Origin of the sequence: Actimicrobium sp. GrIS 1.19, from assembly GCF_035984655.1 — a bacterium.
In the GTDB taxonomy this organism is placed as follows: domain Bacteria; phylum Pseudomonadota; class Gammaproteobacteria; order Burkholderiales; family Burkholderiaceae_D; genus Actimicrobium.
Genome location: NZ_JAXCHT010000022.1, coordinates 1 through 56577, shown reverse-complemented (window position 1 = coordinate 56577; position 56577 = coordinate 1). Strand labels below are relative to the sequence as shown.

Genomic DNA, 56577 nt, shown 5'->3' with positions numbered 1-56577 from the left:
ACTGCAAACGGACAACGCGTATTGAAGGCGCATCCCGGTGGCGGTGCCAGCGGTGACGGCAACTCGCCAGGCAACATGATTTTTTCCTGGCGTTGGGACGGATCGATGCGCGGTGTGCTTGCCAGCAAAGCTTTGGTGTACGGGTGCAGCGGCCGGGAAAACAGTTCCGCCTTGCCACCGTGCTCGACTGCCTTGCCCAGATACATCACCATCACCTCATCGGCGATGTGCTCCACCACCGCCAGATTGTGCGAAATAAACAGGTAGGCCACGCCGCTGGCTTGCTGGATATCCATCAACAAATTGAGCACCTGTGCCTGGATCGACACATCCAGTGCCGACACCGGTTCGTCGGCCACGATCACGGTCGGGTCCAGCATGAGCGCGCGCGCGATGGCAATGCGCTGACGCTGTCCGCCCGAAAACATGTGCGGATAGCGGCCGTAATGCTCCGGCCGCAAGCCAACCTGCTGCATCATCGCCAGCGCCTTGTCGCGCCGTTCGGCCTTGCTCAGATCGCGGTTGATTTCGAGCGGCTCTTCCAGCATCGCACCAATCTTCTTGCGCGGATTCAGGCTCGCATACGGATTCTGGAACACCATCTGCACCAGCGGACGCACCCGTTTCAATGTGGCGCGGTCAGCCTCGGCGATATTGACGCCACCCATCCACAAGGCGCCTCCGGTAGGCGGTTCGATCATGGTGATCTGCCGCGCCAGCGTTGACTTGCCGCAACCGGATTCGCCCACCACGGCCAGCGTTTTGCCGGCGGTGAGGATGAACGAGACGCCATCGAGCGCGCGCGCCGAGGCCTTCGGTTTCAGAAAGCCCTGCGAGACGGCGTAATGTTTGGAGAGATTTTTCGCTTCGAGCAGAACCGTCGGAGTCGTCATCAGGCAGCCTTTTGCCAATTGTTGGTCGGGACACCGGCTGTGTCGAGCGGGAAATGGCAACGCACCTGCACCGCGCCGGGACCGCTGAGCGCAGGACGTTCACGGTGGCACCGTTCCGTCGCATACATGCAGCGCGGGCTGAGCAGACAGCCGGTCGGACGATCGTACTGGCCCGGCACCACCCCCGGGATGGTTTGCAAACGCGCCTTGCCGATATTGTGTTCAGGCAGCGCGGCCAGCAGGGCCTGCGTGTAGGGATGCTGCGGCGCATTGAAAATATCCGGTACGCGGCCGGTCTCGACCACCTGTCCGGCATACATCACCACCACGCGTTGCGCGGTTTGCGCGATCACCGACAGGTCATGCGTGATCAGCATCAGCGCCATGCCGCGCTCGCGCTGCAATTGCAGCAGCAACTCCAGCATCTGCGCCTGCACGGTCACGTCCAGTGCCGTGGTCGGCTCATCGGCGATCAGCAAACGCGGATTGCAGGCAATCGCCATCGCCACCATCACGCGCTGGCTCATGCCGCCGGACAGTTGATGCGGATACGCATCCAGGCGGCGCTCCGGGTCGGGAATATCGACCTGCTTCAACAGCGTCAGTGCGCGTGCGCGCAATTCGGCCTTGCTGCCGCCCTGGTGCACGTTGAGCGTTTCCATCAATTGGTAGGCCACCGTGAAACACGGGTTCAGGCTGGCCATCGGATCCTGGAAGATCATCGCGATGTCCTTGCCGAGCAGATTGCGACGCTCGCGCTCAGGCATGGTCAGCAGGTCGCGGCCGTCGAAAGCCATGCGCTCGGCCTTGACCCGGCCCGGATAATCGATCAGTCCCATCAGCGCCAGCGAGGTCACGCTCTTGCCTGAACCGGATTCGCCGACGATGCCAACCACCTCGCCCTGTTCGATGCACAGGTCGAGGCCGTCAACGGCGGTGAACGGGGATTTCTCGGAGCCGAATTCGACCCGCAGATTCTTGATATCAAGCAGCGCCATGACGGTTACCGTTTCAGTTTCGGATCGAGCGCATCACGCAAACCATCGCCCATCAAATTAAATGCCAGCACCGATACCAGAATCGCCAGGCCCGGAAAGGTCACCACCCACCAGGCGCTCTGGATGAATTCCAGCGCACTGGCCAGCATCGAGCCCCACTCCGGTGTCGGCGGTTGCGCGCCGAGGCCCAGAAAGCCCAGCGCAGCGGCGTCCAGAATTGCGCTGGAAAAGCCCAGCGTGGCCTGCACGATCAGCGGTGCGGCGCAATTGGGCAGGATGCAGTTGAACATCAGCCGCACGGTACCGGCGCCGGCAATGCGCGACGCATTCACATAATCCTTCGACATCTCGCCGATCACCGCCGCGCGCGTCTGGCGCGCGTAATGCGGCAGCATCACGATGGCAATCGCATACATTGCATTCATCAGGCCAGGGCCGAGAATGGCGACCACGGCCACCGCCAGCAGCAGGCTCGGCAGCGCCAGCATGATGTCCATCAGGCGCATCAGCGCGACTTCGACCACGCCGCGGAAATAACCGGCGATCAGGCCCAGCACCACGCCGATGGTCAGCGACAGGCTGACCGACACCAGTCCGATCACGAGCGACAGCCGGGTGCCATGAATCAGGCGCGACAGCATGTCGCGTCCGACCGGATCGGTGCCGAGAATGAATTTGCTGCTGCCGCCGGCCTGCCACATTGGCGGCACCAGCGTCGCATCGCGGTACTGCTCGATCGGTGAATACGGCGCGATGAAATCGGCCGACAACGCCAGCACGACCAGCACGATCACGATCACCAGGCCGATGACTGCGCCACGATTCTGGCTGAAGTAGTTCCACAGTTCGCGGGCAGGATGGGGCGGCGTCTGCGCCGTCGACGGGGTCAGGATTGCGCTCATGAGCTATGCCGGATACGTGGATTGATGACGCCGTACAGGACGTCGACGATCAGATTGACCATGATGATGATCGTGGCGGACAGCAGGATGCCGCCCTGCACCACCGGATAATCGCGCCGCCGGATCGCTTCGACCAGCCACTTGCCGATGCCGGGCCAGGAGAAAATGGTCTCGGTCAGAATCGCGCCCGCCAGCAGCGTGCCGACTTGCAACCCGATCACGGTGATCACCGGAATGAGCGCATTGCGCAACGCATGCACGCCGACCACGCGCCAGCGCGACAACCCTTTCGCGCGCGCGGTGCGGACATAGTCCTCGCGCAGCACTTCAAGCATGGCCGAGCGCGTCATGCGCGCCACCACGGCCAGTGGAATCGTGCCCAGCGCAATCGCCGGCAGAACCAGATGCGAGACCGCCGACTTGAACGCGCCCGGCTCGCCCGACAGCAGGCTGTCGATCAGCATGAAGCCGGTCACCGGCGGCAGATCAAACAGGATATCGATGCGACCCGACACCGGGGTCCAGCCCAGCGTCACCGAAAACAGCATGATCAGCAGCAGCGCCCACCAGAACACCGGCATTGAATAGCCGGTCAGCGAGACACCCATCACCGAGTAATCCAGCACGGTGTTGCGCTTCAATGAGGCCAGCATGCCGGCCGGCAGTCCAACCACCAGGGCCACCATCATGGCGCACAACGACAGCTCGATCGTGGCCGGAAACAAGGTCAGAAATTCGCGCAGAACGGGTTCCTGCGTCGTCAGCGAGCGCCCCAGATCACCTTGCAGGACGTGCCACAGATAGTCAAAATACTGCACATACAACGGCCGGTCGAGACCGAACTGGTGCAGCAGACGCGCGTAGCGCGCCGCGTCCATGCCGCGCTCGCCCGACATCGCTTCGACGGCATCGCCCGGAATCAGATGGATCAGCGAAAACACCAGGAGCGTAATGCCGAGAAAGGTCGGAATGACCAGCCCTGCGCGGCGCAGGAGGAATCCAAACATGGGGTACCCGTTCGATCAAAAAGTGAGAAGCAGCCGATCTTGTGAATCAGCGCCATCCGGCAAAGCGCGCAATGATAGCCGAAACTGACGCTGACAACGCCAATCGGAGTGCGCCACCCCGATTGGCCCGCCGCTTACTTGGCCAGATCGACCTTGTTGAAGTAATGATGCGCGGTCGCATCCATCTGGAAGCCGATGACTTCCTTGCGCACCGGCGTGAAACGCACCGAGTGGGCAATTTCGATCAGCGGTGCTTCTTCGTGGGCGATTTCCTGGGCCCGCTCGTAGAACTTGGCGCGCTCGGCCTGCACCGGCGTGCCCTTGGCTTTCTGGAGTTGTGCTTCGAAATCCTTGTTGCACCAGCGCGCGACATTGCCGCCCCCGGCCACTGCGTCGCAACCGAGCAATGGGCCGAAGAAGTTATCCGGGTCGCCATTGTCGCCGGACCAGCCAAACATCATCGCGTGCTGCTCGCCGGTTTTGCTGCGCTTGCGGTATTCGCCCCATTCGAACGTGACCAGCTTGGCCTTGACGCCGATCTTGGCCCAATCAGCCTGGATCAGCTCGGCCATGCGTTTGCCGTCCGGGTTGTACGGGCGGCTCACCGGCAGGTACCACAGGTCGACCTCGGCGCCGTTCGGATAGCCGGCCTTGGTCAGCAGGGCCTTGGCCTTGACCGGGTCATATTCATAGTCCTTGATCTTGTCGTTGTACGACCAGAGCATCGGCGGAATCGGATTCTTGGCAGCCTGACCGGCGCCCTGGAACACGGTTTTCAGGATCGTCTGCTTGTCGACTGCCATTGTCAGCGCCTGCCGCACCAGCTTGTTGTCGAACGGCTTCTTCTCGACGTTGAAGGCGATATAGCCGATGTTCAAGCCTTCCTTGGTCAGCAAGGTCAGCGCCGGATCGGCCTTCATCAACGCGATGTCAGCCGGCTTCGGGAACGCCATCACCTGGCACTCGCCAGCCTTCAGCTTGGCGTAGCGCACCGAGGCGTCCGGCGTAATTGCGTAAATCAGGTTGTCCAGTTTGGGACGACCACCCCAATGCTGGTCGAAGGCCTTGTAGCGGATCACCGCATCTTTCTGGTACGAGACGAACTGGAACGGACCGGTGCCGACTGGCTCGCGGTCGATTACCTCCGGCGTGCCGGCGGCTTTCATCTTGTCGGCGTATTCAGCCGACTGCACGGAATTGAAATCCATCGCCATATTGGCGAGGAACGGCGCTTCCGGATGCTTCAGCTTGAAGCGCACTGTCATCGCATCGACCTTTTCGAGACGGTCAACGATCTTGTTCATGCCCATGTCTTCGAAATAGGCGTACGTGGTGCCAGGCGTGTTCTTGTGGAACGGATGCTGCGGATCGGCCATGCGGTTGTAGGTGAACAGGATGTCGTCGGCGTTCATATCCCGCGTCGGCTTGAACTTGGCGGTGGTATGGAACTTGACGCCCTTGCGCAGCTTGAAGGTGTAGCTCAGGCCATCCGGCGCAACTTCCCAGGATTCGGCCAGGCCAGGAACGACGTTGGTGGTACCTGTTTCAAATTCAACCAGCCGGTTGAACATCGGCACCGAGGTTGCGTCCATCGTGGTGCCGGTGGTAAAGAATTGCGGATTGAAGCCTTCCGGGCTGCCTTCCGAACAAAACACCAATGTCTTGGCGGCGCTGGCAAACCCCGCCGTCGCGCACAGGACCGCGATCAGGCTGGCCTTGATAATCCATTTGCTGTTCTTCTTCATGCGGTGATCTCTCCGGTTCAACATGTTCATTGGCGCGCGACACCGCAGTGAATTCAGTGGCGTGGCGACTCGGGATTTTACAAAGGCCCTATTCTGAACCAAAAAATGGCAAATCGGTACTGCAAATGGATGACCTCTTCATGACCATCTCCAGCTATGGTAAATTTCTCATCCTGCCTTGCCGATCGCAGGCCGGAAAAACCAAAAAGGACAAGTCGATGAATCGTAATTGGGTGAATGCGCTCTATCTGAGCATGGCCGCCGGCGTCGCCGTTGCGGCCGATGTACCGTCGAGCGGGAAGCCAGCACAACTGGCAACCGGCGTCGACCTGCAATATATGGACAAGGGCGTACGCGCCCAGGACGATTTCTTCAATTACGTCAGCGGCAAATGGCTGGCCACCACAGAGATCCCGGCCGACAAGGCAAGCTGGGGCTCGTTTGCCAAGCTGCGCGACGACACCCTGCCGCAGTTGCGGGCGATCATCGAGAACGCCGCCAAGGATGCGAATGCGCCAGCCAATTCCGAAAGCCGCAAGATCGGTGACCTGTACGCCAGCTTCATGGATGAAAAAAAGCTCGATGAACTGGGCCTGAAACCACTCGAGGCAGAACTGGCGAAAATCGCGGCGCTGAAAGACAAGAAGGAAATCCCGGCGCTGATTGCACATCTGAACCAGATTGGCGTCAATACGCCGTACGCGCCGAATGTGCATCAGGATGCCAAGGATTCGACCAAGTACGTAGTCGACCTGAGCCAGTCCGGACTCGGCCTGCCGGATCGCGATTACTACCTCAAGCCAAAGGACGCAAAGCTGTCGGCAGCGCGCGCCAAGTACCAGGAATTTGTCGCAACAGTGCTGGCCATGGCCGGCGACAAGGCCGCCAATGCCGGCGCCCGGGAAGTCCTCGCGCTCGAAACCGATCTGGCCAAGGTGCAGTGGACCAATGTCGAGAACCGCGATCCGGTCAAGACCTACAACAAGCTCGACTTCGCCAAGCTCGACGCGCTGACGCCGAAATATGACTGGACCAGCTGGCGCACCCAGGCCGGGATTGACGGCAAGGTGAACTACGTCATCGTCAGCCAGCCGAGCTATCTGAAGGGCTTCAACGCGATTTACCAGAAGGCGCCGCTGGCGGTCTGGAAAAAATACTTCGAAGTGCAGCTCATCAGCAGCTACGCACGACTGCTGTCGAAGCCGTACGTCGACGCCAATTTCGCCTACAAGAGCACCGCCCTGCGCGGCGTTCCGGAAGACGAGCCACGCTGGAAGCGCAGCGTGCATCTGGTTGAATCGGCGCTCGGCGAAGCACTCGGCAAAGTCTATGTGAGCGAGCATTTCCCGCCGGAGCGCAAGGCCCACATGGAAGCGCTGGTGAAGAATTTGCTGGAGGCCTATCGCCAGAGCATCGACACGATTGACTGGATGAGCCCGGAGACCAAGAAGGAAGCGCAAATCAAGCTGGCCAAGTTCACGCCGAAGATCGGCTATCCGAACAAGTGGAAGGATTATTCCAGCGTCGTGATTGCCAAGGATGACCTGGTTGGCAATGTCATGCGCGCATCCACCTTTGCGTATCAATTCGAGATCAACAAGCTCGGCAAGCCGATCGATCGCGATGAGTGGGGCATGACACCGCAAACCGTGAATGCTTACTACAATCCGGAGCTCAACGAAATCGTGTTTCCGGCAGCGATCCTGCAGCCGCCGTTCTTCGATGCGAATGCCGACGACGCCGTCAACTACGGTGGCATCGGTGGTGTGATTGGCCATGAAATCAGTTACGGCTTTGACGATCAGGGCGCGCAATACGATGGCGACGGCAATCTGCGCGACTGGTGGACCAAGGAAGACCACGTCAAGTTTGCCGCCAAGACCAAGATGCTGGTCGACCAGTACAACGCCTACTCGCCGCTGCCCGGCTACAACATCAACGGCGCGCTGACGCTCGGCGAGAACATCGCCGACAACTCGGGACTGGCCATTGCGTACAAGGCCTATCATCTGTCGCTGGCCGGCAAGACACCGCCGGTGCTCGATGGCCTGACCGGCGACCAACGCCTCTATCTGGGTTGGGCGCAGGTCTGGCGCGCCAAGGCACGCGATTCGCAAACCATCGTGCAGATTAAGACCGATCCGCATTCGCCGGCCAAATACCGGGCCAATGGCGCCGTGTCGAATCAACCCGGCTTCTACAGCGCGTTTGATGTGAAGGAAGGCGACAAGATGTATCTGCCGCCAGCGCAGCGGGTGATCATCTGGTGATGCGTAGCCGCTGACCCGCTTCGCATGCCCCCGAAAGGCTCCTGAAGACAGGGGCCTTTTTTTCGTCCGCCCGCTGCTACGAAAAATGCAGCCGATGCCGCCGCGCCATCGGTGGCGGCAGGAAATAGGTGCGCCGCCATTCCGCGACTTTCTCGGTGAAATACACCAGCGTCGCTGCGAGCAATTCTGGCGTGGTCTGATCCAATGGCAACTTCAGCATGTACAGCACGTTGCCGGTCGACGGCGAGACGCAAAAGCCGGGGCCCTCGCCGAGGTAACCGATGTGATTTTCATTGAGCAACATCTGGAAGATCGCGGTCTCGTCCTTGAGCGGCGCGGGGCCGAAAACAACCCGCAAATGCATCGCGTCGGGGGCAAACTCGTCGTCATACAGGAATGAAAATTCCACCCCCTCCAGTTCGACCGGTTCGCCATCGATCAAAATGTCCGGCCAGGCAAATTGCTCGGCTTCGCAAAAGGCGCGCACCAGCGCTTCGAACTGTTGTTTCATGCAACCCCTCCGTGACTATGCTTGACGATGTGTTGCCGCCCGCGCCTTGCAGTTCCGCAACGGCCATGCAAAACATCGGCAGCGATAACGGAACCGGCATCGGCCGCCAGTTACCTATTGCGAGTGAAGGCAAACGGAGAGCTGAGCGGTATGGGCCATGTTGACTTTAGACAGCTGATCGAAGCGCTGTGTGCGCTGACCGGATTTGCCTCGGCGCAGCATATTCTGCGCGGCGATGGCATCGAGTTCGAGGGGGTGACGTTCGCGCTCACTCAGCAGCCCAAGGCAGGACCGGATGCGCTCTTCATTTACGCCGATTTCGGCCCTCTCGGACTGGAGCAGCAAGCCCGCCTGTATCCGCTGATGCTGAAGGAAAATTTCCTGATGATGCGCTCGCGCCAGAGCACATTCAGTGTGTCGGCCGCCACGGACAGTGTGGTCCTGATCGAAAAAATGGCGCTGCCCGGCCTGACTGCAGAAAAGCTGCTGGCGCAACTGCGGCTGATTGCGCACCGGGTCAATTACTTCAACCGGCACCACCGCGATGTCGGTGGCCATCTCAATCGTCCCGCGCTGCGCAATCATGCCTCGGTGCGGCGCACGCTGAATCTGCAGGATCACGCGCCATGCTGACCATCTCGATCAATCAACGCCCTGCCGGAGCCTGCACGCCAGCGCGACCGGCGGCACCATCAGACTGTCTTCGCGCGAGCACCGTGACCTCGCCCGCGCCTCGACCTGGCGGCGCAAAGCCACGTATCGCGCTGCCACGGACCCGCATCAAGGCGGGCCCGCTTGCACTTGCTGTTGTTGAGCGCGACGCGCCAAGGCAACCGTCACGACCTCAGGTTTCTCTGCTCTCGGCCGACACATTCACGCTCGCCGGATCCAACGTCAAGCCGACAAGCCCAACACTCAATGCACCGGCAGCGCCGACCGCGCCAGTAAGAACTCCACCACGTTAGCAGTGAAACTCTGTGCCACTTCCCAGTTGGTCAGATGGGCAGCGTTCAGTTCAAGGTAGCGCGCGCCGTTGATGTGTTCGGCCAGGCGGCGCGTCTGCGCCGGCGCAGTGCTCTTGTCATGGCGTCCGCCAATCACCAGCGTCGGCGCGTTGATGTTGACCAGGCTGTCGCGCAGGTCCATGTCACGCACCGCATGGCAACCGGCAATGTAGCCGGCCACGGGTGTGTGCAGCAACATGTCGTGCACGATGTGGACCTGATGCACAGCGTGCTGCTGGAAATCGCGCGTGAACCAGCGGTCCATCATCGTCTCGGCGATGGCGCGCATGCCGTGCTGGCGCACCTGTTCGATACGCTCATCCCAGATCGATTGCGGCCCGAGCAAGGGCGCAGTGTTGGCCAGGACCAAGCGGTCAATCCGGGCCGGATGATTGATTGCCAGCCACATCCCGGTCATCCCGCCCATCGACAAGCCGCAGTAGTGACTGCGCACGATGCCGAGATGATCCATCAACGCCAATACATCGCCGGCCATTTGCGCAATCGTGTAGGGCCCCTCGGGCACACTCGATTGTCCCTGGCCGCGAGTGTCGTAACGCAGCACGCGAAAGTGTTCCAGCAGCGATGGCATTTGCGGAGCCCAGATATCGAGCGTCGCACCAAGCGGATTGGACAGAATCAGGCATGGCGCATCGGCGCTGCCTTCGAGCTGATAGTTCAGGTTCACGCTACTGGATTCAAGTGTCGGCATGTTGAGTACTCCGGTGGATAGGGGACGATGGAGGGTCTGGCGGTGGGTCTGCAATACGCGTTCAACGAACATTGCCGACTGGCCGTAGTAGGAGGCGGGCTCCAGCAGGCGGTCCAGCTCGGCCGGGCCCAGGTGGGCAGTCACTGCGGGCAGTTGGTCGAGCACCTCGCGCAGGTGCAGGCCGCTGCGCGCAACCGTGGAACAGGCGTCCCGCAGCAGCAGGCTGGCAGCGCCACGACCAAGCTTTGGCGTCAGCGCGACCATGACGGCCTCGGCCAGAATCTGCCCGCGCGTCAGGTCGAGATTGGTGCGCATGCGGGTCGCGTCAACGCTCATGCCGGCCACTGCCGCGCGCATCTGTTCCAGCGCCGTCGCGCACAGCATCACGATGTGCGGCAGGGTGTCCCATTCAATCTCGACCGTGCCTGATTCACTTTCCTGCATCATGCCGGCCAGCATGGTCGCCACCAGCGCGGGCACGCGCTGGGCCGCCGACAGCGCGACTGCGCACTCCCGCGGGATGCCAGGCGACGTCGGCGTGGCAAGGCTGGCGGCGCCTTCCTGCAGGTGGAGTTCGGCAACTTCGATTTGGGACAACATGGCCATGTCGCCGGCCATTTTTCCGAGCGAGCCGACCAGCATACCCAGCACGCTGGCAACTTCGGCAAAGCGATCACGCTGGCTCAGCCACGGCATGTCCGGCATCGTCAGGTCAAGCGCACTGGCAAGCTCCTCGGCAATCGGCAGGGCATTGGCGCCAAGGCTGGCAAGGATCCCGGCCGCGCCGCCGAACTGCAGCGCCAGCAGCCGCGGCCGGATTGCCGACAGGCGCTGCTGATGGCGCATCAGGGCATCGAGCCAGCTGGCGGTCTTCAAGCCAAAGGTGACCGGCAGCACCTGCTGCATGCCATTTCGGCCCGCTTGTGCCGTGTGTCGATACTGCTCGGAGCGTTGCGCCAGCAGGCCGATCAATGCTTCGAGGTCCACCTCGATCAGGTCCAGCGCGGCGCGCAATTGCAGCACCATTGCGGTATCGATCAGGTCAAGGTTGGTGGCGCCCCAGTGCACAAAATTGGCGGCATCGGCATCGCGCGATGCGACCGCCGTCGTCAGATGCTGCAGCAATGCATCCACCGGGTTGTCGGTGGCGGCCATCCGGTCCGCCAGTTCGGCGGCATTGGCAGAAGCATCACGGCAGCAGTCGGCAATCTGCACGGCAACGCTGTCATCAATCACGCCGTGGCGCGCCAGCGCTTTGGCCAGCTCCGCCTCGACATCCACCATGGCGGCAATCCAGGCCGCATTTGAAAATACATGCGCCGTCGCTTTACGTGAAAAAGCCGGACGCATCAAACCGTTGAATGCAGGGTTCATGGGCAGAACCTGACAGGCGAAAGAAATGCAGGAAGGGGCCGTTGAAAAGGCAGCGTGAAACCACTCGCTTCGACCGGCCAACGATGTTGACGGTTCCGCAAGTACCGGTGGAAAATCGTGCTGGATGGAGGTTGCGTTAACGCTGTCGGCTATCGGCAACCAATTCCGCCTCATGCCGCGCTTCGTGGGCCAGCAATGACTTGCTCAAATGAATGGCGAAAACGTTGCCGGCGCCTGGCGCGCTCGACACCGTGATGCGACCCGCGTGCAACGCGACGATTTCATTGGCAAGGTAAAGCCCCAGTCCGAGCCCGTCGGGCCGACGTCCGCCCGATCCATTGGCACGAAAGAACCGGTCGAACACGTGCGGCTGGTCGCTTGGCTCGATCAGCCAGCCATCATCGCAGACCCTGATCACGATTTCACGCTCGGTTTCTTCCGCTTCGACATCGATGCGCCCGCCCTTGTCGCTGTAGCGCAGGGCGTTCTCCAGCAAATTGTCGAGTGCCACCCGCAACAGGTCGCCCTCCGCGAACAGGGTCGGCATGGCCGCCGGCACGCACATCGTCACCCGGATCGAACGCGCCTGGGCGCGCCGTGCAATCGCGTGAAACGCATCGTGCATGAGTTCGTCGATGTTGACTCGGCTGCGTCCTAGCCGGATGCTGTTCATGGGGGCCTCCGTCGATTGACGTCCGTTCGCGAAACCGGAGCGCACGCGGCCTGCCGCATCGCCGAACGGACAACCCGGGAGACCAGCAGCAATGGCGCTGCATGCAGCAAAGGAAGGTGCCAGTGCCAACGGTCCCCCTGAAACGTTGCCGAAAAATGCATCGGCAGTAACGGCTTTATAGTGACTGTTGGTTACATCAAAGTAAAGTTGTATCGCCGAAACACGCATTCACAGTTGCGTCGGCGCAAATTCAACGCCCCGCCGAGGGAAAGAATACCTGTTGGCCGCTGACCTGAAATGCTGCGATGCGCTGCTGTCCGGCCGGCGACGTGATCCATTCAACCAGTTGCATCGCGCCCTTGAAATTGGCATCAGGATAACGCGCCGGATTCACGGCGATGATGCCGTACGGGTTGAACATGGCCTTGTCGCCTTCGACGGCAATCGACAACCCGGTTTTGGCACGGTAAGCATAAAACGTCGCGCGGTCGGTCAGTGTGTAGGCCTGCAATTCCGCCGCCATCGTCAGAACCTCTCCCATGCCGAGCCCGGCTGAGACATACGCATTACCTTGCGGCTTCTTGCCGATGCGCTTCCAGTACGACTGCTCCATCTGGTCGGTGCCGGAATTGTCGCCGCGTGAAATGAAGCGCGCGTTGCCGTCGACCAGTTTAGTGAGGCTGCGGGCCAGGTCCTTGCTGCCGGCGATTCCGGCCGGATCACTGGTTGGTCCGACAATGATGAAGTCGTTGAACATCACATCGCGCCGGTTGACGCCGTAGCCTTCGGCCATGAACTTGTCTTCCGACGCGCGCGCATGCACCAGCGTGACATCGACATCGCCGTTCTTGGCCAGCTCCAGCGCCTTGCCGGTACCGACCGAAATGACTTGCACCTTGGCGTTGTACTGCTTTTCGAATTCGGGCAGCAGCCAGGTCAGCAGGCCGGAATTCTCCGTGCTGGTAGTGGTCGACAGCTTGATGATTTGTTGCGCACCGGCGGATGACCCGAACAGGCCCAGCAAGGCGGCGAACGATAATTGCAAAACGAGACGACGTGACATGGCATTCCCTTTAGATAAATTGTTAATCCATTGCGGCATCGCGCGCAGCGAGCCGCCCATCTTTCAGTTTCATGCGGCGCACACCGGGCAGATTGATCAGGTCCCGATCATGACATGCCATGATCACGCTGCGCCCTTCGGCCACCAGTGCCGGAATCAGCGCCAGCACCTGTTCGCGCGCCGGGCCGTCCAGATTCGCGGTCGGCTCGTCGAGCAACAACAGTGCCGGCTGCAAGATCCGCGCGCGCGCCAACGCGACGCGTTGCTTTTCACCACCCGACCAATGCCGCGCCCGCGTGCCGCGCAGATGCGTGATGCCGGCCCACTCCATGGCCGCACCAACCCGTCGCGCAATTTCCGCCTTGTCGATGCCGCGCACAGCCAGGCCGTAGCCCACGTTGGCTTCGACGCTGATGGAAAACATCACCGGATGCTGATGCACATACACCAGTGCGTCGCGCAGCACGGCGGGATACGGCGACAGCGACACCGGCTTTCCGGCAAAAACGACGCTGCGCGTCTGCGCCCGTTCCAGTCCGCACAGAATGCGCAGCAAGGTCGACTTGCCGCTGCCGTTGGCGCCGGTGAGTACGGTCGCGCTGGCCGCCGCAATCTCGACACGATCGATATCCAGCAGGACGCGCTCGCCAAAGCGCTTGTGCAAACCGTCGATGACCAGCAGGCTGCTCATCGGGCATCCCCTTGCAGCAGCAGCAAGCCGCCATTGATGATCAGCGCGATCGCGATCAGCACAACGCCCAGCGCAATGCCTTGGGCGAATTCGCCCTTGCTGGTTTCGAGTGCAATGGCAGTCGTGATGGTGCGGGTTTCACCGGCGATATTACCGCCCACCATCATCGCGCAGCCGACCTCCGAGATGACCCGGCCAAACCCGCTGATGATGGCTGCCATGACGCCGAAACGGACTTCGCGCAACACCGTCCACATGACGCGGGTGTGTGAAGCGCCCAGCGTGATGGCGGTCTCGGCCAGGCGCGGATCAGCGGCCTGGACGGCAGCCAGCGTGAACGCGATGAGCACCGGCAAGGCAATCAGCACCTGCCCTGCGACCAGCCCGGACTGCGAGAACAACCAGTGCAACTGGCCGGCCGGGCCGGGCCGGGATAACACCAGATACAACAGCAGGCCAATCAATACGGTGGGGAGCGAGAGCGAGACCTGGGTCAACCAGATCACCATGCGGCGGCCGAAGAACAAGCGACTGGCAATTGCATAGCCAAGCCAGACTGCAACCGGCGTGGCAATCAATAAGGCCAGCAGACACGTCGTGAGCGATACCTGCACGATGCGCCACAAGGCCGCATCGCCGGAACCAAGCAGCACAAACGCCGCGCCAATTGCGTCGATCAGCATGCTGCGCCCGTCAGGTCAGGCAAGTTTGAGAAGGTTGTCGAACAGGTGGGGTTCGAACACGAGGCGCTCGCGCCCGCACAGCAACAGAAAATGCTTGCCGGTGCAGCGTGCCAGCAGGGCCATGCCAAGCCGTTCGGCCACCATGTGGCCCATCTGTGTGGTGCCGGAGCGCGACAGCAGGAAGGGGATGCCCATCTGCGCACCCTTGATGACCATCTCGGAGGTGAGCCGGCCGGTGGTATAGAAAATCTTGTCATCGCCGCGCACATCATCGAGCCACATGCGCCCGGCAATCGCATCGACGGCGTTATGGCGCCCCACATCCTCGACGAAATACAGCAACTCGCCGTCACTGGAAAACAGCGCACAGCCATGTACCGAGCCAGCCTGCTTGTAAATCGATTGTTGCGTGCGAATGGTCTCGACAATGCGGTACAGCGTCGATTGGGTCATGCGGGCATCGGGCGACAGCGAGATCGTGCCAATGTCATCCATCAGTCCGCCGAACACCGAACCCTGGCCGCACCCGGTGGTGACCACCCGTTTGGCGGTGCGCGCCTCGATGTCCTCGATGCCGTCACGCGTGACCACGGCCACCGCCTCGACCTCCCAATCGACCTGCACCGAGACGATATCGCTGAGCTTGCGGACGAAACGCTGGTTGCGCAGATAACCCAGCGTCAGCGCCTCGGGCGCGCCGCCGAGCGTCATCAGCGTGACCAGTTCACGCTTGTCGACGTAGACGGTCAAGGGCCGTTCCGCCGGAATCGCAATGGTCGACACACGCCCGCGCTCATCCATCACCTCGACCTCGCGGGTCAGGTCGACACTGGCGCTGGTCAGTTGCGGGCGATACGTCATCGGCGGGATTACTTGACGGTGACGGTAATGGTTTTGCTCAAGGCCGGGCCGTACGATTGATGCGCGCCGTTGGCAAATTGCATGGTCAGCTTGTAGGTACCTGGCTTGAGCGTCACGGTCGCCTCGGTCTGGCCCTTGCCGAAATGGATATGCGTTTCATCGAATGGGACCGGCTCGCCGGCGGCAATCGCCGTGGCATTGATCAGCAGGTGATGATGTCCGCTGGTTGGCGACAGTTCGCCGGCCGGCTTGACGTCCATGCCGTCGACGGCGAACTTGACCGGGAAGGTGGTTGGCACGGTGGCGCCGTCAGCCGGTTCCACGAACGAAACGGAGGCGGCCTGGGCCGCGGCGGAAAGAAGCAAGGTGCTGACCAGCAGGAAAAAACGTTTCATGTCGACTATTCCTTATTTTTTGATGGGCTCTTTGTTGAGCGGCAACGAGTCAGCCACCCCCACCTTGGTCGCGACCTGCGCCGCCACATACGGGCCAGGGTCGGCGCAAGGCGGGATGCCGGTTGTCGCTGCCGTTGGCGTTGGCGCCGCTTTGGACTTCAGATAATACGCTGCCACGCGATCCTGTGCCTTGCACAGCTGGTACGACGCGACCTTGTCGGTCCAGGCGGTTTTGGCTTTTGCCTCGTCGGCCTTGGCCTTGGCTTCCTCGCTTGGCGCCGGCAGCTTTGCCGCCACGGAGGCGCACAACAGAATGCCGATGACCAGCAGCAGTGGTTTTTTGATGTACATGATGTGCTCGCTCAGATTGCGTTGCGGGGATGGGCGGCGACATACGCTGCGCCCTCTTCGGTGCGGACCCGCGGCACCTTGCCGGACTGTACGTCGGCGTACCACAGGTCGTGATGTTCTTCCGCCCAGGTATCGTCGACATAGCCGGTCGTCATGGCTTCGAGTGCGCCTTCCATGCCGATGGTGCCGATGTAGATGTGTGCCAGCGCCATGGCGGACATCACCACCGCAGTCGTCAGATGGATGACGTTGGCAATCTGCATCAGCCCGCGTGGATAGTCGATTCCCGGCACCAGCTTGTCGAGCACGAAACCCGAACCGCTGATGATCAGACCGAGCACCACCACGCCAGTCCAGAACCAGATTTTTTCGCCGGCATTGAAGCGCCCGGCCGAGGCATGCTTGCCGCCGCCGTACATGCCGCCGAGCCGGATCAGCCATTGCCAGTCGCTCGGCGCCGGAAAGTTATCCTTGATGAAGACAATGAAGGTGACCACGATCGACACGGTAAACACCGGCCCGGCGAAGTTGTGGACGTTCTTGCACAGGTAAGCCAGCCAGCCGAACAGGGTGTGGCCGAACACGTGCATCAAGACGTATTTGCCGAACAGGATGGTCAGGCCGGAGGCCGACAGCGCCACGAAACTCAACGCGGTGGCCCAATGCGCGAGCCGCTCAATCGAGGTGAAGCGCTCGATCAGCCGGCCGCTGCGGGCGCCCTTGAGCTTGACTTTGCCAAGCAGGAAATACACGGCAGCGATGCCGCCAAAGGCAATGAGCAACAGCCAGCCGCCGATCTTGGTCAACGGGCCGTTGCGATATTCGCGCCAGGCCTCGCCTGCCGTGGTTGCGCGCCCCTGTCCCGGAAACTGCTGCTTTGGCTGCACCAGCACACCGGCTTCGAGCGCAGGCAAGCTGGAATAATTTTTCACACCCTCTTTGACAATCCGGAAGGTTGGCGCCGCATTGCCGGGCTGGTCGCGCGTGCGTTCAGCCTGGTTCTGTTTGAGAATATCGACCGACTCGACGGCCGGTGCAGTAGCGGCAACCGGTGCCGGAGCCGCGACCGGTGCTGCAGCTTGTGCCAATGCGGCACCATCGAGCGCGGCGAGCAACGCAGCCGCGACGGCAACATGGGTCATCCAGGATTTCATGGCGCGTCCCCGATCAGTTGGTCTTGACGTATTCGTTCTGGGTTTGCGCGCGCTGCCGCAGCTGGGTTTCCCAACGTGCCTTGTCGCCCTTGTCCCAGCCCTTGGCCGCATACGGGTCCTGCACACCCTGCCATGGCTTGCCGTCCGGCTTGCTGCTGGACGCACTCATGTTCTGCGGTTTTTCACTGCATCCGGCCAGCGCACACAGCAACATCACGACGCATGCCGCCTTCATGATTTTTCTGCCGGTGCTTTGGCTTCCGGATGCGGCGCACGGCCGTAGGCGGTACCCCAACCCCAGACTTCGCTGCCCTTGCCGCGCCGCATCACGCGGTTGCGGAAGATATCGGCGACCACATCGCCGTCACCGCCGAGCAGGGCCTTGGTCGAACACATTTCGGCGCAGGCCGGCAGCTTGCCTTCGGACAGTCGATTGCGGCCGTACTTCTCGAACTCTTCTTTCGAGCCATCTTCTTCCGGGCCGCCGGCGCAGAAGGTGCATTTGTCCATCTTGCCGCGCAAACCGAAGGTGCCATTCGAGGGAAACTGCGGCGCGCCAAACGGGCAGGCATACGAGCAGTAACCGCAACCGATGCAGATGTCCTTGTCGTGCAGCACCACGCCTTCGTCGGTGCGATAGAAGCAGTCGACCGGGCACACTGCCATGCAGGGCGCATCTGAGCAGTGCATGCACGCCACCGAGATCGATTTTTCCTGCCCGACGACGCCGTCGTTGACGGTGACCACGCGGCGGCGATTCACGCCCCACGGGACTTCATGTTCGTTCTTGCAGGCGGTCACGCAGCCGTTGCATTCGATGCAGCGCTCGGAATCGCAGATGAATTTCATTCTTGCCATGGTGTTCTCCTGTGCGCCCGATTTACGCGATGCGTTCGATCTGGCAGATCGTTGTTTTGGTTTCCTGCATCATCGTCACCGAATCGTAGCCATACGTGGTCGCGGTATTGACGGCCTCGCCACGCACGATCGGCGCGGCACCTTCCGGATAGAACTCCAGCATGTCCTTGCCCTGCCACCAGCCCGAAAAGTGGAACGGGATGAACGCCGTATCGATGCCCACGCGTGGCGTGACCATTGCCTTGACCTTGATGCGCGCGCCGGTTGGCGTCGAGACGATCACGTACTCGCCATCGCGAATGCCACGTGCACTGGCAGCGGTCGGATTGATCTCGACGAAGTTTTCCTGCTGCAGCTCGGCCAGCCAGGGATTGGAGCGGGTCTCTTCGCCGCCGCCTTCGTATTCGACCAGCCGGCCGGACGTCAGGATGATCGGGAATTTCTCGGCCAGCTTCATTTCGACGTTCTTCTGCTGCACCGACTTGTATAGCGTCGGCATGCGCCAGAAGGCCTTCTTGTCGTCGTGGGTCGGGTACTTGGCGACCAGATCCGGACGGGTGCCGAACAGCGGCTCGCGATGCAGCGGCACCGGATCCGGGAAATTCCACACCACTGCGCGCGCCTTGGCATTGCCGAACGGATGGCAGCCATGCACTTTCATGACCACGCGCTGGATGCCGCCGGACAGATCGGTTTTCCAGTTCTTGCCTTCGGCGGCTTTCTTCTCCGGCTCGGTCAGGTCATCCCACCAGCCCAGCTTTTTCAGCAGCAGGTGGTCGAATTCCGGATAGCCCGTGGTGATGTCGGCGCCGAGCGAATGCGAGCCATCTTCGGCCAACAGGCTGACACCTTCGCGCTCGACACCGAAGTTGGCGCGGAAGTTACCGCCGCCATCCATCACGTGCTTGCTGGTGTCATACAAATTGGGCGATCCGGGATGCTTCATCTCGGGCGTGCCGTAGCACGGCCACGGCAGGCCAAAGTAATCGCCGCTGATGTCGTAGCCGGTCAGCGCATCCTTGCCGGATTTGCAGCGCAGCGTCTTCACATCGAACAGGTGCATGTTGCGCATGTGCGCCTTGATGCGCAGCGGCGACTGGCCGGTGTAACCGATCGACCAGGACCCGCGGTTGATTTCTTCGAGCATCGATTCCGGTTCGGGCTCCATCATGCCGCCCTTGCCCTTGACCATCTTGATCCTGGCGACCAGCTCCTTGGCGAAGCCAAGTTTTTCGGCGAACTGATACATGATCATGTGATCGGTACGCGATTCGAACAGCGGTTCGATGACTTTTTCGCGCCACTGGATCGAGCGGTTCGAGGCTGTCACCGAGCCTGACGTCTCGAACTGCGTGGCAGCCGGCAGCAGGTACACGGCACGGTTCGCATTGAGCTGCTGGCCTTCCACCTTCATGTTGGCCATGGCCGCCGAGGCCGACGGATACGGGTCGATCACCACCAGCAGGTCGAGCTTGTCGAACGCGGTTTTCATTTCCAGTCCGCGCGTTTGCGAGTTCGGCGCATGACCCCAGAACACCATTGCCTTGACGTTGTTTTCCTGATCGATCAGTTCGTTCTTTTCGAGCACGGCGTCGATCCAGCGCGACACGGTCGTGCCCGACTTCTCCATCATTGCCTGCGACGCGAACTGTTTCTTGATCCATTCGTAATCGACACCCCAGACCGCCGCCCAGTGCTTCCAGGCGCCGGTGGCCAGACCGTAATAGGCCGGCAGGGAATCCGGATTCGGGCCGACATCGGTGGCGCCCTGCACATTGTCGTGCCCGCGGAAAATATTGGTGCCGCCACCAGCGATGCCGATATTTCCCAGCGCCAGTTGCAGGATGCACGATGCGCGCACGATCGCGTTGCCGATGGTGTGCTGGGTCTGCCCCATGCACCACACCAGCGTCGACGGCTTGTTTTTTGCCATCGTCTCGGCCGCCTTGTAGACCTCGGCTTCCGGCACGCCGCAGGCTTCCTCGACCTTCTCCGGCGTCCACGTCATCACTTCGGCGCGCACTTTTTCCATGCCATAGACACGGTCGTTGATGTACCTGGTGTCTTCCCAGCCGTTCTTGAAGATGTGATACAGCATGCCCCACAAGAAGGCGATGTCCGAGCCCGAGCGCAGGCGCACGTACTGATCCGACTTGGCGGCGGTGCGGGTATAGCGTGGATCGACGACGATGATCTTCGCGCCGGTTTCCTTTGCATGCAGCATGTGCAGCATCGAGACCGGATGGGCTTCTGCCGCATTCGAGCCGATGTACATGATCGCCTTCGAATTCTGCATGTCGTTGAAGCTGTTCGTCATCGCCCCGTAACCCCAGGTGTTGGCAACGCCGGCGACGGTGGTCGAGTGGCAGATGCGGGCCTGATGGTCGGTGTTGTTGGTGCCGAAGAACGAAACGAATTTGCGCAGCAGCGCGGCCTGTTCATTGTTGTGCTTGGAGGAGCCGACAAAGAATACCGAGTCGGGACCGCTGGTTTTCCTGATGTCGAGCAGCTTGGCCGAAATCTCGCTCAGCGCCGTGTCCCAGCTGATGCGCTGGTACTTGCCGTTGACCAGCTTCATCGGATATTTGAGACGGTATTCGCCGTGTCCGTGTTCGCGCAGTGCAGCGCCTTTGGCGCAATGCGCGCCAAGGTTGATGGGCGAATCGAACACCGCTTCCTGACGCACCCAGACGCCGTTTTCAACCACGGCGTCGACCGCGCATCCGACCGAGCAATGCGTACAGACGGTGCGCTTGACCTCGATCTTCGCGCCACCTTTGGCAGTCGATCCATCGGCGGCCCTGGCGCGCTGGATCAACCCCAGTTGCGCAGCGGCGATACCGGCACCAACCCCAATCCCGGAACGCTTGAGGAACAACCGGCGATCCATCGTTGGCAAGGCGCGCGACAGGTTGTCGGCCAGATTTGCGGAGAAACGGGTAGACGAACGGGGGCCATCCTGGCCCTTGCGAGTAAGCAGCATCGTGAGGCCTCGGCGATCAGAGAGTGGTGGTGCGGTAGTATTTCTTGACGTGGTCAGTCAGGCGATAGCCGGTGCCCGTGGGCTCATCCGGAGTGGGGATCGCGGCAGTGATTTCCTGCGGCGCCAACTTGACTGCAACTCCAGCCGCAGCGACCAATCCGAGCCCGGCGAAAAAACTGCGCCGCATGTTTTTGTGTTGCTCTGCCATGCTTGTCTCCCCAAGAGATTGGTCAATGAAGGGCGAACGATATCGCCGTCACTACACCAATCCTTCTCCCCGCAGTATCCCCGCAAAGCTGCTCTGTCGCAACCTTTAACGGCCATTTTTCACATGAAAATTTCTCAACCAACGCACTGCTCTCACTGCATATCGAACGCCTGCATTTCGACTGCAAAGAAAGCCCGCGCCAGTCGCGCCACCGGCGCATAAAACCGGCATGCAGGATGCGTCTCGAGTGCGGTGCAGCATGCCTCGACCCAGGCTTGCAGATGCGCGCTGAAAAATGTCTTTTGCGTTGCCAGACTGGCATGCACCGGATCGTCGGAGGTAATCAGATAGCGCATCACCTCGCACAGCGAGGCCAGGTGATCTTCGCTTTCGACCACGCTGTCGTTGCGCTCCAGGCCGAGCAGCGACAGCTCGGTGCGCAGCGCAGCAAGTGGCTTCTCCATCAGGAAGCCGGACAGGTACCAGGAGCCGTACAGCATCACCTCGGGTTTGCCGACGCCCAGAAACAGGGTTTCATATTCATCGCGCACCAGCTCCGCCTCGGCGCTCTGGCACGCCTGCACCAGATCGGCCCAGGCGGTTTCAAGTACGCCTGCGCCCTCCGCGCGTGCGCTGCCGATCGTATCGAGCAAGGCCTGCGACGGCGGCGCCATCAGCAGCGTCGCCAGCAAACCATACAAATCGGCGCGGGCTGTTTCTTCGCCCTGATCAGCGCGCGCAAACACCATCGGTTGGGTGGTTGTCATCAGTGGCCCCGCTTCAGATCGGTAATCGAGGTTTCTTTGGCGTTGGCCATCATGTCGACCACCCGGCAATCAGAGCACATCTTGATGCGATCCAGATTGCCGGCGAAGGCCCCATGCAGCGACAACTTGCCGAGCATGGTTTCGATCATCTGCGCGGTGCCGAACGGCTTGCTGCAACGGATGCAATGAAACGGCGCGGCTTCGTTGAGCACGCGCGATTGCTTCGCGACGTCGGTCAGCAGCAGGCGCGGCGTGAGCGTGATCGCGTGTTCGGGACAGGTGGTTTCGCACAGCCCGCATTGCACGCAATTCTTTTCAACGAAACGCAGTTGCGGCAAATCGGCGTTGTCCATCAATGCCGATTCCGGGCAGGCGCCGACACACGACATGCACAGCGTGCAGGCCGATTTGTTGATATTGACGGTGCCGTACAGCGCGCCAGCCGGAAGCTCGATCTGCTCCGGCCTGGTCGGTGCGAATTTGAGCAGATGCCCGATCACGAGATCGAGCGTGCCGCGCTTGTCGGCCGCCACCGCGAACAGCGCTGGCTGGGTCGGCGCCTGGCCAGTTGCCAGCTGCTGCAATGCGCTGTCGAGCGACGCTGGCGCGGCTGCATGCAACAGCGACAGATGCGTGCCGCTGTAGCCCAGGCCTGTCAGGATGGTTTGCGCCACGATAATCTGCTCTGCCAGTGCGGCGACATACGCCGGCGCCTCTTCGCCGCTGAGCAGGATCGCTACATGCGACGCGCCGTACGCAATCGCGGCCAGCCACAGGTCGATCCCGGTCGACGCGGTGTGATGCAACGCCAGCGGCAGCACGTGCGCCGGCACGCCATGCAGCTTGCCGGCGGCTTTCGCATGGCGACCGAGTTGTCCGATCAGTGCCGCGCCCTGCTCTTCACTGTGCAGCAGCAACGCCCCGCCCGCTCCGCCTGCCCTGGCGTAAGTTGACAGCATGGTCTTGATGCGCTGGCCGGTATCCGGCGCGCGCGGATACGCGTAAGCAAGCGCGCCGGACGGGCACACCGTGGTGCAGGCGCCGCAGCCGACACACAGGTTCGGCGCCACCGCGACCAGGTTGCCGGCGTGGCTGATTGCAGCAGCCGAGCACACGTCGATGCAGGCGGTACAGCCGATCTGGCCGTTGCGGCTGTGCGCGCACAGCTTGTCCTTGTAGATGAAGAATTTCGGCTTGTCGAATTCGCCGACCAGTGCCGTCAGCTGCAGCGCCGCGTCGGTCTGGCGCACCGCATCATGGCCGGCTGCGAAGTAGCCTTGCGGTGGTTGATGCAATGCCACCAGCGGCGTATCGCACAGATCGAACACCAGATCGAAGTCGCCGCTGCGCGCCATCGCGCTGCGGTTGAAATCGATCGCGCCGATTGCGCCGCACGCCTTGACGCAATCACGGTGCGCGGTGCATTTGTTCAGGTCGATCTGGTAGGTCAGATCGATGGCCTGCTCAGGGCACGCATCGACGCAGGCGTTGCAGCGCGTGCACAGGTCGAGATCGATCGGATTGGCTTGCTGCCACTGCACCTTGAAGGCGCCCAGCCAGCCGTCGATCCGGATCTGGTTGCCGGAGTAGGTCGGAAAGTCGCGCTCGCCCAGCATGCCGCCGCCACTGTCGGTAAGCAGCACGCTGACATCGAGCTGCGCGCCGAGGCGGGTTGCCCACGGCAGTACCCGCTGCGCCGGACCGATGATCAGCAGATGACCGCCGGACTGGTAGTTGACGACCGGCACCGGCTCCGGCTGCGGCAATGCCGCCGCCGCCAGCAAGGCCGCCATCTTGGGCAGGGCCTGCGCCGCATCGCGGCTCCAGCCGCCGCTCTCGCGCAGGTTCACGAAGCGGATCGGTGCGACCGCGCTCTTTTGCTGCGCCAGCTCGGAAAACAAGGCACGTTCCTGGGTACAGGCGACCACTACGTCATCCACGCCATCGACGGCGCCCAGAAATGCGCCGACCTGATGGCGACACAGTTCGGTGGCGATTGGCAGCGCGCTGCCGTCGCCAAGCACGCGGCCGAGGCGAATGCCGGCATCAGCATCCAGCGGCATGGTGCGATTGCAGTTACAGACTTTGAATTGGGTCGTCAAGATGGGGTTGCCGATCTTCGATGTCGATTGCGGGTGAGTCGGGTGCCGTCAGCGGCACAGGTTCTTCAGTCTGGGTTTCCGGCGGCGCCGTCTCGACCGGTTGGTCGGGCGCGGTGTCGACCGGCGGCATCTGCAGCAATTCCATCAACGGCGCCTCCAGATGCGCCAGCGGATTGAGCAGCAGCTTGCCGTGGTTCAGTGCGGCCACCATCTCGGCAGTCATCGGCACGAAACTGTTGAAATCTTCGATATAGGTGTCGAGTCCATCCATGACGTTGAACAGCGGATCGGAAAACAGCTTCTTCAGCGCCAACCGTTTCACCGATTCGTCCACGCCGTGCGCCAGGAAGGGCTTGAAGTCGGATGCCAGCGTCAGCGCGGCAGCATCGTCGAGCGTCGGTGGCGGCAATGCCTCGGCCGGCTCGACCTCGGCGGCGATGGGCTCTGCCGTCGGGGGTTTTCTGGCCCAGCGCGCAAAGAACTCGTCAGCTGCCACGTCCGCTCCCTTCGTCACGCGCCATCTGTGCGACCGCCGCGCCGCCCTCGAACGACGGCTTGCGCCGCTTGCGCTTTTGCTCCGGCACGTAATAGGTTTTCACGAATGCGGTGAGGCGCTCGATGATCTCGGGCGACGCCGCAATCGTGTCGACTTTTTCTCCTCCATCCATCAAGCGCGCGCCTTCATGATAGGACAGCGTGACGGTCTTCGGCACCGCAATCTCGACGCCGTCGATGTCCTCCGGGCGCCACATGATGAACCAGCACGGCGTCGGCGAACTGATGTTCAGGTAGTACCCTTCCGCCTCATCGGAAAACAGCCGGACCTCGAAGCCACCGAACAGCCAGCGCACCTCATCGTTGTCGGCGCGCAGGCAGCGTTGCCCCGCGGGCACCTCGTGCAGGATTTCCAGCGGCTGCCATTGATGCGACTGCCAGCGGTTGTTCAAGCGCACGCGTTGCATCACGACACCGACGTGAAGCGCATCGGTTTCCATGTCAGTCGTTCTTGATGACGATGCTCGGGAACTTGCCTGACATGTCCTTGGCCTTGTCGGCAATCTTGACTGCAATCTTGCGTGCGATGCTGCGGTAGATCGCCGCCACCGGGCCATCCGGATCGGCCACCACGGTTGGCATGCCGGCATCGGTCTGCTCGCGAATCGACATCGTCAGGGGCAGCGCGCCAAGGAAATCGACGCCATATTCGGCACACATTTTTTCACCGCCGCCATGGCCGAAAATCGCTTCGGCATGACCGCAATTGGAACAGATATGCGTGCTCATGTTTTCGACGATGCCGAGGATCGGAATGTCGACTTTCTCGAACATCTTCAGGCCCTTGCGCGCATCGAGCAGCGCGATATCCTGCGGCGTGGTGACGATCACGGCGCCGGTCACCGGCACCTTTTGCGACAGCGTCAGCTGGATGTCACCGGTACCTGGCGGCATGTCGACGATCAGGTAATCGAGGTCACGCCAGTTGGTCTGGTCCAGCAATTGCTGCAATGCCTGCGTGACGATCGGACCGCGCCAGACCATCGGTTCGTCCGGGTCGATCATGAAGCCGATCGAGGACACCTGCAGGCCGTGGTTTTCCATCGGCTCCATGGTCTTGCCGTCGATGGTTTCGGGACGTCCCGAAATACCCATCATCATCGGCTGCGACGGGCCGTAAATGTCGGCATCCAGAATGCCGACCTGGGCGCCTTCGGCCGCCAGCGCCAGCGCCAGATTGACCGCCGTGGTGGACTTGCCGACGCCGCCCTTGCCGGAGGCCACCGCGATGATGTTTTTCACTTTGGCCATCAGCTTGACGCCGCGCTGTGCGGTGTGGGCAATGATTTTGGAATACACATTGGCGCTGACATTGCCGATGCCCGGCAATTGCCGCACCGCCGCGATGGCGGCCCTGCGGATGCCGTCGATCTGGCTTTTGGCGGGGTAACCCAGCTCCACATCGAACGCCACGTCAGCGCCGTCGAGCTGGATGTTGCGCACGCATTTTCCGACCACGAGGTCCTTGCCGGTGTTGCTGTCGATGACCGTGGCGAGGACTGCTTTTACTGCTTCTGCGGTAATGCTCATTGCGCGATTCTCCGGGATTTTTGTGCCGCCCGAGTGTAAACCAAATCACGAAAACATGACGGCTTGCATTCGGTGTTGAACGCAGTCATTGCAACGCCAAAACCCGCGCGTTGCATGATTGGCATCACGATTGAGCTGAAACAAACTCCGTGAGAGCAGGGTTGAAAATGGCTGGTGTGCCAACTACTCTGCTTCGGCAGGTTCAAGGTGACCCAGGTTACGAGGTATGTGACGGGTTTGGCCGGGTGACCTGTGGCCTGCTTCAAGGCGCATTCAAGGACCCAGCATGCGCTCCATTCGGCAAGAGCACCATCCATTTGAAAACCCGATTCATCGGATTCACGCCCCCCTCCTTCAAAGGCTGTTCGGCGCGTCCGGTGGCCGGGTATCGCCCACAACTATTCAACAAGGACACTGTCATGAACGAATATCAATCAGCTAATCCCTACGATCTGGCGGCGGCCAGCTATGGTCCGCAACTTGCCCCGCAAGGTTTCTTTGGCGGCCTGCTCGGCGCGCCACTCGGCGGTCTGATCGGACGCGGCATCGGCGGAATATTTGGCAATTCGCGTCTCGGCTCACAAATCGGACAGGTCGCCGGCGGCATTGGCGGCTCGATCCTTCCCTTCAACGCCGATCCGGTCGCGCAAGCGTATGCACAACAGGCGATGCAGGCGCAACTGGCGCAACAGCAGGCGCAACTTGCCCCGCAAGGCTTCTTCGGAAATCTGTTGGGCCAGGTGGGTCGGCCACTGGGTGGCGCGATCGGCGGCGCCTTGGGCAACGCTGGCCTGGGCAGCACCATCGGCAGCTGGGCCGGCCAACTGGGCCGCATCCTGCCATTCAACGCTGACCCGGTCGCGGAAGCCTATGCACAACAGGCAGTGCAGGCACAACTGGCGCAACAGCAGCAACAGCAGCAACAGCAGCAACAGCAGCAACAGCAGTTGGCCCAGCAACAGGCGCAGCTGGCGCCACAAGGCTTCTTCGGCAATCTGATCGGCCAGCTCGGCAGGCCGCTGGGTGGCGCAATTGGTGGCGCCTTCGGCAACGCCGGCCTGGGCAGCACGCTGGGCGGGATCGCCGGACAGATCGGCCGCATCCTGCCGTTCAATGCCGATCCGGTCGCTGAAGCCTATGCACAGCAAGCCGTTCAGGCACAGTTAGCGCAGCAACAACAGCAACAACAGTTGGCACAGCAACAGGCGCAACTGGCGCCACAAGGCTTCTTCGGCAATTTGCTCGGCCAGGTCGGGCGCCCGCTGGGTGGCGCCATTGGCGGCGCATTCGGCAACGCCGGGCTGGGCAGCACCATTGGCGGCTGGGCTGGCCAGCTTGGCCGCATCCTGCCCTTCGATGCCGACCCCGTCGCCGAAGCCTATGCACAGCAGGCAGTCCAGGCACAACTGGCACAGCAGGCTCAGCAAGCACAGCAGTCGCAACTTGCACCGCAAGGTTTCTTCGGCAACCTGCTCGGTCAGGTCGGTCGGCCACTGGGCGGCATGATCGGCGGCGCGTTCGGCAATGCCGGCCTGGGCAGCAGCATCGGCGGCATCGCTGGGCAATTTGGCCGGATGCTGCCATTCAATGCCGATCCTGTCGCCGCAGCCTATGCCCAACAGCAACAACAGCAGGCGGCCCAGCAGCAGGCGCTGCAGCAGCAAAATAGCGCCTTCCCGATGTATCAGGCGGGCCAGCAACCATCGGCGGCCGGCTACGGCGGCCAGTTCCTGCATTGACCCACGTGGTCTGACGAGATCGCCAGGCTTCCCGACGCCGTTTTCGGGAAGCCTGGCATTTTTCCAGGAGAACGACCTATGCCAACCACTCCACCCACAGCGGAATCCGGCCGCTATCTGATCAGCTCGAATGATTCTGCCAGTCTTGCCGAATTCATCCGTGCCGCCAGTGCCGACCCCGAGATCGGCGTGGCCGAAACAATTGGCCCGCGCAATCAACCGCACACCGTGGTCGTTACATTGACCCCTGAGAAGGCGGTCGCACTGGAGCAGCAATTCCGTCAATCGAGCCCTTTAAAAATTGAACCTGACCGTCCGCTCTCGCTCTTCGGCGACGCGAGTGGCGTACCGGTCGCAGAGGAAAACCAACATGGCCAAGAACCCTGAATCACCCAATCCGTCTTTATCCGAATCGCCCGGACCGTCGTCGTCTTCCGCCCGCAGCAATGGCGCGCCAGCCAGCGCGGCAGACCCGCGCAGCGCACGCAGTGCGGCCGCCCCGGGCGGCGGACAAGCCCTGTCACCCGGCGCGTCGAGCAAACATACCCTGTCAGCGCGAAAAGGGCAGTTCCTGATATCGCCCCGACGCGTACCGGGCATGCAGGCGATGGGCCTGCAACCGCTGGCATTGAACGTCATCGAGGACACCCTGCGCTCCAGTCCGGATATCGAAGTCATCGACACGGTCGGACCGAAAAACATCATCGGCGTACTGGCCGACGGCATGAGCGAATCGCCCGGCGTGCTGGTGGCGCGCATGACCGACCAGAAAGCCACCGTGCTGCATCAGCAGGCCCAGGGCCGCCTGATCGTGGAGCGCGATCATCCGCTGACGCTCGGCGACAGCATGCCGCTGCAACCGATGATGGTGTCGTGGTCGGCCCCGACCAGCGGCCAATCGCTGGACATCAGCGTCACCGTACTGGGACGCGACGATGCGCCGGTGGCGGATGCGGCCGTCTATCTGTTCGGCAGCATGATCCCCGCGACCGGCACCACCGACGCGCGCGGCCAGGTCAACCTGTCCCTGTTTGGCGAAACACCCCAGACCATCCGTGGGTTGTACGTCAAGCCCAAGACCGACTACTGGAGCTTTTATCAAACCGACCCGGACATCCGCACCGACGAACCCAACGTGGTGGGATTGCGTCCGCTGGCAGACTGGCCGGCCCTGGCGAATTTCCCGCAGAACCAGGTGTATGGCTGGGGGCAGAAAGCCATGCGACTGGATCAGTTGCCCAACCAGTATCGCGGCCAGGGCGTGCGCATCGCCATCATCGATTCCGGCGCCGCCACCAGCCATGAAGATCTGAAAAAAATCCGCTTTGGCTTCGATGTCATCAACAAGAAAACCAACCCGGACGGCTGGAGCGACGATACCGTGTCGCACGGATCGCATTGTGCCGGCATCATTTGCGGTTCCGACAATGCGTTCGGCGTGCGCGGTTTCGCCCCCGACGCCGAGGTGCACGCCTGCAAACTGTTCCCGGGCGGGCAATTCAGCCAGTTAATCGACGCGCTGGAATACTGCATCGAGAAGCAAATCGATGTGGTCAACCTCAGCCTCGGTGGCGCGGCGCCGTCGGAAGCGCTGGAGCAGCAAATCCTGCGCGCCAAACGCGCCGGCATCGCCTGTATCGTCGCTGCCGGCAATTCCAGCGGCGAAGTGCAGTACCCGGCCTCGTCCCCGAATGTGCTGGCGGTCGCCGCGATCGGGCGACTGGGCGAGTTTCCGCAGGATAGCTACCACGCCCAGACCTTGACCCAGATGGTCGACGCCAACGGCTTTTTCTCGCCGAAGTTCACCTGCTTCGGTCCGCAGATTGCCGTGTGCGCCCCAGGCGTGGCGATTACCTCGTCGGTGCCCGGCAATAACTTCGCCGCATGGGATGGCACCTCGATGGCGACACCGCACGTGACTGGTCTGGCTGCCTTGACGCTGGCGCACCATCCGGACTTCCAGAATGCCTTCAAGGCGCGCGGACCGGAGCGGGTGGACCGGCTGTTCCAGATTATCAAGGCCAGTTCGCACCCAATCAATCTGGGTGATCCCAGCCGCACCGGATTCGGCTTGCCCGACGTACTGATCGCAGTGGGATTGCAAGCGCCAATGGGCATGCCATCCGGTCTGATCCAGCGGGCTTTCTCCGGGGCGGCCCAACCGCAAATGATGTCGGCGCAACCGGGACAGTCGATGATGGGAATGCAAACGATGTCGGCCGGATTTGCCGGGCCGTATGGCGGATTTTTGCCACCCTATCTCGGCAATCTGCAACAGGGCCTGCCGTACGGCTATGGCTTTGGGCGGCCGGGCTGGTAGCCCTACGCCAAACCCGGATCGGATGTTTTGCAATGGGCACACGGGGGGTGCCCATTTTTATTGTTGGTATCTGACAAGTCGCAACTTAAAGTGTTGCGCACCGCAAATTTCCCGGTGATACTTAGGTTGTCGTCGGGAAATTTCAAGAACCAATACTTCCGGGTGGGCACATCATGGCAGCGCATGCAAAAAGCCATCCACATACACGCACCAATCCGCTGCTGCACGACGCAAAAAAGCGCTCCTTCTGGATTGTCATCAAGCGATGCATCCAGATTGCAGCGCTGATCGACTGCCTCTTTTTCATCCTCTTCTACGTGATCGGATCACCCATCCAGGCCTGGATCAGCGCGATTGCGCTGGCGATGTACGCCTGTGCCTGGCGCTTTCTGTCACAGCGCAAAAATGGCCTGGCGATACTGATGATCTGGCTGGAAAGTCCGATTCATGCGGCAATCGGCACCGTGCTGGCCGGCTGGGAAAGCGGTTTCCATTATTACTTGTTGATGTTCATCCCGACCATGTTCATCTCCAATACCAGGACCTGGCGATCGGTTGCCGCGGTGTTCGGCTTGTGGATTTTTTATGTCGGCCTGAATGTGGTCACAACCGTGTTGGCACCACTCGAACCGCTCCAGCCCGGCGCCTTGACGGCGCTGCGGTATTTCAACATCACCGCCGTGTTTTGCATGTTCGGCTATCTCTCGTTCTACTACTACCGCACCATCGTCGACACCCAGAATCGCCTGAACCTGATGGCGACCACCGATCCGCTGACGGAACTGTTCAATCGCCGTTACATGACGGAGATGGCGAATTACGAAGCCAATCAGCAATTGCGCCATCCGCATGGCCTGGCCGTGATCATCTGCGATATTGATCACTTCAAGACGATCAATGATCGCTGGGGCCACGATGGCGGTGATCGGGTGCTGGTTACGGTGAGCAAGGCGATCACGCAATCGATCCGCAGTCAGGACTGTGCGGCACGCTGGGGCGGTGAAGAATTTCTGATCCTGTTGCCCAATACCGACCTGGCGGGCGCCGTGCTGGTGGCAGAACGCATCCGGGAAAAAGTTGCGGCACTCGCCATTGCGGCGCAAGCAGCACCAGCGATCACGGTAACCATGACGCTCGGTGTGTCGAGCTGGCAGCACGGCAACAGCATGACGGAAGCCATCACGCGCGCCGATGCACTGCTCTACCAGGGCAAGCTGGCCGGACGCAATCGGGTGGTATCGACGCTGAATGCACCGCAGAGCGAGCAAGCGGCCGGGCCATTGTTCGGATCGGCGACGCGTGCCGAACCCTTCGGCGCGGCGAGTTATCCGCAAGCGGGAAACCGGCTGGCCTGATACAACCAGCGCAGTTCCGCGACTGCGGTGCGGCGTTTAGCCGGCCAGTGCAGCCGCCAGCAGGTCACCCACCAGCGTGTTCAAATCCACATTCTTCTCCTTGGCCGCTGCCTGTAACTGCAACACCAGTGCGCTGTTGAGCTTGACGGCAAACGGCACCAGACCGGCGGCCTGGTCGCGTTTGCGCTGCTCGCGCCGATCGACCACCACAGTGTCGGTTTTTTCGAAAGCACTCAAGCCGGGCGCGGTGGTCTTGCCCATCAATTTCTTGGCGTCTGTCTTTGCCATGCCGGTTTTTTTCACGGAAATTGCCTTTGCGGATGGGAAGCCGACATTTTACGCAGTATCGGCCCTGACCAGCGTCTTTATCGGAGACTGTTTTGCGGGTCGACTTCCGCTATAGTCAAGCCACCTGCAACTCACCTGCAATGCACCACACTCACCCAATGCAAGGATTCGTCATGCGAACAGAACGTACCGATTTTGCCGCGGCCGATGGACACAAGCTCGCCGCCCGTTTCGATGCGCCGGACGGACCGATACGCGCGATTGCCTTGTTTGCGCACTGCTTCACCTGCGGCAAGGATGTGTTTGCCGCCAGCCGTATCGCGCAAGCGCTGACCGAACATGGGATTGCAGTGTTGCGCTTTGACTTCACCGGACTCGGCGCCAGCGAAGGCGAGTTTGCCAATACCAATTTTTCGTCGAACGTCGCCGATCTGGTTGCCGCGGCCAATCATTTGCGCAGCAAGTGGCAAGCGCCCGCCCTGTTGATCGGGCACAGCCTGGGCGGCGCGGCGGTACTGGCCGCGGCCAGCGAAATCGCCGAGGTCAAGGCCATCGTGACGATAGGCGCACCGAGCGATCCGACCCACGTGGCCCATCTGTTTGGTGATCAGCTGGCTGAAATCAATGCCGCCGGCGAGGCCGAAGTGCAATTGGCGGGACGCCCATTTCGCATCAAGCGCCAGTTTCTCGAAGATGCAGCACTGCACCGGCTGACCGCCAAAGTCGGTCATCTGCGCCGCGCGCTGCTGGTCATGCATTCGCCGCACGATACCACCGTCGATATCTCGAATGCGCTGCACCTGTTCACGGCGGCCAAGCATCCGAAGAGTTTTATTTCGCTCGACGATGCCGATCATCTCCTGACGCGCAAGAGCGACGCCGTGTACGTGGCGCAAATCATCGCGGCGTGGAGTCAGCGCTATTTGCCGACCGAGACCACGCCGCCCGCAGGCTGAGCCGCCTTACTTCGAATTCAGCTGCGCCCGGATCTCGCCGCCCGGGAACTGCGCCGAATGCACATTGACGTACAGATTGCCGGCTTGATAGCTGGCGTACTGCTCGTCAGTGAGTTTGGCGCCGGGTGGCACGATCCAGCTGTCATCCGCGGCCTTGGTCAGGCCCACAATGACCGGACCATTCATGCCGGGTGCAGCCTGATGAATATGGGCCGCCTTGGCTTCGATCCCCCTGGTGGTCAATCCGCCGCTGACTGAATGGTCTGCGGCAACCGCGATCCGGACCAGACCGGTCGCAGCGGATGGATTGGGCGGGACTTCCTTGCTGCCATTGAGGGCAACGCCGTCACTGCCGGCCTTGCTGCCCATATCGGCACAGCCGCTGGCAAGCAGTACAGTCAGCAGTGCGGCGGCGAAAATGGAAGTGCGTTGATGTCTCATGTTTTTCCTCTTGTCGGGTGGGTGCGTCAGGATGACCAGAACCGCTCTTTACACTTGCGGGTTCAAGTGTAGATCGCTTTCCGGTTCTGCGTCAGGTCTGCGCCGCAAGGCTGACCGAGATTGTCGAGACCTTGTCGCCACGCGAAAAAAAGGAACTGTTGAAGGTAAAGTAGCCGGCCAGGAAAAGCGCCAGGGCAATCGCAAATTGTTTCCAGAAATTTTTGTTCATCATGTCTCCTGATTGATCCTGAACCGGTCAGACGACGCCATCGGCGCGCAGTTGCGCGATGGTCGCCGCGTCATACCCCAATGCCGCCAATACTTCTGTCGTATGCGCACCGAGCGCAGGCCCGAGCCAGCGGGTTTGTCCTGGCGTGGCCGACAGTTTCGGCGAGATCGCCGGCAACTTCACCGGCGTGCCATCGGCGAACGCGTGCTGTTCGAACATATCGCGCGCCAGAAACTGCGGATCGCTCATCATGTCGCGCACTGAATAAATTTTTCCGACCGGAACATCGGCTGCCTGCAACACAGCCAGCGCCGAGGCGATGGTCTGGGTCGTGCACCAGGCCTGGATCGCGCCATCGATTTCGGCAGTGCGCGGCACGCGCCCGTCGTTGCGCGCCAGTTGCGGGTCGGCGGCCAGATCGGCGCGGCCGATGGCCAGCATCAGGCGTTTGAAGATGGCGTCGCCGTTGCCGGCAATGACGATGTTTTCACCATCGCCGGTGGTGTACGTATTGGACGGGACAATCCCCGGCAAGGCGCCGCCGGTGCGTTCGCGCACCATGCCGGCGTGATCGAATTCGGGCACCAGCGACTCCATCAGGTTGAACACCGATTCGTACAGCGCGACATCGACCATCTGCCCCTGCCCGGCGCTGCAGTCGGCGCCGCCCTTGCCATTCCAGCGGCCACCACTGGCATCGCGGTGGCGCAACGCCATCATCGCGCCAATCACGCCATGCAGTGCCGCGACCGAATCGCCAATCGAAATGCCGACCCGCACCGGTGGGCGGTCCGGGTGGCCCGACACATAGCGCAAACCGCCCATCGACTCGCCGATGGCGCCGAAGCCGGGCAAATCCTTCATCGGCCCGGTCTGGCCGTAGCCGGACAGGCGCACCATGATCGTGGCCGGGTTGATGGCCTTGAGCTGGTCGTAGCCAAGCTGCCATTTTTCGAGCACGCCGGGGCGGTAATTCTCGATGATGATGTCGGCGTCCAGCGCGAGCCGGCGCGCGATTTGCTGCGCCTGCGGCGTTTTCAGATTGAGCGTGATGCTCTTTTTGTTGCGCGCCTGGACCGACCACCACAGCGAGGTGCCATCCTTGAGCACGCGCCATTGCCGCAACGGGTCGCCGCTGTCAGGCGATTCAATCTTGATGACCTCGGCGCCGAACTCGGCCAGCATGCGTGCGCAAAACGGACCGGCAATCAAGGTGCCGAGTTCCAGCACCTTGATGCCGGCCAGCGGTCCGGCAGCGACCGTCATGTTGTACGACGGTCGAGCATGGCCCGCGCAATGGTGCCGGCGTCGACATATTCGAGTTCGCCGCCCACCGGCACACCGCGCGCCAGGCGGCTGACCTTGAGGCCGCGCGCCTTCATCGTCTCGCTGATGTAATGGGCGGTGGCCTCGCCTTCGTTGGTGAAATTGGTCGCCAGCACGACTTCGGTGACCACGCCGTCATCCGCACGCAGGATCAGCTTGTCGAGGTGGATGTCTTTCGGGCCAATGCCATCGAGTGGCGAGAGCCGTCCCATCAGCACAAAGTACAAGCCCTTGTAGGTCAGGGTCTGTTCGATCATCAGCTGATCGCCCGGTGTTTCGACCACGCACAGCAGCGTGGCGTCGCGCCCGCCATCGAGGCAGGTTTCGCAGACCGCATTTTCGGTGAAGGTATTGCACCGGCTGCAATGCTGCACCCGCTCGACCGCCTGCGTCAAGGCGCGACCGAGCAAGGCGGCGCCGTCGCGGTCATGCTGCATCAGGTGATACGCAATACGCTGCGCCGATTTCGGGCCGACGCCGGGCAAGCGGCGCAAGGTATCGGTCAGGAAATCGAGGCTCGACGGGGTCTTCATCGATGCATCAGAACGGCATCTTGAAGCCGGGTGGAATCGGCATGCCGGCAGTCACGCCCGCCATTTTTTCGCTGGTCAGGGCCTCGGCCTTGCGCACCGCGTCATTGACGGCGGCCGCCACCAGGTCTTCCAGCATGTCCTTGTCGTCGGCCAGCAACGACGGATCGATGGTGACGCGCTTGACGTCGTTCTTGCAGGTCATGACGACCTTCACCAGTCCGGCGCCGGATTGGCCTTCGACTTCAATCAACGCAAGCTGGTCCTGCATTTTCTTCATGTCGTCCTGCATCGACTGGACTTTTTTCATCATGCCTGCCAACTGGTTCTTCATCATGGTCGCTGCTCCTTGCTGTTCATCGGATTGTCTTGTAGGGATTGGATCGAGCCGGGTACCACGGTGGCGCCGAATTCGCGCATCATCGCCAGCACAAACGGGTCGGCCTGAATTTGCTGTTCAGCCTGGCGCTGTCGCTCGGCGCGCTCGGCCTGGCCACGGGCATTGGCGCTGTGACGGACATTGCCGATTTCGATGCGCACGCGCAGGGGCCGATTGAAGTGGCTACTCAACGCGGTCGCCAGCTTGTCGACGTTGGCGGCCGAGGCCAGCGTTTCGAGCGGCACCCGCAGTGCGATTTCGATGTCGTCGCCATCACTGCACTGGATCAGCTCGGCCTGCAAGGCCAGCTGCTGCACCACGCCTCGTACTGGCAGCAGGGCCGCCAGCGTCGGCCAGTCACCGTCCCAGTTCAAGGCCGGAATCGGCGTCAATACCAATGGCGCGACGGGTTCGGGCGCGGCCACGGGAGCGACAAATTCAGGTTTTTTTGGCAGCGGGGCTGGCGTCGGCGCCGCCACGGCAACGGGTTCGGCGGCATCCGGGAACTCGCCCATCGGCGGCATCGCATCGTCCCACGGCGCAGGCGTGGCGATACGTGGTTTCGGTTCGGCTTTCGCCGCAACGGGACGCACGGGCGGCGCGGCAGCGACGCCGCCGTTGGGTCGGGTAATCCCGCGCACCGCATCCATCGCCGCTGCGCGCGCTGCATTGACCGGCGTCGTCGCGCGCGCGACCGGCGCGCTGCTGGTCACCGCCTGTGGCGCCGCGCTCAAGCGTGCAGCCGGCGCTGGCGCCGGGCGCGGCGTCGGCGTCGGGGCTGGCAAGGCGCCGCCGTCGGCCGGGCGGAACGCCAGCATGCGCAGCAGCGTCATCGAAAAGCCGGCGTACTCGTCTGGCGCCAGGCCCAGCTCATTGCGTCCGTGCACCACGATTTGATAAAACAGCTGGACTTCTTCGGCGTCGAACAAGTCGGCCAGACGCAGGATGTCGGCACGTTCCGGCAAGTCGTCAGGCAACGCGGCCGGCACCGATTGCGCCAGCGCGATGCGGTGCAGCAGCGTGCCAAGATCACGCAAGGCACCGTTGTACGACAGGCTGCGCGCGGCCATTTCGTCGGCCACCGACAGCAAGGCCGCACCGTCTTTTTGCGCCAGCGCATCGAGCACGCGAACCAGATACGTTTGGTCGAGCGCCCCCAGCATGCCCTGCACGGCGTCGAGCGTGACGGTGCCGGCGGCGTACGCAATGGCCTGGTCGGTCAGCGACAGCGCGTCACGCATCGATCCATGCGCGCCCTGCGCCAGCAAGCGCAGCGCCGGCGTCTCGAACGCGATGCCTTCCTGGCCGAGGATGTCATCGAGATGCGCGACGATATGCCCGGGCGGCATTTGCTTGAGATTGAATTGCAGGCAGCGCGACAGCACGGTCACCGGGATTTTTTGCGGATCGGTGGTGGCAAGAATGAATTTGACATGCTCGGGCGGCTCTTCCAGTGTCTTGAGCATCGCGTTGAACGCATGGTTGGTGAGCATGTGGACTTCATCGATCATGTAGACCTTGAAGCGCGCATTCGACGGCGCGTACACCGCCTGCTCCAGCAACTGGGCCATTTCGTCGACGCCGCGATTGGAGGCGGCATCGAGTTCGATGTAATCGACGAAGCGGCCCGCATCGATGGCGGTGCAGGCATCGCACACGCCACAGGGCTGCGACGTCACGCCGCCCTGGCCGTCGCTGCCAATGCAGTTGAACGACTTGGCCAGGATGCGCGACAGCGTGGTTTTTCCGACCCCGCGCGTACCGGTAAACAAATAGGCGTGATGCAGGCGCCCGGTATCGAGCGCATGGGTCAGCGCCCGCACTACGTGCTCCTGCCCGACCAGCGTATCGAAGCTGCGGGGACGGTATTTTCGGGCGAGAACTTGATAGGACATCGGGGTGGGGACGCTGTCGGCAAAGCATGATTTTACCCCACATCCCCCCCGACTTGAGCCTGTCTCAGGTGTCGGTGCGACCAGCCATCACGCTTTTTGTGCGCTGGTAAAAACCCAGCTCGTTGATCGTCACGACACCGCGGTCGCCGGCGAATCTGTTTTCCACCATGCGCATCTGCGTTTGCGCCTGCGCCGTCGCACCGCGCCTGGCCGCAACAAAGCCAAGAACGGCCCACGGATACGCGTCGTAGCGGCCGTCTTCCCAGCCCGGCGTGGTCTTGTTCAAATAGGCCCAGGCCTTGTCGAAGTAAGCCGATAGCTCCGACAGGCCAAACGCCTGCGGAAACACCTGGCACGTAGTGTCGGCATAAAACGCAATGCCGGCGCGGTTGTCGCCGTCACTCGGAATAAACCCGCTGCGGGTGGTATCGAACAGGCTGAGCTTGATGCGATCGGTGATGCGGGTGGCGAAGGCATTGTAGTAATTGCCGTCGATGGTTTCACCGCGTTCGCGCAACAGTGCAGCGTAATCGCGCAGCCCCCGATAGACCTCGCAGTTATCCATCAGGTAGCCCAATGAATTTGCCCTGTTGCGCGGCGCCTGAAACACGCTGGACATGCCATTGGACTTCATCGCCATGGCGAGATTGCGGTACGCCATGGTTTTCAGTTTGACCTTGTTGGCGTCCCACCACGTCCAGTTCTGGCTGGCGCGCAAATAGCGTGCAACGATCGACAGCGTGGTTGCCGCGTAGGAGTCGTCGGAATCGGCCAGCACCAGTTGAAATGCACCGGTCGGCGCGCCGCTGAAATTGATGTCCTGGATTGACGAGTTCGGCTCCAGTCGACGCAAATACAAGTCGAGATAGGTTCGAATATATAAATCAAGATCGGCGGCATTCAGATACTGGATGATCGGCAGAATACCGAGATTGGTGAAGTACCAGTTTATGCGGCCAGCCGGCGCAATCAAATACGCGCCGGCGAACGTCCCGGAGGCAATTCTCAATTTTTTTATTTCGGCAACGGGATCAATGGCAGCCACCGACTGGGACAGGCTTTCTTTACTAGAACCCAACAGCACGCCATTCAGGGCAAGGACGGACGAGCTGACGAGAAATTGACGACGTTTCATAAGACTCCCATGGTTTGATAAAAGACATCTGGATCACGAACAAGGCGACACGCGCCGGGCCGTGCTTTTTTCAGGCAAAGCGATGCCCCGAGGGGCGTTAGGGCCCATTCGCATTTGCTGCGGTCAGCGGAGGAAGGACTGGCGGAAAACCCGATGCTTAATCCGGGTGTGCCTTTTCAACATGCAACGACAGAAGGAAAACCGGACAACTTCACCCAACAACTTCGCCCAACCCGGAAACCGATGGCATGTTTCCGCGAGGCGAAGCATTTGGTGCAAAGAAAGGTTACGTCACACTATTTTGTTTCGCAACGGAACCGTTGGTCATCGGTGCAAATATTTAACCTTTTTAGCGAGAACTTTTTGTCGCGAGATCGGCGACTGAAATTCCGTTATCAGTCTTGAATATCATTCATTTAATTCAGATGCGAAACGACCGCGCGTCGGCGGATTAATTAATCTTTTATTACGCATTAAAACCCGGCGTTGGCATTTGAATAATTTGCGATTCTGCGACGAATCCGCATTAGACTGGGCATTCAATCCTCCTGGAGCCCGCAACATGTCCACCCATAGCGTCACCAATCAAGTACCTGATCTGATCGACTACAACCTGTACCGCACCGACCCGGTCCTGCGTGACGCGCTGCTGCAAAATGACGCGGCGTGGGCGGATGACGACATGAGCCGGGTTGGCCTGTCGCTCAGCAGTGCCGGGCTGCGGCAAACGGCCGCGCTGGCCAACCGCCACGAACCTGAACTGGCGACGCACGACAGCCGCGGACAGCGCCTCGACCAGGTCGAATTCCATCCGGCCTGGCATACGCTGCTGGGCCTGTTGCGACATGAAGGACTGCATGCCTTGCCGTGGATCGCACGGCGCAAGGGCGCGCATCTGGCCCGTGCGGCCGGGTATTTTCTGCATGCACAGATCGAAGCCGGGGCGTTGTGTCCGACCACGATGACATATGCGGCCATCCCGGTACTGCAGAATGAGCCGGCGCTCTATGCGCGACTCGAAGCGCAGCTGCTGTCGCGCGAGCATGACCCGCGCGACCTGCCACTGGCGCAAAAGAAATCCATCCTGATCGGCATGGGCATGACCGAAAAACAGGGTGGCTCCGATGTGCGCAGCAATACCACCGTGGCACGCGCGCTCGACGGCGAGGGCCGCGGCGCGACCTACGCACTCACCGGGCACAAGTGGTTTTTCTCGGCGCCGAGCTGCGATGCGCATCTGGTGCTGGCGCGCACCGACAGCGGCTTGTCGTGTTTTTTTGTACCGCGCTGGCGCGACGACGGCAGCAAGAATCCGATCCTGATTCAACGCCTGAAAGACAAGCTCGGCAACCGCTCGAACGCCAGCAGCGAAGTCGAATTCGACAACGCCCACGGCATCCTGGTCGGCGACGAAGGGCGCGGCATTCCGACCATTATCGAGATGGCCAATTCAACCCGGCTCGATTGCGTCATTGGCAGCGCCGCACTGATGCGACAGGCGCTGGTCCAGGCCATCCATCATGCACGCCATCGCAGCGCCTTCGGCAAGCCATTGGCACAGCAACCGCTGATGAAAAACGTACTGGCCGACCTGGCGCTGGAAAGCGAAGCGGCGACGCTGTTGATGCTGCGGCTGGCCCAGGCTTGCGAAAATCCGGACGAGCCGCTGGAACGCGCGCTGCGCCGCATCGTGACGCCGGCCGCCAAATTCTGGATCTGCAAGCGCGCGCTCGAATTTACCGGCGAGTGCATGGAGGTGTGGGGCGGAAATGGGTATGTCGAAACCGGACCGATGGCGCGCCTGTATCGGGAGGCGCCGGTCAATTCCATCTGGGAGGGCTCTGGCAACGTGATGTGCCTGGACGTGTTGCGGGCGATCGAACGCGATCCGGAAGGATTCGGATTACTGCTCGATGTGATCGCCGCCAACGACAGCGAGATGCAGTCGATCGTCACGGCGTTGCGGCGCGATTTTGGCGTCGCTGTCGAGCAGCGCGAAATGCTGGCGCGCCGCCTGGTGCAGCAACTTGTGCTGGCACTGCAATGCAGCCTGATGCGCCAGCATGCGCCGGCGCCGATCGCCGATGCGTTCATCGCCAGCCGGCGCGATGGCGCTTGCGGGCGCGTCTACGGGACGCTGTCCGCCGTGGCGGTGCAGGATGCCATTCTGGCGCGGGCCTGGCCGCAGAATTAGCTTGTCTCGAATTGCAGCGGACCCGCTCCGCTGAAACGATCCAGCGCCAGGAAAATCACCGGCGTGATGAACAGTGTAATGACTTGCGACACCAGCAAACCGCCGACGATGGCGACCCCGAGCGGTTGTCGCAACTCGGCGCCGGCGCCCAGCCCGAGCGCAATCGGCAGCGCGCCCACCAGCGCCGCCATGGTGGTCATCATGATCGGCCGGAAGCGCAACAGACACGCTGAGCGAATGGCATCGAAGGCCGTTGCACCGCGCGTGCGCTGCGCATCCAGGGCAAAGTCGATCATCATGATGGCGTTCTTCTTGACGATCCCGATCAGCATCAGAATGCCGATGGTGGCGATCAGGGTCAGTTCAAAATCAAACAGCCGCAATGCCAGCAACGCCCCCACCGCGGCCGATGGCAAGCCGGCCAGGATGGTCAGCGGATGGATGTAGCTCTCATACAGCACGCCGAGCAAGATGTAGATCACCGCCACGGCCAGCAACAACAGTGCGATCTGGCTGCCCTGCGAGGATTGAAACACCGCGGCGTCACCGGCATACGAGGTAATGATGGTCGGCGGCATGTTCAGTCCGGCCTTGATGCGGTCAAGCGCGGCGCTGCCCTCGCCCAGTGGCACGCCCGGCGCCAGATTGAATGACACGGTGACCGCCTGCAGCTGTCCCTGATGATTGACCGAGATCGGTCCGGCGGTGCGCTTGACGGTGGCAAGACTCGGCAATGGCACCAGCGCCCCGCTCTTGTTGCGGACAAAGATCTTGCTCAGATCGGCTTCATCCTGCTGGCCCGATTCGGCGTCCTGCAAAATCACCTGGTAGCTATTGCTGCTGGTGAAGATGGTCGAGACCTGGCGGTCACCGAAGGCACTGTACAACGCGGTGCGGATGTCCTGGATCTGCACCCCGGCGGCATTGGCGCGATCCCGGTTGATATCCACCTGGGCCTGCAGCCCGCGCAATTGCGAGTCGCTGGTGACGTCGCGAAAAATCGGATCGGCGCGCATCTTTGCCTGCAATTGTTCCGACCAATCGTTGAGGGCATCGGCGGCGACACTTTGCAACACGTACTGGTAGCGGCTCTTGCTGACGCGCCCGCCGAGGCTCAGGTTCTGCACCGGGGTCAGATACACCGACAGTCCCGGCACACCGCCAAGCTTGCTGCGCAATTGCTCCAGCACGCCGTCCATGGGTTTGCGCGCCGTGCGTGCCTTGAGTCCGATGAACAGCCCGCCGGTGTTGCCGCTGGTGACGCGCGAGGTGACCGACAATACATTCGCATCGCGTCCGATCACCTCGGCTGCGGCTTGCACCAGCTTCACCATCGCCGGGTAGGAAATATCTTCGGGGCCTTCGATGGTGCCGCGAATCTGGCCGATGTCTTCGGTCGGGAAAAATCCCTTGGGAATCTCGGCAAACAGCAAACCGGTCAGCACGAAGGTTGCCAGCGCGGCCAACAACACCGTCTTGCTGCGCGTCAGGCACCAATCCAGTCCGCTGCCATAGGCGTTGAGAACGGCATGAAAGCCGCGCTCGAAGAGCCGGCTGAAGCGGCTGTCATCTTCAGGTTTCTCATGCTTGAGGAAGCGACTGCACAGCATTGGCACCAGCGTCAGCGACACCAGCGCCGACACCATGATGGCCAGCGCCACGACGGCCGCGAATTCGCGGAACATCAGGCCGATCACGCCCGGCATGAAGAAAATCGGAATGAACACCGCAACCAGCGAAATCGAAATCGACAGAATCGTGAAGCCGACTTCGCGCGAGCCTTTCAATGCGGCCGCCAATGGCTCCATGCCCAACTCGACATGACGCACGATGTTTTCCAGCATGACGATGGCGTCATCGACCACCAGTCCGACCGCGATGGTGATCCCGAGCAGCGAGATATTGTCGAGGCTGTAGCCCAGCAAATACATCAGCGCACAGCAGCCGATCAGCGAAATGGGCAGGGACAGCACCGGGATCGCAGTGGCCGACAGCCGCTTGAGGAACAGGAAAATTACCAGCACCACCAGCGCCACCGTCAGCAGCAGCGTGTGCTTGACGTCGGCAATCGAATCACGAATCGAGACCGAGCGGTCGTTGAGTTCGTGGATCTCGATCGACGCCGGCATTTGCGACTTGAAGGTTGGCAGCGTGGCCTTGACGGCGTCGACCACTGCCACGGTATTGGCGTTGGGCTGGCGCTGCACTGCCAGCACAATCGATGGCTCGCCGTTGGCCCAGCTGCCGCTCTTGGCAGACTCGACGCTGTCCTCAACGCTGGCGACATCCATCAGCCGGGTGCTGACACCGTCATGGCTGGCAATGATCAGTCCGGCAAAATCGGCGGCGTTGCGCAGCTGCCGGTTGGCCTCCAGCGTCAGACTTTGGCGCGGGCCATCGAGTACGCCGACCGGGCCGTTGGCATTGGCCGATTTGATCAGGCCGGCCAGATCATCCAGACTCAGATTGCGCGCCGCCAGCTCGTTCGGGCGGACCTTGACGCGCACTGCGAAGCGGCGCTGTCCATACACCTGCACCTGCGCCACGCCGTCGATGGTCGACAACGAGGGCGAAATCAGGTTCTCGGCGAAATCGTTCAGATCTGCCAGCGAAATCGATGGCGAGGTCAACGCTACCAGCAGCACCGGCGCATCGGCCGGATTGACCTTGCGGTACGCCGGCAGTGCCGTCAACTCGACCGGCAGGCTGCGTTGCGCGCGCAGCAGTGCAGCCTGGACGTCGACTGCGGCGGCGTCGATGTCGCGATCCGAATTGAATTCCAGCGTGATGGAGGTATTGCCCAGCGTATTGCTGGAGCTGATGGTGGCCAGTCCGGCAATCGTCGAAAACTGCTTTTCGAGCGGGGTGGCAACCGACGCCGCCATGATCTCCGGGCTGGCGCCCGGCAGCACCGCCGTGACGTTGATCACCGGCGTGTTGTAGGTCGGCAGGGCCGCAATCGGCAGCCTCGAATACGCAAACATGCCGACCACGACAATGGCGACCGACAACAGCACCGTCATCACCGGACGGCGAATGCAGAGTTCCGAAATATTCATGGTCAGGGAGCGCGCGGAACGGTGATGGTGGCCGGCGCGGGCGTCACGGCGACCGGCACCATTTCCTTGACTTTGACACCGGGGCGCAGGTTCTGGGCGCCTTCGATCACCACGCGCACGCCGGCATTCAACCCGGTCACGGCGGCCAACCCGTCTTCGATCACGACGACCTCGACTTTCTGCATCGCGACGCTGTCATCACCCTGCACGACGTAAATGAATTGATCGATCGGGCCGGTGACCAGTGCCTGTGCCGGCACCACCACCGCGTCGGGCAAGGTGCGCGAGACCAGTCGAACGGACACAAAGGCGCCCGGCCACAGGCTGCGATCGGCATTGTCAAAGCGGGCTTTCATGCGAATCGTGCCGCTCTGGGTATCGGCGCTGTTATCGATGAACGTCATGGTGCCCTTGCGTTCGCTGCCGTCGGCCAGTTTGGCGAAGACCGGGGCATCGCCCTGCGGGTAAGTCTTGCGCAGGTACGCGAGTTCACGTTCAGGTAGCGTGAAGGCAACGGCGATTGGATCAATCTGTGAAATGGTCAGCATTGGCGCGCCGCCCGGCTGCGCCAGACTGCCGGGATAGACGCTGATCACACCAATGCGTCCACTGATGCTGGCGCGAATCTGGTTGTAGCCAAGCGCCACGCCGCTTGATGCAACCACGGCCTGGTCGGCCTGCAAGGTGCTGCGCAACGCATCGACTCTGCTGCGCGCCGTATCAATCACCGCCTGCGAGACGAATTTCTTGGCCAGCAACTCCTCATTACGATTCAAGGTGGCTTGCGCATCGGCCAGGTCTGCGCGGTCACGCGCCACCTGCGCACGGGCTTTCTCCATGCCGAACGCATCATTGCGTTGATCGAGGGTGAACAGCAATTGGCCAACGCGCACGTCCTGACCTTCCTTCACATGGACTTCGCGCACCAGGTTTTGCAATTGCGGCCGTACATCAACAATATTGATCGGGGTAACGTACCCATTCGCCAGCAAGGTCACTGGAATAGCCTTTGTTTGCGCCAATCCCGTTCTCACTGTTTGCACCGCATTGCGCGTGCCTTTTCGCTCGCTAGTCGATTTACTCCTGAACCACTCAACAGTAACGGCAAAGGCAGTGACAATAACAATTGTGAAAAGCAGTATTTTTACATTCAGGCGCATGACAAACCATTGGCAAATAGATCCGTTGAACATCGGCAGGGGTCGAACAACCCCTGGCCCGGTTAATGGGCCGGCCAACATTATCACTTATTCGGGAATACAACAGGAGCGCAGCGGGACCTTGATTTTCGACCAGGCGAGTTACAGGCCGGATCGAATTTGCTACTGTCGTTGCGCGAGTGGAGGCGCTGTCTTGTGTGCGCCACGGCAGTGGCGGAGCGCTGGAAGGACGGAGTGGCAATGTGAATTGCGGTGATTAACCATCAGAACTGGCGGGATGGTCAGAGCCGGAGTTGACCCGGCAAAGGCAGTCGCGAACCTTATCCGGACCCGGGAGTGCCGGACAAGGCTGTCTTCGACAACTAATGCGACTGGCGTGCCGGAACGACTTATTTGATCAGGAATTCGGCCCGATCCTTGCCTGCGATCCAGCGTGGCGGTTTGCCGCGCCCGGACCACGTGGAACCGGAAACGCTGTCGCGATATTTGGCAGCAACCGGCTCCTTCGCCTTTCCTGATTTTTTCGCGCCGGCCAGTCCAAGATCTGCAAGAGTAATGCCGTAATCTTTCATTTTGCCCTTGATATCAGCAATCGCATCGGCGATCTCGGTCTGGCGCGCCTGGGCTGCCTGCTTCTGCAGTGTTTCGATTTGTACGGTTAATTCTTTGTAGGTCGGCATAATGGTTTCCAGTGAATTGATAAGAAGAAGTGAATCAGCAAAAACCAGCATCGCTCAGCAGTTGCCCGACATATTTGCACACATCACTTTACGCCCTCAATGATGTGCCCGCTCAGGGCATGGTCCGATTTCTTGTTTTACAGCCAATAACTTCTCGCAATTTTACTATGTCGTTGGCAGTTTGCAATAACCGATGCATATTAATATGCGCTGAATTAAAAATCAGTCCGTCAAATGCATGTTTGTGGTCTATATCAGACTGTTCAGGTGCATTCACTTTCACATTCGCGCGTCAAAGACGACAGCGAACTCTTTTGAAACACGGAGTCTGCGAAAAATGGTGTTCGGAAAAAGAATTAACCAGATGATTGCATTCGCTATAGTTATTTATTGGAAATTCCAACCAGGGGCGAGCCGCCAGCCATTGGCGATCGAATCAGGCATTGCCGCGCACCAGAACGATGCACACTGAAATGTCTTGAAGAAATAATAGATTGCGGCTGCGGAGATAACGATGGCCGGATTCGGTCAAGGTTTCAGGGGAAATGAATTGGAGAGCGTGAAGTCGTTCGAGTATCAAACGACTGTTCAAGACAAATTAAAAAAGGCGAGCCTTGTCTGCGGCACTTATGGTAAATGACTGTGGCTGCTTCGTTCCCGACCTGACCAGGTTGGCCATGCCACAATGCGCAGGGGCCCGCCGGGTCGAATTTTACCAGCAATGCGGGCGTCGTGCGACTTTAAACGACGAAAGCAGCACGCCGCTGATTTACAGGCCGAGCTGGCTCCAGATTTCATCGATGCGCGCCTTGACATCATCGTCCATCGAAATTGGCTGCCCCCATTCGCGGCTGGTCTCCCCGACCCACTTGTTGGTGGCATCGATGCCCATTTTGCTGCCTAGGCCGCTGACCGGAGAAGCAAAATCCAGATAATCGATCGGCGTGTTATCCACCATGATGGTGTCACGCAACGGATCGACGCGCGTCGTGATCGCCCAGATAACCTCTTTCCATTCACGAATATCGACATCCTCATCGACCACGATGATGAATTTCGTGTACATGAACTGACGCAGGAAACTCCAGACCCCAAACATCACGCGCTTGGCGTGACCCGGGTACGATTTTTTCATCTGCACGACCGCCATGCGGTAACTGCATCCTTCCGGCGGCAAATAAAAGTCTGTGATCTCGCTGAACTGCTTTTGCAATAGAGGAATGAATACCTCATTGAGGGCAACACCAAGAATCGCAGGCTCATCAGGCGGCTTGCCCGTATAGGTCGAGTGATAAATGGGATTGCGGCGCATCGTGATGCGGTCAATCGTCAACACGGGAAACATGTCCTGCTCGTTGTAATAGCCGGTGTGGTCCCCATACGGCCCCTCCAGCGCATGCTCAAAGCCGGACGGGTGGGTTGCATCCGGATAGATATGCCCCTCGAGCACGATTTCCGCCGAGGCCGGCACCCGCAACTCGCTGCCGATCGCTTTCACGAGCTCGGTGCGACTGCCGCGCAACAGACCGGCGAACTGGTATTCAGAGAGGCTGTCCGGCACCGGCGTAACGGCGCCGAGGATGGTGGCCGGATCGGCGCCCAGCGCCACACAAATCGGATAAGGTTTCCCCGGCGTCGCCAGGGCATGTTCGCGAAAGTCGAGCGCGCCGCCGCGCTGTGCCAGCCAGCGCATGATGACCTTGTTGCGCGACAGGACCTGCTGCCGGTAGATACCCAGATTCTGGCGCTTCTTGTGCGGCCCCTTGGTAATCACCAGGCCCCAGGTAATCAATGGCGCAATATCGCCCGGCCAGCAATGCTGGATTGGCAGCTTGCCGAGATCTACCGACTCGCCTTCAAGAACAATGTCCTGGCAGGCGGCCGAACGCAATTCCTTCGGCGCCATGTCCCACAGGGATTTCACCAACCCGCCCAGGCCGAGCAAGTCCTTGAAATCTTTTGGCGGCTCCGGCTCCTTCAAGCGCGCCAGCACGTGACCGATCTTGCGCAACTCGCCAACCTCCTCCGCGCCCATGCCAAGCGCCACCCGGCGCGGTGTGCCGAACAGGTTGGCCAGCACCGGAATCGATTGCCCGTCAACGCGCTCGAACAGCAATGCCGGCCCGCCCGCGCGCAAGGTGCGGTCGCAGATCTCGGTAATTTCAAGATAGCTTGAGACGGGGAAGGTAATTCTTTTCAACTCGCCGATTGATTCCAATTGGGCAATAAAGTCGCGTAAATCCGAATATTTCATTTTCTTTGCGCAGCGTCACTGCACATCCTGTTAATTAAAAACCAACCACAAGTCACTGATTCCATTCACGCTTGATGCGCCGTGACTCCCCTCTTAAGATCCAAAGGTAGTTATTTTACAAATTGTTAGTATTGACTTGATATAACACGCCCCCTACAATCCGCCTCATTGAAGAGGAACGTCGTGGCGCGTTGAACGCCCCCGGCACTAAAAATCCTCAACATTTCACGGGGTCGGGGCCCCACATGGCATTTTAAGGAGTGTTCTCATAAGGCGTCAGCCTTACCCCGGAAAAAGTTGTCTGCTTCTGAACTGGTGCTCACGCATACCCTCAGCATAACGCAGCAACTCCGATGCCATTGGACTGTGCACCCGTCCGGTGGCGATGTAACTGATTCATGGCTCGATATTCGCAGCGGGATCTTTTCGCGTTGATGTCGTGCCGTCGCAATTCAGGAGGTTTAATTGCAAACAAGATTTATCCGCACGGCGCAACTTTGCGTCCGACATTTACGTAATAATTCAACAACTTTTCGCACGTTCACGCGCGACACGGTCAACGGCTTCTTCACGACAGCGCACCACGCCTTGATGATTTCCGGCGTCGCAGCATTGTGCACGTTGGCCGTCATGTTCTACCGTCCCGATCTGGCCCATCAATTGAAGTCGTGGGCCGCCTTTGGCAACGCCCCGACGATCCAGTCGCAAGCCACGACAGCGCCAACAACAGCGCTGCCCGTGCTGCCAACGACGCCTGACACCGCCAGCGCTGACGCCGCGCGGTTCGATGCCGCCGAGCAGAGCGAAAAACTGGGCACACCGCGCCTGCATGGCAATCCGCGTGAACAGCAATGGGTCACGAACTGGTTGTCCAAGCGCTACCGCGTCGCGACCGATGCGACCGACATGCTTGTATCGGCGGCCTATCTGACCGCCAGGGACATCAAGATCGACCCGCTGCTGATTCTCGCAGTGGTGGCGATTGAATCGGGCTTCAATCCGTTTGCGGAGAGCGCAGTCGGTGCACAGGGTCTGATGCAGGTCATGTCGAAAGTTCACCATGAGAAATTTCAGGAACTCGGCGGCGTCAAGGCTGCATTGAATCCGGTCGCCAATATACGCGTCGGCTCGGTGATCCTGAAGGATTACGTGTCGCGCGGCGGCTCTGTCGAAGCCGGCCTGAAAATGTATGTGGGCGCTGCCGCATTCGATAATGATGCGGGCTACGGCTCGAAAGTACTGGCCGAGTACCATCGCCTCAAGGAGGTTGCCAATGGCAAGAACGTCCCGGTCATTACCAACCCGGCGCCAATGGCACTGCGTAACCAGAACAAGCAGTTCGAGGAAGAAGTGAGGGCCCAGAAAACCCCGGCCGCCAAGGAAGAGCAGGCATCGGTATCTGAGGACGGCTTCAAGGTGGTGCACCAGGATCGCATTGCGGCGATGTAACGCCGACTTGCAAACGAATGTGCCTGAAAAAAAAGAGCCCGCGGGCTCTTTTTTTATTGCTGGCGCGCTCCGAAAAAATCTTTCAGCCGTCGCATCGCCTCTTGCAGATTTTCCATTGACGTCGCATACGAGATCCGAATGTGGGTTCGCGCTGTCGACGGTCCAAAATCAAGGCCCGGCACCAGTACCACTCCGGTTTGATTCAGGATATCAATGGTGAGCTGATCGGCGTCATCGGATAACCCGCTGCAATCTGCATACACATAAAAGGCGCCATCCGGCACGATGGGGACGCCAAAACCAATCTCGCGCAGTGCCGGTACAAGAAAATCGCGCCGCCGCTTGAACTCCGCCCGACGCTCTTCGTACAGCGCAATCGACGCAGGCTCGAAACACCCCAGCGCCGCGTACTGGGCAATGGTGGACGGGCAGATGAACAGATTCTGCGCCAGCTTCTCGATCGCCGGCACCAGCGCGGGCGGCACCACCAGCCAGCCCAGCCGCCAGCCGGTCATGTTGAAGTATTTCGAAAAGCTGTTGATGACGATGACATCGTCACCCATCGACAGGGCCGAAAACGGTGCGCTGTCATACGACAGGCCCTGATAAATTTCGTCAACAATTGTAAAACCGCCGCGCTCGCGCACTTCGGCAACAATCTCGCCCAATTCGTCGTGGCTGATCGAGGTGCCGGTGGGATTCGATGGCGATGCCAGCAGCACGCCGCGGGTGTCTTCGTGCCAATGCTCGCGCACCACTGCGGCAGACAATTGAAAGCGCTGTTCGGCTCCGCAGGCAATCATCTGTGCTTCGCCGTCAAACGCCGCCACGAAATGCCGATTGCAGGGATACGACGGGTCTGCCATCAATACCTTGGCGCCCTTGTCCACCAGCGCGGCACAGGCCAGCAACAGTGCGGCCGAGGCGCCAGCCGTGACGATGATCCGTTCCGGGGCGACTTCCAGCCCGAACACCTGCGCGTAGTGCGCTGCGATCGCTGCGCGCAACGCCGGCAATCCCATGGCCGAGGTGTACTGCATCTTGCCGTCGCTCATGGCCCTGGTGGCTGCGGCAAGCACTGCCGGCGCAGCGGTAAAGTCCGGCTCGCCAATCCCCATCGGAATGATCGAGCGCCCCTGCAGCTCTAGCGCATGCGCCATCTTCACCAGTTCCATCACGTGAAATGGCGCAATCTGGTCAAGGCGCTCGGCCATCGGCGACTGCATCAGGACTCCCGCGCGGCGCCGACCTCGACTGCCCGGGCGGTTGCGGCGAACTTGTCCAGCACGCCATTGACGTATTTGTGACCGTCGATGCCACCGAACGACTTGGCCAGTTCGACGCTTTCGTTGATGACGACGCGATACGGAATTTCAGGATGATTTTTCAGCTCGAACGCGCCTATCAGCAGCACCGCGTGCTCAATCGGTGAAAGCTGGTCGAGCGGGCGATCAATCAATGGCGTGAGGGCGGCGCGCAACTCGGCAACCTGTTTCAGGGTGCCATACAACAATGCATCGAAATGCGCCGCATCGGCCTTGTCAAACCCGTGCGCCTCGCGCAGATGGGCTTCGATGACACCGGCATCTTCCTTGCTCAGCAACCATTGATAAATACCCTGCAGCGCGAATTCACGCGAGCGATGGCGCGGCGTGCGGCTCTTGTTGGGATTGGCGTGGAGTTCTTTTTTTTGCATCATGATTTGCAGACTGCATGACCCGCGATAACCCCGGGCACGCGAAATGGAACACACAACCGCGCACGACCGGTTATCGCCAGTGCGCGGTCAACAGCTCATTGCTCTTCGTCGACGACCTCGGACAGCTCATCCAGCGCCAGCACCAGATTGGCCATCTCGACCGCAGCGCGGGCCGCATCAGCGCCCTTACCCGCCATGCGCGCGAGCGCCTGCGCATCATCTTCTGTCGTCAGCACGGCATTTGCCACGGGTGTGCCGAAGTCGAGCGCGACCCGACTGATGCCGGTGGCCGATTCGTTGGCGACCAGTTCGAAATGGTAGGTCTCGCCACGGATCACGGCGCCCAGCGCGATCAGCGCGTCAAATTGCATGGTTTCAGCCATCTTTTGCAGCGCCAGCGGGATTTCCAGTGCGCCCGGCACGGTCAGCCGAAAGATATCTTCGCTGGCCACGCCCAACTCGCCCAGCTCGGCCAGGCAGGAGGCCAGCAGGCCGTCGCAGACATCCGGGTTGAAGCGTGACTGGACGATACCGATACGCAAGCCTTCGCCATCCAGATTGGTTTCGTAAGTGCCTACTGTCATGATCATTTCCTTTATATGCATTACCTGCAATTGTGCGATTGATTCAACCGCAGCGCGATGATTATTGTTCCGGGCAGGCCCGGTAGCCGACCACTTCAAGATTGAAGCCGGTCATCGATGGCATTTTTCTCGGACTGGCCAACAGGCGCATCTTGGACACACCGATGTCCTTCAGAATCTGGGCGCCGATCCCGTAGGTCCGCAAGTCCATGCGCGAGGCGCGCGCCTGCGGGCGCTGCTCGGGTTTCGACAGGGCGGCAAACTGGGCAAACATCTGCTCGGCCGACTCCTCGCAGTTCAACAGGACAATCACACCGCGCTCGGACGCCTTGATGGCAGCCATTGCCGCCGCCATGCTCCATGAGTGGGTGGTCGACTCGGTTTCCAGCATGTCCAGAATCGAGACCGGCTGATGGACCCGCACCAGCGCTTCCAGACCCGGCATGATGGCGCCGTGCACCAGCGCCAGATGGGCGCCGCCGCTCGGCTTGTCGCGATAGGCGATGGCCTGGAACGCGCCATGCTCGGTCATCATGGTGCGCTCGCCAATGCGCTCGACGATACTTTCGTTCTGGCTCCGATAGTGGATCAGGTCGGCGATGGTGCCAATCTTCAAGCCATGCTCCTGTGCGAACACGAACAGATCCGGCAGCCGCGCCATGGTGCCATCGTCATTCATGATCTCGCAGATGACGGCGGCCGGCGTCAATCCCGCCATCTCGGCGAAGTCGCAACCGGCTTCGGTATGTCCCGCACGCATGAGCACGCCGCCCTTCTGGGCTTTCAGCGGGAAGATGTGGCCGGGCTGCACGATATCGGCGGGGACCGCCTTCTTCGCAACTGCGACCTGCACCGTACGGGCGCGGTCGGCGGCGGAGATACCGGTGGTCACGCCTTCGGCGGCTTCGATCGAGACGGTGAAATTGGTCCCATACGACGTGCCGTTGCGGCTCGTCATCATGGGCAGGTTGAGTTGATCGCAGCGTTCTTCGGTCAGTGTCAGGCAGATCAGCCCACGACCAAAACGGGCCATGAAATTGATGGCCTCAGGGGTCACGAATTCGGCGGCGAGCACCAGATCGCCTTCGTTTTCGCGATCCTCTTCATCGACCAGAATAACCATCCGGCCAGCGCGCAATTCAGTGACGATTTCCTGCGTAGTTGCAATTGACATGGCGTGAATCCTTTAAGGAACGCCATTTTAATGGATTTGCCGTGCCAACGAGCGGATAACCGCCCTCAGATTCGGCCGGAACCCCGGATATCCACCAGACTCATCATTCGCTCGACGTAGCGCGCAATCAAGTCGATTTCAAGATTGACACGGCTACCCGCGCGCAGGTGCTTGAGGGTGGTGACTTCGACGGTGTGGGGGATCAGGTTCATGGAAAAGGCACAACCTTCGTCGCTGTCGGCAACGGCATTGACGGTCAACGAGACGCCATTGACCACCACCGACCCCTTGTAGGCCAGGTATTTGGCCAGTGCCGGTGGCGCAACGATCACCAGCTCCCAGGACTCGCCCACGGCGGCAAAGGTGCGCACCGTGCCAAGACCATCGACATGCCCCGACACCAGGTGCCCGCCCAGCCGGTCGGCCAGTGTCAGTGCCTTTTCGAGATTGACCTCGCCGGTGGTGTCCAGACCCGCGGTGCAATTGAGACTTTCGCGCGACACATCGACCGCGAACGTATTGGCCGTCTTGCTGACGACCGTCATGCAGGCGCCATTCAGCGCAATCGAGTCGCCAATGGCGACGTCGGCCAGCGACAACGGGCCGGCGTCGACCGTCAGGCGCACGCCGGCTTCCGGTGCGTCGCCCGCAGCGCTCAGCGACGTAATTGTTCCAATTGCAGCAACGATTCCAGTAAACATGGCAATTAAGGGCAAGAGTCAGGTGAAGCGGGCAAGAATACGCACATCCGCGCCGATCTGCTTGATTTCATGAAACGCCAGCCGGCGCTGCTCGGCCAGATTATCCAGTGCCGGCAAATCGAACAGTCCGCGCCCTGCGCCGATCAGGCTTGGCGCAAGATACAACAACAATTCATCGACACACTTCTCGCGGATCAATGATCCATTGAGTTTGGAGCCGGCTTCGACATGCAGTTCGTTGATCTGTCGCCGCCCCAGCTCCAGCATCAGCTGCGGCAAATCGACCTTGCCGTGCGCATTCGGCAGGCACAGCACGTCATGGCCGAGTGCCGTGAGCATGGATTCCCTGGCCGGATCGGCCCGGGCGCTGACGATCCACAACGGCTCGCCCTGCAGGATGCGTGCACGCGGATCGATTTCCAGCCGGCTGTCGACCACGATGCGGCGCGGCTGGCGCGGTGTCGCGATGGCGCGCACGGTCAACTCCGGATCATCGCTCTTGACCGTGCCGATGCCTGTCAGCACAGCACAGGCGCGCGCGCGCCAGGCATGGCCGTCGTCGCGGGCGGCAGCGGACGTGATCCACTGGCTCTGGCCGTTGTCGAGCGCGGTCTTGCCGTCCAGGCTGGCGGCGGCCTTCAGGCGCACCCAGGGCTTGCCAGTGCGCATGCGGGTAAAAAATCCAATGTTCATTTCCAGCGCTTCGTGCGCCATCACATCGGTGGTCACGGCAATGCCGGCGGCACGCAAGCGCGCCAGCCCGGCGCCTGCCACCAGCGGGTTCGGATCGGCAATCGCCGACACCACCCGCGCCACCCCGGCGCGAATCAGCGCATCGGCGCACGGTGGGGTGCGCCCATGATGACTGCATGGCTCCAGCGTCACATACAGCGTCGCGCCGCGTGCGTCATGGCCACGCGCGGCAACATCGGCCAGCGCGGCGATTTCGGCATGGGCCTGCCCGGCCGCCTGCGTATGCCCGGCGCCAATCACCACGCCGTGCTTGACCACGATGCAGCCAACGCGCGGGTTGGGCGCAGTGATGAACATGCCTTTGGCCGCCCATTCCAGCGCCAGGGTCATGCCTTGCGTGTCGTCGGAGATGTTCAATGCTGCCTTCTTGATCTGTTGTGTTGTGCGCTAGTGTAGTGCTTCGCAATTCACGCAACAAATCAATTTGGGCGGCTTGAACGGCGGCCAACGATGGCGGTCAGTGACTGATCATCCACGGCCGCTTGGTCGGGAACGCCTTGTTGCCGCTGGCCGAGGTTACGGTCGAGCTGCGCTTGCCGCTCTTGCCAGCCGAGCAGCAACTGCAGCCGCTCGGGTGCCGGCGCGCCAGTTCGGCCGAACGTTTCGGTTCGTGCCGGGCGCGCTCGTTGATGTCCATGGCGCGGCGGGTGCTGTCCTCCATCAGGGCCAGATGCGGTGCGCTGGCCAGCACCCGCGGCGCCGCGACGCCGCACTCCGGACAGGCGGCATCCTCGTTGCGCGCCGCCATCGCGCGCAACGTCTCGAAATCGCCGCAGGCGGCGCAGTGGTAGTCGTACGTAGGCATGGTGTCGTCTCCCCGCTTACGGCAGGTCGTGCGACAGCGGCATGTTGATGCTGCCATCGATATGCTTGATCGGCCCGTCCGCGTTCGGGTTGATGTCGAAGTCGAAGATCCCGGTCGGCAGCCACAGCGTCGCGCACGAGTTCGGCACATCGACCACGCCGCTGATGTGGCCCTGTACCGGCGCGGTGCCGAGAATCGAATAGGCCTGCGCGCCCGAGTAGCCGAATTTCTTCAGGTACTCGATCGCATTCAGGCAAGCCTGCCGGTAGGCGACGTTTACATCGAGGTAATACTGTTTTCCGGCTTCGTCGACCGAGATGCCCTCGAAGATCAGATAGTCGTTGTACTGCGGCGTGATGATGCTGGGCTTGAAGATCGGGTTCTTGATGCCGTATTTGGCCATGCCGCCCTTGATCAGGGTGACCTTCATGTGCACCCAGCCCGCCATCTCGATGGCGCCACAAAACGTGATCTCGCCATCGCCCTGGCTGAAATGCAGGTCGCCCACGCTCAGGCCCGCGCCCGGCACATACACCGGGAAAAACACCTTGGAGCCGCGCGACAGATCCTTGATGTCGCAGTTGCCGCCATGTTCGCGCGGCGGCACCGTGCGCGCTCCTTCGGCCGCTGCCTTGTCGCGCGCCGGGCCGGTCATCTTGCCCATGTGGGCCGTGCCCGACGAAGGCGGATTGGCCAGTCCCGGCACCCGATCCGGATCGGTCGCGATCAATTCCGCTTCACGCTTGTTCCACATGTCCAGCATCGGCTGATCCGGCAGGCAGCCGATCAGGCCGGGATGAATCAGCCCGGCGAAATTCACACCCGGAATATGCCGCGAGCTGGTGAACATGCCCTTGGGAAACGCGGAACAAATCGAATTCCGCTTGTTTGACGGCGTAGCGCGGGATTTTTGTTCGCGTTACGTCGAACGTTTGCGATTTTTCCTGTGGTCGCATCCACTTTTTCAAGTTTCACACCTCTTTCGAGGCGTTTCTCGGCGCATTTCGCGCCACCGTGCCCATTATGGGCGTAACTGTCCCCTTGCCATGTACAGGTTACTCAAGGCAAACAAGATATTGAGCTGCGTGTCGTTCTTGGCCAATCCCTTGTAGCGCGTCTTTTTGTATTTGAAGATGTTCTTGACGACGTGGAACGGATGCTCCACCCGCGCCCGTACCTGCG

General features: G+C 61.0%; 53 protein-coding genes, 1 other RNA gene and 1 pseudogene (1 of these 55 only partly in view). 9 read left to right on the top strand and 46 right to left on the bottom strand.

Annotated features, from left to right (window positions below; translation table 11 throughout):
* The 5 genes from RCH09_RS15115 to RCH09_RS15095 form a co-directional block, all read right to left on the bottom strand.
* Positions 1–893, bottom strand: partial view of a peptide ABC transporter ATP-binding protein gene (locus RCH09_RS15115; protein WP_326941948.1) — the 5' portion only. 85 nt of this gene lie to the left of the window's left edge; only the first 893 of its 978 coding nucleotides appear in the window; the start codon lies at positions 891–893; its stop codon lies beyond the left edge, outside the window.
* Positions 893–1891, bottom strand: coding sequence for a dipeptide ABC transporter ATP-binding protein (dppD, locus tag RCH09_RS15110; protein WP_326941947.1), 999 nt, complete (start codon positions 1889–1891; stop codon positions 893–895). The genes RCH09_RS15115 and dppD overlap by 1 nt, the downstream gene beginning before the upstream one ends.
* Before the next feature lie 5 nt (positions 1892–1896).
* Positions 1897–2793 (bottom strand): ABC transporter permease subunit, encoded by an 897-nt coding sequence (locus RCH09_RS15105; protein ID WP_326941946.1) that lies wholly within the window; start codon positions 2791–2793, stop codon positions 1897–1899.
* Positions 2790–3800, bottom strand: coding sequence for an ABC transporter permease subunit (locus tag RCH09_RS15100; RefSeq protein WP_326941945.1), 1011 nt, complete (start codon positions 3798–3800; stop codon positions 2790–2792). Before RCH09_RS15100 ends, RCH09_RS15105 begins: the two co-directional genes overlap by 4 nt.
* Before the next feature lie 134 nt (positions 3801–3934).
* Positions 3935–5545 carry an ABC transporter substrate-binding protein gene (locus tag RCH09_RS15095; protein WP_326941944.1) on the bottom strand — a complete coding sequence of 537 codons (1611 nt, stop codon included), beginning with the start codon at positions 5543–5545 and terminating at the stop codon, positions 3935–3937.
* A 218-nt stretch (positions 5546–5763) separates the two neighbouring features.
* On the opposite strand from RCH09_RS15095, the gene RCH09_RS15090 reads away from it, so the two are divergent.
* Positions 5764–7815, top strand: coding sequence for a M13 family metallopeptidase (locus RCH09_RS15090; protein WP_326941943.1), 2052 nt, complete (start codon positions 5764–5766; stop codon positions 7813–7815).
* A 76-nt stretch (positions 7816–7891) separates the two neighbouring features.
* Here the strand turns inward: RCH09_RS15090 and RCH09_RS15085 are convergent, their stop codons facing one another.
* Complete coding sequence (locus tag RCH09_RS15085) at positions 7892–8326, bottom strand: CesT family type III secretion system chaperone (protein WP_326941942.1); 435 nt, start codon at positions 8324–8326, stop codon at positions 7892–7894.
* A gap of 150 nt (positions 8327–8476) precedes the next feature.
* Here RCH09_RS15085 and RCH09_RS15080 point away from each other — a divergent pair, with 150 nt between their 5' ends.
* Entirely contained in the window at positions 8477–8959 is a 483-nt protein-coding gene (locus tag RCH09_RS15080) for a CesT family type III secretion system chaperone (RefSeq protein WP_326941941.1), read from the top strand.
* Between the two features lie 282 nt (positions 8960–9241).
* On the opposite strand, the gene pcaD is transcribed toward RCH09_RS15080, so the two are convergent.
* The 18 genes from pcaD to apbC all read right to left on the bottom strand — a co-directional run bounded on the left by pcaD (position 9242) and on the right by apbC (position 26290).
* Complete coding sequence (gene pcaD, locus RCH09_RS15075) at positions 9242–11416, bottom strand: 3-oxoadipate enol-lactonase (protein WP_326941940.1); 2175 nt, start codon at positions 11414–11416, stop codon at positions 9242–9244.
* 136 nt (positions 11417–11552) lie between these two features.
* Positions 11553–12089: a sensor histidine kinase gene (locus RCH09_RS15070; RefSeq protein WP_326941939.1), complete on the bottom strand. Its 537-nt coding sequence runs from the start codon at positions 12087–12089 to the stop codon at positions 11553–11555.
* A 250-nt stretch (positions 12090–12339) separates the two neighbouring features.
* Positions 12340–13152, bottom strand: a complete 813-nt coding sequence (locus RCH09_RS15065; protein WP_326941938.1) for a substrate-binding domain-containing protein — start codon at positions 13150–13152, stop codon at positions 12340–12342.
* A gap of 22 nt (positions 13153–13174) precedes the next feature.
* The gene (locus RCH09_RS15060) at positions 13175–13843 is read right to left on the bottom strand and encodes an energy-coupling factor ABC transporter ATP-binding protein (protein WP_326941937.1); all 669 of its coding nucleotides are present in this window, start codon (positions 13841–13843) and stop codon (positions 13175–13177) included.
* The gene (locus RCH09_RS15055; RefSeq protein WP_326941936.1) at positions 13840–14526 is read right to left on the bottom strand and encodes an ABC transporter permease; all 687 of its coding nucleotides are present in this window, start codon (positions 14524–14526) and stop codon (positions 13840–13842) included. Before RCH09_RS15055 ends, RCH09_RS15060 begins: the two co-directional genes overlap by 4 nt.
* Positions 14527–14541: 15 nt before the next feature.
* A complete protein-coding gene (locus RCH09_RS15050) occupies positions 14542–15387 on the bottom strand; it encodes a formate dehydrogenase accessory sulfurtransferase FdhD (protein WP_326941935.1) in 846 nt (281 codons plus the stop codon).
* Between the two features lie 8 nt (positions 15388–15395).
* A complete protein-coding gene (locus tag RCH09_RS15045) occupies positions 15396–15782 on the bottom strand; it encodes a DUF4399 domain-containing protein (RefSeq protein ID WP_326941934.1) in 387 nt (128 codons plus the stop codon).
* Between the two features lie 12 nt (positions 15783–15794).
* On the bottom strand, positions 15795–16133 hold the full coding sequence (locus RCH09_RS15040) for a hypothetical protein (RefSeq protein ID WP_326941933.1): 339 nt from the start codon (positions 16131–16133) through the stop codon (positions 15795–15797).
* Between the two features lie 11 nt (positions 16134–16144).
* Positions 16145–17287, bottom strand: coding sequence for a formate dehydrogenase subunit gamma (locus RCH09_RS15035; protein ID WP_326941932.1), 1143 nt, complete (start codon positions 17285–17287; stop codon positions 16145–16147).
* A 13-nt stretch (positions 17288–17300) separates the two neighbouring features.
* Positions 17301–17522, bottom strand: a complete 222-nt coding sequence (locus RCH09_RS15030; RefSeq protein WP_326941931.1) for a hypothetical protein — start codon at positions 17520–17522, stop codon at positions 17301–17303.
* Entirely contained in the window at positions 17519–18145 is a 627-nt protein-coding gene (gene fdh3B, locus RCH09_RS15025; RefSeq protein ID WP_326941930.1) for a formate dehydrogenase FDH3 subunit beta, read from the bottom strand. The genes RCH09_RS15030 and fdh3B overlap by 4 nt, the downstream gene beginning before the upstream one ends.
* A 22-nt stretch (positions 18146–18167) precedes the next feature.
* Positions 18168–21128, bottom strand: a complete 2961-nt coding sequence (locus tag RCH09_RS15020) for a formate dehydrogenase subunit alpha (protein WP_326941929.1) — start codon at positions 21126–21128, stop codon at positions 18168–18170.
* Between the two features lie 16 nt (positions 21129–21144).
* The gene (locus RCH09_RS15015) at positions 21145–21336 is read right to left on the bottom strand and encodes a hypothetical protein (RefSeq protein ID WP_326941928.1); all 192 of its coding nucleotides are present in this window, start codon (positions 21334–21336) and stop codon (positions 21145–21147) included.
* A 152-nt stretch (positions 21337–21488) separates the two neighbouring features.
* A complete protein-coding gene (locus RCH09_RS15010; RefSeq protein WP_326941927.1) occupies positions 21489–22103 on the bottom strand; it encodes a TorD/DmsD family molecular chaperone in 615 nt (204 codons plus the stop codon).
* Positions 22103–24166 carry a 4Fe-4S dicluster domain-containing protein gene (locus RCH09_RS15005; protein ID WP_326941926.1) on the bottom strand — a complete coding sequence of 688 codons (2064 nt, stop codon included), beginning with the start codon at positions 24164–24166 and terminating at the stop codon, positions 22103–22105. The genes RCH09_RS15010 and RCH09_RS15005 overlap by 1 nt, the downstream gene beginning before the upstream one ends.
* Positions 24167–24179: 13 nt before the next feature.
* Positions 24180–24701: a DUF3306 domain-containing protein gene (locus tag RCH09_RS15000; protein ID WP_326941925.1), complete on the bottom strand. Its 522-nt coding sequence runs from the start codon at positions 24699–24701 to the stop codon at positions 24180–24182.
* On the bottom strand, positions 24691–25200 hold the full coding sequence (locus tag RCH09_RS14995) for a DUF3305 domain-containing protein (protein ID WP_326941924.1): 510 nt from the start codon (positions 25198–25200) through the stop codon (positions 24691–24693). The genes RCH09_RS15000 and RCH09_RS14995 overlap by 11 nt, the downstream gene beginning before the upstream one ends.
* 1 nt (position 25201) lies before the next feature.
* Positions 25202–26290 carry an iron-sulfur cluster carrier protein ApbC gene (gene apbC / locus RCH09_RS14990; RefSeq protein ID WP_326941923.1) on the bottom strand — a complete coding sequence of 363 codons (1089 nt, stop codon included), beginning with the start codon at positions 26288–26290 and terminating at the stop codon, positions 25202–25204.
* 419 nt (positions 26291–26709) lie between these two features.
* Between apbC and RCH09_RS14985 the strand changes: the two genes are divergently transcribed.
* The 4 genes from RCH09_RS14985 (at position 26710) to RCH09_RS14970 (ending at position 31704) form a co-directional block, all read left to right on the top strand.
* Positions 26710–28029, top strand: a complete 1320-nt coding sequence (locus RCH09_RS14985; RefSeq protein WP_326941922.1) for a hypothetical protein — start codon at positions 26710–26712, stop codon at positions 28027–28029.
* Between the two features lie 78 nt (positions 28030–28107).
* The gene (locus tag RCH09_RS14980; protein ID WP_326941921.1) at positions 28108–28416 is read left to right on the top strand and encodes a hypothetical protein; all 309 of its coding nucleotides are present in this window, start codon (positions 28108–28110) and stop codon (positions 28414–28416) included.
* On the top strand, positions 28400–30349 hold the full coding sequence (locus RCH09_RS14975) for a S8 family peptidase (protein WP_326941920.1): 1950 nt from the start codon (positions 28400–28402) through the stop codon (positions 30347–30349). The genes RCH09_RS14980 and RCH09_RS14975 overlap by 17 nt, the downstream gene beginning before the upstream one ends.
* A 173-nt stretch (positions 30350–30522) precedes the next feature.
* A complete protein-coding gene (locus RCH09_RS14970; protein ID WP_326941919.1) occupies positions 30523–31704 on the top strand; it encodes a GGDEF domain-containing protein in 1182 nt (393 codons plus the stop codon).
* Between the two features lie 36 nt (positions 31705–31740).
* Here RCH09_RS14970 and RCH09_RS14965 read toward each other — a convergent pair whose 3' ends face one another.
* Positions 31741–31992: a hypothetical protein gene (locus RCH09_RS14965; RefSeq protein ID WP_326941918.1), complete on the bottom strand. Its 252-nt coding sequence runs from the start codon at positions 31990–31992 to the stop codon at positions 31741–31743.
* 173 nt (positions 31993–32165) lie between these two features.
* Between RCH09_RS14965 and RCH09_RS14960 the strand changes: the two genes are divergently transcribed.
* Entirely contained in the window at positions 32166–32948 is a 783-nt protein-coding gene (locus RCH09_RS14960; protein ID WP_326941917.1) for an alpha/beta hydrolase family protein, read from the top strand.
* Positions 32949–32954: 6 nt separating this feature from the next.
* Here RCH09_RS14960 and RCH09_RS14955 read toward each other — a convergent pair whose 3' ends face one another.
* The 7 genes from RCH09_RS14955 to RCH09_RS14925 form a co-directional block, all read right to left on the bottom strand.
* On the bottom strand, positions 32955–33389 hold the full coding sequence (locus RCH09_RS14955) for a CHRD domain-containing protein (protein WP_326941916.1): 435 nt from the start codon (positions 33387–33389) through the stop codon (positions 32955–32957).
* 91 nt (positions 33390–33480) lie between these two features.
* Positions 33481–33618 (bottom strand): hypothetical protein, encoded by a 138-nt coding sequence (locus tag RCH09_RS14950; RefSeq protein ID WP_326941915.1) that lies wholly within the window; start codon positions 33616–33618, stop codon positions 33481–33483.
* 27 nt (positions 33619–33645) lie between these two features.
* A complete protein-coding gene (locus tag RCH09_RS14945) occupies positions 33646–34884 on the bottom strand; it encodes a CaiB/BaiF CoA transferase family protein (RefSeq protein ID WP_326941914.1) in 1239 nt (412 codons plus the stop codon).
* Positions 34881–35477: a recombination mediator RecR gene (gene recR / locus RCH09_RS14940; protein ID WP_326941913.1), complete on the bottom strand. Its 597-nt coding sequence runs from the start codon at positions 35475–35477 to the stop codon at positions 34881–34883. Before recR ends, RCH09_RS14945 begins: the two co-directional genes overlap by 4 nt.
* 7 nt (positions 35478–35484) lie before the next feature.
* The gene (locus RCH09_RS14935) at positions 35485–35811 is read right to left on the bottom strand and encodes a YbaB/EbfC family nucleoid-associated protein (RefSeq protein ID WP_326941912.1); all 327 of its coding nucleotides are present in this window, start codon (positions 35809–35811) and stop codon (positions 35485–35487) included.
* Positions 35808–37748: a DNA polymerase III subunit gamma/tau gene (gene dnaX / locus RCH09_RS14930; RefSeq protein ID WP_326941911.1), complete on the bottom strand. Its 1941-nt coding sequence runs from the start codon at positions 37746–37748 to the stop codon at positions 35808–35810. The genes RCH09_RS14935 and dnaX overlap by 4 nt, the downstream gene beginning before the upstream one ends.
* Before the next feature lie 64 nt (positions 37749–37812).
* Positions 37813–38883: a hypothetical protein gene (locus RCH09_RS14925; RefSeq protein ID WP_326941910.1), complete on the bottom strand. Its 1071-nt coding sequence runs from the start codon at positions 38881–38883 to the stop codon at positions 37813–37815.
* A 562-nt stretch (positions 38884–39445) separates the two neighbouring features.
* Between RCH09_RS14925 and RCH09_RS14920 the strand changes: the two genes are divergently transcribed.
* A complete protein-coding gene (locus RCH09_RS14920; RefSeq protein WP_326941909.1) occupies positions 39446–41077 on the top strand; it encodes an isovaleryl-CoA dehydrogenase in 1632 nt (543 codons plus the stop codon).
* Here the strand turns inward: RCH09_RS14920 and RCH09_RS14915 are convergent.
* The 5 genes from RCH09_RS14915 to ubiD form a co-directional block, all read right to left on the bottom strand.
* Positions 41074–44136, bottom strand: a complete 3063-nt coding sequence (locus RCH09_RS14915) for an efflux RND transporter permease subunit (RefSeq protein WP_326941908.1) — start codon at positions 44134–44136, stop codon at positions 41074–41076. The genes RCH09_RS14920 and RCH09_RS14915 overlap by 4 nt on opposite strands.
* Before the next feature lie 2 nt (positions 44137–44138).
* On the bottom strand, positions 44139–45296 hold the full coding sequence (locus tag RCH09_RS14910; protein ID WP_442785044.1) for an efflux RND transporter periplasmic adaptor subunit: 1158 nt from the start codon (positions 45294–45296) through the stop codon (positions 44139–44141).
* Between the two features lie 389 nt (positions 45297–45685).
* Positions 45686–45976 carry an H-NS histone family protein gene (locus tag RCH09_RS14905; RefSeq protein ID WP_326941981.1) on the bottom strand — a complete coding sequence of 97 codons (291 nt, stop codon included), beginning with the start codon at positions 45974–45976 and terminating at the stop codon, positions 45686–45688.
* A gap of 603 nt (positions 45977–46579) precedes the next feature.
* Positions 46580–46678: signal recognition particle sRNA small type (ffs, locus tag RCH09_RS14900), an RNA gene on the bottom strand.
* A 67-nt stretch (positions 46679–46745) separates the two neighbouring features.
* Positions 46746–48230 carry a 4-hydroxy-3-polyprenylbenzoate decarboxylase gene (ubiD, locus tag RCH09_RS14895; RefSeq protein WP_326941906.1) on the bottom strand — a complete coding sequence of 495 codons (1485 nt, stop codon included), beginning with the start codon at positions 48228–48230 and terminating at the stop codon, positions 46746–46748.
* Positions 48231–48695: 465 nt separating this feature from the next.
* Between ubiD and RCH09_RS14890 the strand changes: the two genes are divergently transcribed.
* Positions 48696–49679, top strand: a complete 984-nt coding sequence (locus RCH09_RS14890) for a transglycosylase SLT domain-containing protein (RefSeq protein ID WP_442785043.1) — start codon at positions 48696–48698, stop codon at positions 49677–49679.
* A gap of 53 nt (positions 49680–49732) precedes the next feature.
* On the opposite strand, the gene RCH09_RS14885 is transcribed toward RCH09_RS14890, so the two are convergent.
* The 9 genes and pseudogenes from RCH09_RS14885 to RCH09_RS14845 all read right to left on the bottom strand — a co-directional run.
* Positions 49733–50905, bottom strand: coding sequence for a pyridoxal phosphate-dependent aminotransferase (locus tag RCH09_RS14885; protein WP_442785042.1), 1173 nt, complete (start codon positions 50903–50905; stop codon positions 49733–49735).
* A complete protein-coding gene (gene nusB, locus RCH09_RS14880; RefSeq protein WP_326941978.1) occupies positions 50905–51375 on the bottom strand; it encodes a transcription antitermination factor NusB in 471 nt (156 codons plus the stop codon). Before nusB ends, RCH09_RS14885 begins: the two co-directional genes overlap by 1 nt.
* A 98-nt stretch (positions 51376–51473) precedes the next feature.
* A complete protein-coding gene (gene ribH / locus RCH09_RS14875; RefSeq protein WP_326941905.1) occupies positions 51474–51962 on the bottom strand; it encodes a 6,7-dimethyl-8-ribityllumazine synthase in 489 nt (162 codons plus the stop codon).
* Positions 51963–52023: 61 nt separating this feature from the next.
* Entirely contained in the window at positions 52024–53136 is a 1113-nt protein-coding gene (gene ribBA, locus RCH09_RS14870; RefSeq protein ID WP_326941904.1) for a bifunctional 3,4-dihydroxy-2-butanone-4-phosphate synthase/GTP cyclohydrolase II, read from the bottom strand.
* 65 nt (positions 53137–53201) lie between these two features.
* On the bottom strand, positions 53202–53837 hold the full coding sequence (locus RCH09_RS14865; protein WP_326941903.1) for a riboflavin synthase: 636 nt from the start codon (positions 53835–53837) through the stop codon (positions 53202–53204).
* An 18-nt stretch (positions 53838–53855) separates the two neighbouring features.
* Positions 53856–54947, bottom strand: coding sequence for a bifunctional diaminohydroxyphosphoribosylaminopyrimidine deaminase/5-amino-6-(5-phosphoribosylamino)uracil reductase RibD (gene ribD, locus RCH09_RS14860; RefSeq protein WP_326941902.1), 1092 nt, complete (start codon positions 54945–54947; stop codon positions 53856–53858).
* Positions 54948–55047: 100 nt separating this feature from the next.
* Positions 55048–55395, bottom strand: coding sequence for an FmdB family zinc ribbon protein (locus tag RCH09_RS14855; protein WP_326941901.1), 348 nt, complete (start codon positions 55393–55395; stop codon positions 55048–55050).
* A gap of 16 nt (positions 55396–55411) precedes the next feature.
* Positions 55412–56251, bottom strand: a pseudogene (gene fmdA, locus RCH09_RS14850) (formamidase); the annotation flags it as partial.
* A 165-nt stretch (positions 56252–56416) separates the two neighbouring features.
* The coding region (locus RCH09_RS14845) for a transposase (RefSeq protein ID WP_326941977.1) at positions 56417–56577 on the bottom strand (161 nt) is incomplete at its 5' end.

What these genes read in the sequence shown, in the direction of transcription:
- dppD (WP_326941947.1), bottom strand. Translation starts at nt 1,891, where the DNA reads ATGGCGCTGCTTGATATCAAGAATCTGCGGGTCGAATTCGGCTCCGAG.
- RCH09_RS15105 (WP_326941946.1), bottom strand. Translation starts at nt 2,793, where the DNA reads ATGAGCGCAATCCTGACCCCGTCGACGGCGCAGACGCCGCCCCATCCT.
- RCH09_RS15100 (WP_326941945.1), bottom strand. Translation starts at nt 3,800, where the DNA reads ATGTTTGGATTCCTCCTGCGCCGCGCAGGGCTGGTCATTCCGACCTTT.
- RCH09_RS15095 (WP_326941944.1), bottom strand. Translation starts at nt 5,545, where the DNA reads ATGAAGAAGAACAGCAAATGGATTATCAAGGCCAGCCTGATCGCGGTC.
- RCH09_RS15090 (WP_326941943.1), top strand. Translation starts at nt 5,764, where the DNA reads ATGAATCGTAATTGGGTGAATGCGCTCTATCTGAGCATGGCCGCCGGC.
- RCH09_RS15085 (WP_326941942.1), bottom strand. Translation starts at nt 8,326, where the DNA reads ATGAAACAACAGTTCGAAGCGCTGGTGCGCGCCTTTTGCGAAGCCGAG.
- RCH09_RS15080 (WP_326941941.1), top strand. Translation starts at nt 8,477, where the DNA reads ATGGGCCATGTTGACTTTAGACAGCTGATCGAAGCGCTGTGTGCGCTG.
- pcaD (WP_326941940.1), bottom strand. Translation starts at nt 11,416, where the DNA reads ATGAACCCTGCATTCAACGGTTTGATGCGTCCGGCTTTTTCACGTAAA.
- RCH09_RS15070 (WP_326941939.1), bottom strand. Translation starts at nt 12,089, where the DNA reads ATGAACAGCATCCGGCTAGGACGCAGCCGAGTCAACATCGACGAACTC.
- RCH09_RS15065 (WP_326941938.1), bottom strand. Translation starts at nt 13,152, where the DNA reads ATGTCACGTCGTCTCGTTTTGCAATTATCGTTCGCCGCCTTGCTGGGC.
- RCH09_RS15060 (WP_326941937.1), bottom strand. Translation starts at nt 13,843, where the DNA reads ATGAGCAGCCTGCTGGTCATCGACGGTTTGCACAAGCGCTTTGGCGAG.
- RCH09_RS15055 (WP_326941936.1), bottom strand. Translation starts at nt 14,526, where the DNA reads ATGCTGATCGACGCAATTGGCGCGGCGTTTGTGCTGCTTGGTTCCGGC.
- RCH09_RS15050 (WP_326941935.1), bottom strand. Translation starts at nt 15,387, where the DNA reads ATGACGTATCGCCCGCAACTGACCAGCGCCAGTGTCGACCTGACCCGC.
- RCH09_RS15045 (WP_326941934.1), bottom strand. Translation starts at nt 15,782, where the DNA reads ATGAAACGTTTTTTCCTGCTGGTCAGCACCTTGCTTCTTTCCGCCGCG.
- RCH09_RS15040 (WP_326941933.1), bottom strand. Translation starts at nt 16,133, where the DNA reads ATGTACATCAAAAAACCACTGCTGCTGGTCATCGGCATTCTGTTGTGC.
- RCH09_RS15035 (WP_326941932.1), bottom strand. Translation starts at nt 17,287, where the DNA reads ATGAAATCCTGGATGACCCATGTTGCCGTCGCGGCTGCGTTGCTCGCC.
- RCH09_RS15030 (WP_326941931.1), bottom strand. Translation starts at nt 17,522, where the DNA reads ATGAAGGCGGCATGCGTCGTGATGTTGCTGTGTGCGCTGGCCGGATGC.
- fdh3B (WP_326941930.1), bottom strand. Translation starts at nt 18,145, where the DNA reads ATGGCAAGAATGAAATTCATCTGCGATTCCGAGCGCTGCATCGAATGC.
- RCH09_RS15020 (WP_326941929.1), bottom strand. Translation starts at nt 21,128, where the DNA reads ATGCTGCTTACTCGCAAGGGCCAGGATGGCCCCCGTTCGTCTACCCGT.
- RCH09_RS15015 (WP_326941928.1), bottom strand. Translation starts at nt 21,336, where the DNA reads ATGGCAGAGCAACACAAAAACATGCGGCGCAGTTTTTTCGCCGGGCTC.
- RCH09_RS15010 (WP_326941927.1), bottom strand. Translation starts at nt 22,103, where the DNA reads ATGACAACCACCCAACCGATGGTGTTTGCGCGCGCTGATCAGGGCGAA.
- RCH09_RS15005 (WP_326941926.1), bottom strand. Translation starts at nt 24,166, where the DNA reads ATGCCGCTGGATGCTGATGCCGGCATTCGCCTCGGCCGCGTGCTTGGC.
- RCH09_RS14995 (WP_326941924.1), bottom strand. Translation starts at nt 25,200, where the DNA reads ATGGAAACCGATGCGCTTCACGTCGGTGTCGTGATGCAACGCGTGCGC.
- apbC (WP_326941923.1), bottom strand. Translation starts at nt 26,290, where the DNA reads ATGAGCATTACCGCAGAAGCAGTAAAAGCAGTCCTCGCCACGGTCATC.
- RCH09_RS14985 (WP_326941922.1), top strand. Translation starts at nt 26,710, where the DNA reads ATGAACGAATATCAATCAGCTAATCCCTACGATCTGGCGGCGGCCAGC.
- RCH09_RS14980 (WP_326941921.1), top strand. Translation starts at nt 28,108, where the DNA reads ATGCCAACCACTCCACCCACAGCGGAATCCGGCCGCTATCTGATCAGC.
- RCH09_RS14975 (WP_326941920.1), top strand. Translation starts at nt 28,400, where the DNA reads ATGGCCAAGAACCCTGAATCACCCAATCCGTCTTTATCCGAATCGCCC.
- RCH09_RS14970 (WP_326941919.1), top strand. Translation starts at nt 30,523, where the DNA reads ATGGCAGCGCATGCAAAAAGCCATCCACATACACGCACCAATCCGCTG.
- RCH09_RS14965 (WP_326941918.1), bottom strand. Translation starts at nt 31,992, where the DNA reads ATGGCAAAGACAGACGCCAAGAAATTGATGGGCAAGACCACCGCGCCC.
- RCH09_RS14960 (WP_326941917.1), top strand. Translation starts at nt 32,166, where the DNA reads ATGCGAACAGAACGTACCGATTTTGCCGCGGCCGATGGACACAAGCTC.
- RCH09_RS14955 (WP_326941916.1), bottom strand. Translation starts at nt 33,389, where the DNA reads ATGAGACATCAACGCACTTCCATTTTCGCCGCCGCACTGCTGACTGTA.
- RCH09_RS14950 (WP_326941915.1), bottom strand. Translation starts at nt 33,618, where the DNA reads ATGAACAAAAATTTCTGGAAACAATTTGCGATTGCCCTGGCGCTTTTC.
- RCH09_RS14945 (WP_326941914.1), bottom strand. Translation starts at nt 34,884, where the DNA reads ATGACGGTCGCTGCCGGACCGCTGGCCGGCATCAAGGTGCTGGAACTC.
- recR (WP_326941913.1), bottom strand. Translation starts at nt 35,477, where the DNA reads ATGAAGACCCCGTCGAGCCTCGATTTCCTGACCGATACCTTGCGCCGC.
- RCH09_RS14935 (WP_326941912.1), bottom strand. Translation starts at nt 35,811, where the DNA reads ATGATGAAGAACCAGTTGGCAGGCATGATGAAAAAAGTCCAGTCGATG.
- dnaX (WP_326941911.1), bottom strand. Translation starts at nt 37,748, where the DNA reads ATGTCCTATCAAGTTCTCGCCCGAAAATACCGTCCCCGCAGCTTCGAT.
- RCH09_RS14925 (WP_326941910.1), bottom strand. Translation starts at nt 38,883, where the DNA reads ATGAAACGTCGTCAATTTCTCGTCAGCTCGTCCGTCCTTGCCCTGAAT.
- RCH09_RS14920 (WP_326941909.1), top strand. Translation starts at nt 39,446, where the DNA reads ATGTCCACCCATAGCGTCACCAATCAAGTACCTGATCTGATCGACTAC.
- RCH09_RS14915 (WP_326941908.1), bottom strand. Translation starts at nt 44,136, where the DNA reads ATGAATATTTCGGAACTCTGCATTCGCCGTCCGGTGATGACGGTGCTG.
- RCH09_RS14910 (WP_442785044.1), bottom strand. Translation starts at nt 45,296, where the DNA reads ATGCGCCTGAATGTAAAAATACTGCTTTTCACAATTGTTATTGTCACT.
- RCH09_RS14905 (WP_326941981.1), bottom strand. Translation starts at nt 45,976, where the DNA reads ATGCCGACCTACAAAGAATTAACCGTACAAATCGAAACACTGCAGAAG.
- ubiD (WP_326941906.1), bottom strand. Translation starts at nt 48,230, where the DNA reads ATGAAATATTCGGATTTACGCGACTTTATTGCCCAATTGGAATCAATC.
- RCH09_RS14885 (WP_442785042.1), bottom strand. Translation starts at nt 50,905, where the DNA reads ATGCAGTCGCCGATGGCCGAGCGCCTTGACCAGATTGCGCCATTTCAC.
- nusB (WP_326941978.1), bottom strand. Translation starts at nt 51,375, where the DNA reads ATGCAAAAAAAAGAACTCCACGCCAATCCCAACAAGAGCCGCACGCCG.
- ribH (WP_326941905.1), bottom strand. Translation starts at nt 51,962, where the DNA reads ATGACAGTAGGCACTTACGAAACCAATCTGGATGGCGAAGGCTTGCGT.
- ribBA (WP_326941904.1), bottom strand. Translation starts at nt 53,136, where the DNA reads ATGTCAATTGCAACTACGCAGGAAATCGTCACTGAATTGCGCGCTGGC.
- RCH09_RS14865 (WP_326941903.1), bottom strand. Translation starts at nt 53,837, where the DNA reads ATGTTTACTGGAATCGTTGCTGCAATTGGAACAATTACGTCGCTGAGC.
- RCH09_RS14855 (WP_326941901.1), bottom strand. Translation starts at nt 55,395, where the DNA reads ATGCCTACGTACGACTACCACTGCGCCGCCTGCGGCGATTTCGAGACG.